This is a genomic window from Kinneretia sp. DJ1R-11 (genome assembly GCF_025717595.1).
In the GTDB taxonomy this organism is placed as follows: Bacteria; Pseudomonadota; Gammaproteobacteria; order Burkholderiales; family Burkholderiaceae_C; genus Paucibacter_A.
On the sequence record NZ_JAJIRR010000002.1, the window covers coordinates 393,474 to 448,249 of the forward strand.

Below are 54,776 nucleotides of genomic sequence, written 5' to 3' on the forward strand. Positions count from 1 at the left end.
CGAGCTGGCCTCGTCCATGGCCTCCCCGATATTGCGGCCCAGCACGAACTGGCGGCCCAAGAGCTGGATGGCGCGCACCGTGGCGCCCACCACGGTCTGCGCGCCCAGACGGGTCAGCAAGCCGCCCTGGCCTTCGGCATCGGGCAGGAATTTCTTGGACAGGGAGATGGCCGAGGCCGAGAGGCTGGACCAGAGCTTGTGCGGGCCGTCAGAGCCGCCGTCAAACTGGCCTCGGCCCAGCTGGTCGGCCGTCAGGGCGATGGCGGTGGGGGCGTCGGGCACGCGCAGCAGGGCCTCGGCCAGGCGCATCAGGGCCAGGCCTTCGGAGCTGGTGATGGGGTACTCGCGCAGCAGCGATTCCATGGCCCAGAAGGGTGCGGGGTTGGCGCGCACCTGCTCCACCCAGGGGGCGGCTTGTTCGATGACGGCGGGCCAGTTCAGGCCGGCGCCCAGGCTCTGGGCCAGCGTGTTGACCACGCCGATCTCGTCGCGGTAAGGGTTGGGCAGGCGGGCGGCTTCGGGCAGCAGGGCGAAAGCGGTCATGGAAAACCTCGTAATGGGCGAAACTAGCGAAGCGTCGAACTTTATGTGGGCTGGCCCTGAATTAAATTCAGAACATCAGCACACCCCTAGTCGAAAATTCAGCATGAGCAGCGACACCCCCACCCTGGACAAGACCGATGCCCGCATCCTGCGTGTGCTGCAGACCGACGGCCGCATCTCCAATCTGAAGCTGGCCGAGGCCGTGCACCTCTCCCCCACCGCCGTGCTCGAGCGCGTCAAGCGCCTGACCCGCGAGGGCTACATCCTGGGCTATGAAGCGCGGCTGAACCCCGAGAAACTGGGCGCGGCCATGCTGGTCTTCATCGAAATCCTGCTCGACCGCACGGTACAGGACGTGATGGACAACTTCAAGGCCGCCGTCCAGGCCCGACCCGAGATCCTGGAATGCCACCTGGTGGCGGGCGGTTTCGACTACCTGCTCAAGACCCGCGTATCGGACATGGGCGCCTACCGCGAGTTCATCGGCAGCGTCATCTGGACCCTGCCCGGTGTGCGCGAGACGCGGACCTATGCAGTGATGGAAGAGGTGAAGAACACGACGGCGTTGCCGTTCTGAACCTGCCCACCCGTTTGGGGGTGGGGGGAGTGAACACTCCCAAACAGGGCCAGCCATCCCCCCAGGGCCACCACCCGGTGTGATGGGAAGTGTGCAAACGGTCACCGAATATTGCTGCGAGACGCCCGTCCGGCATTGCAGACAAGCGGTCCGCATCGCCCGGCAACCAGCCCCGCAGCACCAGGAGACCCCCATGCACAGCCAAAGTCAGAGCCGCCCTGCCCCGAATCGCCAAAGCCCTATGCCGCCGGACGCGCCCGACTGTTCCGCCGGCCACGGCTGCGGCTGGTTCGACTCCAGCTACGAGCTCAGGCAGGGCCTGGTGGTGACCGAAGACACCGACACCTGCCTCCTGCAACTCTGGGCCCAGGCCCTGCAGATGAGCCGGGTCTGCCACTGATGCCAGCGCCGAACCGCAGGCACGGCAGTCACGTGGGTTCGCGCTGCAGTTCCAGGCGATCGAAAGGCTGGCTGCGGCCGGACAGCTGCAGCGCCCAGTGGATCACCCAATCGTGACTGCGCGACAAGGGTGCTGCCACAGGCAGCAAGAGCAGCACGGCAAGGGCAGCCAGCGGCAGGCTGCGCGGCAAGGGGCGGCGCAAAGGCGGCGCCAGCCACAAACTCAGCCCGCTGGCTGCGGCACCGAGCAAAAAGCCAGTCACAAGCTCAGAGACAGAGTGGGCACCAACTTTGAGGCGTGAATACGCGATCAAGGCGGCCAGCGAATAGGCCAGGGCGATGCCGGCGCGAGCGCGCCAGGCCCCGGGCCGAATCGACTCATGCGCCGGGCCATGGGCGGCCAGCGCCAGCCCGGTCAACAGAGGTAGAACGGCGGCCGCGAACATGGCGTGGCCGGAAAAACCGGTGAAATCAAAACGGGCCCAGCCCCAACCCCAGCCCATGAAGGCCAGCTTGCTGGCAGTCGTCACGGCGATGACGGCGGCCAAGAGCAGCAGGCTGCGCGCCACCCAGGCCCGCTGCGCAGCCCGCGCGCCCGCACTGCGCCAGGCCCAAAACAGGCCCAGCAAAGCCAGGGGGAGCAAAAACTGGGCCTCGCCCAGGCGAGTCAACCAGGGCCAGAAAGGCGGAAACGACACCATGCCGCCATGCTAGCCGGTGAATCAGTACAACTCGGGCACCACCATCTGTGGCGGCACCGGTTGCCGTTCATAGTCCTCATGTCGCTCACGCGAGGGCAGGATGACCGGGTCATGCGGCACCTCGTGATACGGCATTTGCGCCAGCAGATGGGCCATGCAGTTGAGGCGGGCCTTCTTCTTGTCGTCGGCCTGCACCACCCACCAAGGCGCCTCTTTGATGTGGGTGCGCTCCATCATCACTTCCTTGGCCTTGGTGTAGTCCTCCCAGCGGCGGCGCGACTCCAGGTCCATGGGGCTGAGCTTCCACTGCTTGAGCGGATCGTGGATGCGACCCAGGAAGCGGGTGTGCTGCTCCTCGTCGGAAATCGAGAACCAGTACTTGATGACCTGGATGCCGGCGCGCACCAGCATCTTTTCAAACTCGGGCACCGAGCGGAAGAACTCCTCGTACTCGTCGTCGCTGCAAAAGCCCATGACCCGCTCGACGCCGGCGCGGTTGTACCAGCTGCGATCGAAGAGCACGATCTCTCCACCGGCCGGCAGGTGCGAGATGTAACGCTGGAAGTACCACTGCGTGCGCTCGCGGTCGTTCGGTGCCGGCAGGGCCGCCACGCGGCAAACGCGCGGATTCAGGCGCTGGGTGATGCGCTTGATGACGCCGCCCTTGCCCGCCGCATCTCGGCCCTCAAAGATGATCACGGCTTTGTGCTTGGTCGCCACCACCCAGTCCTGCAGCTTGACCAGCTCGCCCTGCAGGCGGAACAGCTCCTGGAAATAAGCGCGGCGCTGCAAGCGCTGCTCGGCCGTGAAGCTGCTGCGGACCGCGTCTTCGTCGAAGCCTCGGTCGTCGATCTCCATCTCCAGCTCTTCGTCATAGCTGTCGATCAAATCGGCCTGCATGCGCTGCATCATGTCGGCAGGGTCGGCGGGCGGCTGGGTGGGCGTGCTCATGGCGTCGGCTTCAGGAAAGAAAAGGGGCGAGCGCTGCAGACTGCCAGCGCGGCGTGACAGGCGCGTGACCTCACCAGCTCCAGCGCTGGTTGCTGCCGCTGTTGCAGCGCCACAGCAGCACCGGTTGGTTGGGCTGGGCGCGGGCATCCTTGATGTCCAGGCACTTGCCATTCATACGGCTGCGGATCTGGCTGCCGCTGCGGGTCCAGCGCTGGTTGTCGCCACCATTGCATGGCCAGGCGATCACGCGCGCACCGTCATTGCTGTTGCCGTCTGCCACATCGAGGCACATGCCGTCCACGCGCAGCTCACCTCGGCCGCTCCAGCTGAAGCGCTGGTTGTTGCCGCCATGGCAGTTGTAGACGATGGCCGCCGTGCCTTGCTGCACCCGACCGGCCATGTCCAGACACAGGCCGTTTTTGCCCCGGATCTGGCTGCCGCCCCATTGCGGACGGTCCGGGCCCTGCCAGTCATCGTTGTTGTTGTTGTCCTTGTCCTTGCCGGACTTGGAGGCCAGCAAGGCAATCGCGGCCACCGCCGCCACGCCGGCCACCACGGCGCCGGTGCTGACGCCCGAGGACTCCTTGTTGCCATCCTCGCCGTTGGCGGCCGCGCCAAACATCTTGAAGCGGCCGGCGCAGCCGTCGTTGACCCAGAGCTCGCGCTTGCCCAGGTCAAAACCCCAGCTGCGGTTGAAGCGGCAGGCGCCGCTCAGTTGCTGGTCCAGCTCGACATCCAGGACCTGATCATCCAAGCGCAGGGTCTCATAACGGCCATGGGAGCGCAGCTCCACAGTCTTGAGCTCGACGCCGCGATTGGCGGGCTCGGCGGCCAGGGCCGGCGTGGCCGGCGCGAGCGTGAGCGCCAGCGCGCTCAGACTGCAGACAAGACGGTTAAAGGGGCGGGGCATGGCTTCTCCTTGGCTGGGCCGCGGCCGCCGTCGGCCGCCTGGCCCTCAAGCGTAACGCAGCACGGCTGCGTCATACCCAGGGCCCAACACCAGCCTTGCACCCAGCCTCAAGCCAGCTGCAAATGCCGCAGCGTGCGCCGCGGTCCGTCGGGCAAGGCGTGCGGGGTCAGCACGAAGTCCTCGGCTGGCATGGGTCGGCCGAAATGCCAGCCCTGGGCCCAGTCGCAGCCCTCGCGCTGCAGCCAGGCGGCTTGCTCGGCGGTTTCCACGCCCTCGGCCAGCACATCAAGGTTGAGGCTGCGCGCCAGCACGATGACGGTGCGGGCGATCGCCGCCACATGGGCGTCCTGGCCCAGCTCGGAGACGAAGCTGCGGTCGATCTTGAGCGTGCGCACCGGCATGCGGCGCAGATAGGACAGCGAGGAATAGCCGGTGCCGAAGTCGTCGATGGCCACGCGCACGCCGCGCGCGGTCAGCGCACCCAGCAGCTCGATGGCGGCCTCGGCGTCCTCCAGCAGCAGGCTTTCGGTCACCTCCAGTTCCAGGGCCTGGGGCGGGCAGCCAGTCTCGGCCAGGATGAAGTCCACGGTCTCGATGAAATCGGGCTGGCGCAGTTGGCGCGCCGACACATTGACGGCCACCTGCTGCGGCTTGCCCGGCTGGCCCTGCCAGCGCGCGGCCTGGGCGCAGGCAGTTTCCAGCACCCAGCGGCCGATCGGGATGATCAGGCCGGTGTCCTCGGCCAGGGGGATGAACTCGGCCGGCGAGATCGGCCCGCGGGTCGGGTGGCGCCAGCGCAGCAAGGCCTCGGCGCCGATCAGGGCACCGTCGGACAGGCGCACCTGGGGTTGGTATTCCAGGCGGAACTGCGCGGCCTCGTTGGCGTGGCGCAGGGCATGGGTCAGCTCGAAGCGCTGCTGCACCGCCTGGGTCAGCTCGGGCCGGTAGGCCTGCACGGTGTTGCGGGCATGGGCCTTGGCCCGGCACATGGCCGCCTCGGCATTGCGCAGCAGCTCGTCCACGCTGACGCCATCGGCCGGGAACAGGGCCAAGCCGATGCTGGCGCCGAGCGTGAAGCTCTTGTCGCCCATCAGGATGGGTTCGCGCATGGCGTCGATCAGGCGCTCGCCCAGGCGCATGGAGGTTTCTTCGTCCACCAGGCCGGACAGCACGACCACGAACTCGTCCGCGCCCACCCGGGCCACCGAATCGCTGGCGCGCACCACATTGATGAAGCGGGCGGCGGTCTCCTTGAGCACCGCGTCGCCGGCGGCATGGCCGGCGATGTCGTTGACGTCGCGGAAGCCGTCGAGGTCGATGTAGAGCACGGCCACGCAGGTGTGGTCGCGCTGGGCCAGGCCGACCTGGCGCTCGATGCGGTCGCGCAGCAGGGCCAGATTGGGCAGGCCGGTCAGGCGGTCATGGAGCTTCTGGTGCAGCAGCTCGGCTTCGGTCTGCTTGATGCGCGAGATGTCGGTCAGCACCGACAGGTAATGCGGCTCACCATGGGCTTCGGCCGGCGGCACCTTGACGATGGTGGCCCAGAGCGGCACCGTCTCGCCGTTCTTGTGGCGATCGGTCAGCTCGCCGCTCCATTTGCCGTGGGCGGCCACCTCGGCCCAGAGTCTCTCGAGGAAATCGGGGTCCTGCTCGCTCAAGCGCAAGTAGTGGGGCATGCTGCCTTCCAGCTCCTCGCAGCTGTAGCCGGTGATGGCGCACAGGGCCGGGTTGACGTCGCGGATGCGCAGATCGGCGTCCATCACCATGATGCCTTCGCCGCAATGCTCGAACACGGTCACCGCGCGGTGCAGCTGGCTCATGGCCTCGCGCAGCGCCGTCACATCACGCGCCACCCCGACCTGGCCCAAGCACAAGCCCTCGTCGAACACCGGCGCCTGCACCACGTCCAGGCAGGCCCGGCTGCCGTCCGCCTGAGTCAGCCAGCTCAGGGTGCGCTGCGGCCCGCGCTGCTCGGCAGCGGCGAGTTCCAAGGCCTGGCTCCAGGCCGGGCGATCGGCCAGCTGATCATCGCGGCGGCCGACCAGATCGGCCTCACGCAAGCCCGTGCATTGCTCGAAGGCCGGGTTGCAGCCCTCGTAGGCACCGCTCGCATCCTTGAAATAGACCGGGTCGGGAATGGCATTGAGCAAGGCGCTGAGCTTGGTGCGCTCGCGCCGCACCAGCAGCAGTTCGGCGCGCCGCTGGCGCAGGCGCAGGCGCTGGTACTGCACCAAGCCCAGCACCAGGCCCAGGCCGAGGGCACCAAGCAGGCCGAAGACGCTGAGCCAAAACATCGGGCTGCGCAGGTCGAGCGCGATCACGTCGCCGCCGCCCACGGGTGCCTGCGCCCAAGCCGCCGGTGCGCAGCCCAGCAGCAGGGACATCCCAGCCGGCAGCCGAAGCCGCCAGCGATTGAAAAATTCGCTCATTCCTGAAACCCGTCTCGTCGGTCAGGACTCGCTGGGCGCCACCGGGTTCATGGCCCGAGCGCTGCGTTTCGCCTGTTGTGTTTTGTCGATCCGACGCCACCCCGCACCACAGGTGACCCCTCGTTCTCGCCGTTTCGGTAGTGTCCGTGGCGGGCTTGAGGGTGGCTAGGGTTTACAGGGATGCAGCAAGCCGAGTTCCCTGCAGGATTGCACGCTTTGCGTCCAATTCGCCGGCCTCGAGGGCGCCGCCGATCACATGAACGCGGGCGCCTGCCGCACGCAGCGGTGCTTCCAGCTCGCGCAGCGGTTCCTGGCCGGCACACAAGATGATGCTGTCGCAGGCGATCAGCTCGCCGTCGACATGCTTCTCGCCGTAGCTGACCCACAAGCCCTCAGGCGTGATGGCCTCGTAGTTGACGCCGGACAGCATCTCCACCTGCTTCATCTTCAGCGCGGCGCGGTGGATCCAGCCCGTGGTCTTGCCCAGGCCGGCGCCCGGCTTGCCGGCACGGCGCTGCAGCAAGGTGATGGCGCGGGCCGGCGCGGCCGGCTCGGGCCGCACATAACCGGCGCGCAGCAGCTGCGGGTCGCCCACGCCCCATTCGCGCTGCCAGGCCGGCAGGTCCAGCGTCAGCGAGTGGCCGTCTTCGGCACCCGCTTCGGCCAGGTACTCGGCCACATCGAAGCCGATGCCGCCGGCGCCGACGATGGCCACCCGCGCGCCCACCGGCTTCTTGTGCCGCAGCACATCGATGTAAGTCAAGACCTGACCCCGCGCCTGGCCTTCCGCCTGCCCCTTGATGCGCGGGTCGCGCGGCGTCACGCCCGTGGCCAGCAGCACCTCGTCGAAGCCCAGCAGCGCGTCGGCGTCGACGCGGCGGTTCAGATGCAGCTGCACGCCGGTCAGCTCGATGCGGCGCGCGAAATAGCGCAGGGTCTCGCGGAACTCTTCCTTGCCCGGGATGCGGCTGGCCATGGTGAACTGGCCGCCGATCTGCGCCGCGGCGTCGAAGAGATGGACCTCATGCCCACGCTCGGCCAAGGTGGTGGCAGCCGCCATGCCCGAAGGCCCGGCGCCGACCACGGCCAGCTTCTTGCGCGGCGCCTTCAGCGTGGCAATCGGGATGATGGGCAGCTCCTGCTCGTGGCAGGCGCGCGGGTTGACCAGACAGGAGGCGATCTTCTGCTGGAAGGCATGGTCCAGACAGGCCTGGTTGCAGGCGATGCAGGTGTTGATCTCGTCGGCACGGCCCTCGCGCGCCTTCTTCACAAAGGCCGGGTCGGCCAGGAAGGGCCGGGCCATGCTGACCATATCGGCCGCGCCCTCGGCCAGCAGATTCTCGGCCACCTCGGGCATATTGATGCGGTTGCTGGTGATCACCGGTGTCGTGATGCCCTCGGCACGCAGGGCCGCGCGCAGCTGGGCGGTCACGCCGGCAAAGGCCGCGCGCGGCACCGAGGTGGCGATGGTGGGCACGCGCGCCTCATGCCAGCCGATGCCGGTGTTGATCAGCGTGGCGCCGGCCTTCACCACACCGCGCGCCAGCTGCAGCACCTCGTCCCAGCTGCTGCCGTCGGGGATCAGGTCCAGCATGGACAGGCGGTAGATGATGATGAAGTCCGGGCCCACGGCCTCGCGCATGCGGGTGAGGATCTCGAGCGCGAAGCGCATGCGATTGGCGAAGCTGCCGCCCCACTCGTCCTGGCGGTGGTTGGTGTGGGTGACCAGGAATTGGTTGATCAGATAGCCCTCGGAGCCCATGACCTCGACACCGTCGTAGCCGGCCTCGCGGGCCAGCTTGGCGCAGCGGATGAAGGCGCGGATCTGCCGTTCGATGCCGCGGGCCGAGAGCTCGCGCGGCGTGAAGGGCGTGATCGGCGATTGGATGCGCGAGGGCGCCACGCACAGCGGTGAGTAGCCATAGCGGCCGGTGTGCAGGATCTGCAACGCGATCTTGCCGCCTTCGGCATGCACGGCCTCCGTCACCACCCGGTGGCGGCGCGCCGCGCCGCTGGTGGCCAGGGTGCCGGCGAAGGGCTTGGTCCAGCCCTCGATATTCGGCGCATAGCCGCCGGTCACCATCAGCCCCACCTCGCCGCGCGCGCGCTCGGCGAAGTAGGCGGCCATGCGGTCGAAGTGCTTGCGGCCATCTTCCAGGCCGGTGTGCATGCTGCCCATCAGCACGCGGTTCTTCAGCGTGGTGAAGCCCAGGTCCAGCGGTTCAAGCAGGTGCGGGTAGTTCATGGCGGCTCGCTGAAGTTGGCATTCGGTGGCAGGACAAAAGGCTGCGGGCGATGCTAGCAGCGCACCCCTGCGGTGCGCGCCAGCGGGCGGGGCTTTGGAGAGCTGCCCCCAAATGTAAAGAACCGGCCCAGCAACACAAGTTCACCGGCGCGACACCTCGCCACACGGCCGAGCAACACGCGAGCCGCCCAATCGCGCCGGTACGCCCTGCCCCGCCCCCTGTTCCATTTTTTCCGGAGTTTTTTCGATGCGATTCAAGCAAATTTGGGGCTCAGCAAGCCTGAGCTGCCTGGCCCTGTGCGCCGCCACCCTCCTGAGCGCCTGCGGCGGCGGAGGAGGCAGCAGCAGCAGCACCCAAGTCCGCCTGCTCAATGCCAGCGTCGGCTACAGCTCTCTGGACCTGAGCGTCAACAGTGCCGCCACCAACACCGGCGTGGCCTACGGCAGCGTGGGCAGCTATGCCAGTGTCGACACCAGCGCCACCAGCACGCAGATCTTGACCAGCGGCGTCGGCGCCACCGTGGCCAACCTCACGCCGACACTCGCGGCCGACAGCCACTACACCATCATTGCCTACGGCTGGGGCGGCGCCGTGCGCAACAGCCTGCTGCAGGAGGTTGAGGCCGCTGCTGACGCCAACAAGACCAAGCTGCTGGTGCTGAACCTGGCGCCCGACGCCGGCGCTCTGGACGTTTACATCACCACCGCCAACAACAGCGACAGCCTGGAGACCGCCACCCCCGTGGCCAGCGCCATCGCCGGCGGCACCGGCAGCGGCTACAACAGCCTCAACGCCGGCACCTTCCGCATCACCCTGACCGGCACCGGCAGGCCCAGCGACATCCGCCTCGACCTGCCCAGCGTCACGCTGGAATCCACCGGCGTCGCCACCCTGATCGCCACCGCCACCTCGGGCGGCCGCCTGGTCAATGGCATGGTGCTCAAGCAGCAAAGCACCGTCAGCAATCTACCCACCGCCAAAGCCCGGGTGCGCGTGGCCGCCACGCTGTCCTCGGCCAATGCGGCGTCCGTCAATGCCAGCATCGGCGGTCTGAGCGTGCTACCCTCCACCCTGGCGCCGCAGATCGGCGCTTACACCACGGTGGACGCCGGCGCCCCGGTGCTGGACCTGCGCGTCAACGGCATCGCGCTGAACACCAGCAACCCCACGCTCAAGGCCGGTGGCGACTACACCCTGCTGGTCTGGGGCACGGCCGCCAGCCCGCAGCTCAGCGTGCTCAGCGATGACAACCGCCTGCCCACCGCCAGCGGCACCGCCAAGATCCGCCTGATCAACGGCCTCTCGGGTGCCGCCACCGGCCTGGGCATGGCCATGGACTACAGCAGCATCGCCAGCAACGTCACGCCCGGCAGCAGCTCCAGCGCCGCCGTGGTCAACGCCAGCGCCACCGCCTCCCTGCTGACCGTCAACTCACCCGCCTCCAGCACCGCCATCTACAGCAATGCCAGCCTGATCGTGCCGACCAGCGCGGTGTTCAGCCTGTTCATGATGGGCGACCCGACGGCGCCGATCGGCCAATTGGTGCGCGACGACCGCTAAAGCGCAAAGCAAGGCGCAGGGCTGGCAAGATGCCGGCCATGCCCTCGCCTTCGCAGACCTCTTCTTCGCCCTCCGCCCCTCACCGCCTCAGCCTCTGGGCCGGCCTGGCCGTCATCCTGGCCTGGGGCCTGAACTTCCCGCTGCAGAAGACCCTGCTCACGGCCATGGGCCCAGAAGGTTTTCTGTTCCTGCGCTTTGCCCTGATGCCTGTGTTGGTGACCGGCCTGCTGCTGCAACAGCATGGCCTGCGCTGGCCGCGGGTCTCGCGTGCCGACGCCTGGGCGCTGCTGCGCTTGGGCTTTCTGGGCCAGGGACTGCACCTGGCCTTGTCCAGCTACGGCATCCATTTCTCCACGCCGTTTTCCAGCTCGGTGCTGTTGGCCTGCGGGCCGGTGTTCACCCTGCTGATCCTGCGCGCCTGGGGCCTGGAGCGCCTGCGCCGGCCGCAGCTGCTGGGCATGGCCGTGGCCGCCGCGGGCGCCCTGCTTTTCATGTCCGACAAGCTGCTGGCCGCCAACTGGCGCGCCGGCGGCGGCGACCTGGTGCTGCTGACGGCCGCGGCCCTGTTCAGCTACTACACCGTGGCCGCCAAGCCCCTGATCGAGCGCCACGGTGCCGTGCTGGTGATGTGTTATGCCTCCCTGGCCGCCACCGTGCCGGTGCTGGCCTACGCCACGCCGGCGGCCTTGCGTGTGGACTGGGCCGCGCTCAGCCCTTGGATCTGGCTGGGCGCGCTCTGGGCCATCGTCGTCATCGGCTTCCTAACCTGGCTGGCCTGGGGTTGGGTCAACGCGCAGCGCGGCGTGGCCCGGACCGCCCCCTTGATCTACCTGATGCCGCCGATTGCCGGCCTGGCGGCCTGGGTGAGCACCGGCGAAACCTTTGGTGCCGTCAAGCTCGGCGGTGCCGCCTTGGCCCTGGGCGGCGTGGCCCTGGCCCAATTCGCCGGCCAGGCCAGGCCCGCAACAGTCGAAACCAGCACCGCTCCATGAGCCCGGCCTCAGCATGAACATCGCCTACAAGATGGAGGCGCTGAGCGCCGACCGGTTCCCGGAGTTCCTGGCTTACCTGAACGCACACCTGACCGAAAACGGCGGGCCCGAGACTGGCTATTTCCAGCCCCAACCGCGCGGCATGGCCGAGTTCCCGCCGGAGCGGGCCGCGGCCTTCGAGCGCGGCCTGGGGCTGAGCGTCGGCGAACCGGGCTGGCGCCGCGCCTGGTTGGCGCGCAGCCAAGTGGACCGCGCCATCCTGGGCCATATCGATCTGCGCGCCCAAGCCATGCCCTTTGCTGAGCATCGCGCCCTGCTGGGCATGGGCGTGCACGCGAGCGCGCGCCGCCAAGGCCTGGGCCAGGCCCTGATCGCGCATGCCCGCGACTGGTCCAGCCAGCAAACCGGCCTGCACTGGATCGACCTGCAGGTGCTGAGCAGCAACCGCGCGGCGCTGCGGCTGTACTTGAACTGCGGCTTTGTCGTCTGCGGCGAGCGAGAGGATCTGTTCCGCCTGGAGGGCCAGAGCCTGGGGGAGACCAGCATGAGCTTGCGGCTGCGCGCCGCACCTCCCCGCTGAGGCGGGGCCGGGCGGCTATGCTCGTGCTGCGACCGACATCAGCCACAGGATCGAGCGGCCATGTTCACCTTCGACGCCCGTCAACGCAGCGGCTGGAACCCAGGCGGGTTTCGCCCTCAGAGTCTCAGCCAGCGGCTGTCGCTGCTCCTGCTCGGCTTCAGCGCGGCCCTAAGCCCTGCAGTCAGAGCAGCGCCAGCGGCCGCGGATTGCCCGGAGCGCCTCCGCGTCGACTTTCTCGACACGGCGGCCGAGCCGCATTTGCTGGGCGATATCCGTGAACGGCCCGAGCCCGCCGGCATGCTGGTGGACTCGCTGCGGCATGCCATCAAAACCAGTGGCTGCGCTCCCCAGCTGACGCTGGGCCGGGTGCCCAATATCCGGGCCGCCATGCGCTTGAAAAGCGGCGAGGCCGATCTGTTTGGAGGCATCACGCGCAGCAACCCTTTCAGCGCTGACTTCGCGCTGCCGCCCTTGCGGCCCGGCGCGCCCGCCATGGAACAGGCGGCCGGAGAGGTCAGCTTTTCGCTCTACACGAAGCCGCCCTCCAAGGTGCTCTGGCGCGAGGGCAAGTTAAGCCTCCCCGCCGGACAGGTGGTGGGTGTTTCCAAGGGCACGGGGATGGAGCAAATCGCCTTGCGCCAAGGGTGGCCGGTCGACCTGGCGCCCAACAACGAAAGCCTGATTCGCAAGCAAAGCATCGGCCGCACCGCGGCGATTCTGCTGCCTGACCTGCTGGCGCAAAAGTTGGTGGCAGACCTTGGCCTGCACCGACTCGATCCACCGGTCTGGCGCGAACCGTTCTACGTCGCGGCCTCACTTGATTTTCAATCACGCCACCCGGTGTTCCTGAACTGGATTTGGACCGCGCTGTGCCATCGCCAGGCCGAACAACTGGGGCGGGCGCCGGCCTGCTCGGAATTCCGGCCTTGATCCCACGCGTGCAAGGCGCAAGCGCTCAGCTCTTGAGATGAATGCCTCACAAGCCTTGCCCGTTCGGCCGCTCGACCTTATGCAGACAGGCAAACACGGCCATGACGGAGGAGTCCCAGAAGTTCGATGGCTCGCCTACTTCACACCCACTGAAGCGCGGGCTGGAGCTTCGGCGCTCGCTGGGGCCGGGGCATGCGGCGTGGCCAAGACCTGCAGGCGGTAGTACTGCGTAGCTGCACGGCCGCCTTCCGCTTCGGAAAGCACGGCCGCGCGGAAGTTGAAGGTACCGGCCTGCACGGGCACGCCGCTGAGCAGACCGTCGGAGCTCAGCGTCAGGCCGGTCGCGTCCAGATCCGGGCTCAAGAGCAAGAAACGAAGCGGCGGCTCGCCGCCCTCGGCAATCAGCGGTCTCACGTACGGGCGCCCGAGCACAGCGGCTGGCAGCCCGATTCCCTTGAACTTTGGCGTGAGCGCTCTCTTTGCGCCGGACTTTGCACTGGCGTCGGCCAAGGGCTGCCTTGCCTTCGCAGCCTGCGCTTCTTGCGCTTGTGCCCATCCATCCAAAGGCATCGACGACAGACAGACCAGAAGAAGCGCGGGCAGGAACCCAGACAAGAGGCAGGGGGTGGTGCTGCGGCCAGGCAGCGATAGGGCACAGAACATGGGTGACAACTTGGTCGGTGGGCTTGGCGGATAGCAAGGAGCTGGCCGCAGAAAGGTCACCTTGACAAAGAGGTTCAGCACCTCGATTGAAGACTCTCTCATAGGCAGCTACATGCTCGGGGAACATCTCAGAATACTGTGGATAGCCACCGTCGTAGACACAGACCTGCAGGCCATCGACTTCACCGAGTTCCGTTGACACTTCGATCAGACCGAAGTCGCGCTGGCGATCACCAGCACAGCCCCTCAATCCAGCCCGCCAAACCCCCAAACCCCACGGGCTTTCGGCAGCAGCTCGCTGCCCAGCGCCGCCGCCAGGGCCAAGCCGCGCTCGCTGTTGCTGAGCAGCACAAAGCCGTCGCCGCTGTGAACAGACGCCATGGCGAAAGCGCGGTAGCCGGGGTTGTTGCCCCATTGCCAGAGGTAGGGGCCGCCCTCGGCCTGTTCCAGGCCCCAACCCTGGCCCCAGCTCAGGCTGAGATCAGGAGCCACCGACACCGCACGATCGAGCAGCAGCGCCAGCAGGGCCGGATCGCGCAGCCAGGCGGACATCAGGCGCGCGTAATCCGGGGCGCTGGTGATCAGGGACGCAGCGGCGTTGGCGCGCTTGAACTCGATGGGCTCGACCGGGCCGCCCAGCCAAGCATGGCCGGGCACCAGACGCGCTCGCAGCTCGCCATCGGCCGGGCTCAGGCGCAGGCGTGAGTCGCGCATGCCGAGCGGCTCGAACACGCGGGCCTGCATCAAGGCTTCGAAGTCCTGCCCGCTGACGGCGCTGAGCACGGCCTGCAGCAGCACATAGCCTTCGCCCGAATACTGCCAGCGCTGACCGGCCTCGAAGTCCTGGCGCAGCAGGCCCCAGGATGAGCCCCAGTTGGGCAGGCCGCTGCTGTGGTTCAGCAGGCAGCGCAGTGGAATGCGTGCCAAGGTGGCGGCCGAGAGTTCGGCTTCGGCACCGGCGGCAGCCGGCTTGCGGGAATAGCCCTGAGGCAGGTACCGCGAAATCGGTGCGTCCAGTTCCAGCTGACCCTCGCGCACCAACTGCAGGGCCAGGTAGGCCACCACGGGCTTGGTCAGCGAGGCGGCTTGGAACAAGGGTGGCGGCCCATCGGCCAAATCCGTGGCGTGTGCAGGCGCGGTGCAGCCGCCTCGCAAAAGACGCTGCGACTGCGCTTGTCCGCCCTTCAGGGTGACGATAGCGGCCAGGCAGATGCTTTGCTGGGCCGCCAATTGCGCGAGATCCTGGCCACGAAAGCTGCGCAGGTCACGGCTGGCACAGGCGCTGCCGCCCAGCGCGGCCAGGCCGGCGAGCAGCAGATGGCGGCGCTGCGAACTGAATGGGCTCATGAAGACAGTCCCTTCACTGGGTGCTGAAGGACCAAGCGAACGCTGCCTGCAAGCAAGAACAGTGCACAGGTGGCAAATGGTGTGGCGGCCAGCAACTCACCGCCGAGCAGAAAGAGCAGCTTGTCCAACTCACAAAGAACCGAGTACCTGCGGCCGCAAGCATGCTGCAGAGACACCGCCCCGGCTGCCGTTTGAATGCCAAGCGCAGCGATACCGATGGCAAAGAAGACGCCCGCCAAGCCCAGACTGCGGCCGGGCAAGGCGAAGTTCACCCAAGGCAGGGCCGCAAAAAACACCAAGAGGGAGGAAAGCCCAATGAAGATGGGATCGGTGAGCGCCTGCGGGGCGGCCAGCAACAAGGCGCAGGGCGCAGCGATCAGGCTGATGGACAGAAGCAGTTTGCAGCCGGTCCAGATGCGCTCGAACATGTGATCAAGATGGCTGTGTCGTCGTCGGCGAAGCCCGGCTTCCCCGAGCTCGCACCCGCCTGTGATTGGGTGCCGGTATCTATTCGGTTAGCTGGCGGCACACCGCAGCGTCCGAAGAAATGTAGCACCGGGCTAGCGTGGTTTTGTGCGCAAGCCGTAGCCGCCATACGCGGCCCCAACTATGCCGCAGGCCCGGCACCGGTGCGGACTTTTCGCCGAGGCGACCCGTTCGGCAGCGAGGTGGGCGCCCAAGCGGCGGCTATCAGCACGCGAGTCGTGAGCGCCGCACAGTTCAGGCTGCGCGCGCCGTTCGGCGGCGCAGGCCAACGCCGCACACCAAGGCCAAGCCCACCAGCGCCAGGCTGCTCGGTTCGGGGACGCTGTGCGGGGCGTTGTCAAACGCTGCAGTGAGTTGCCTGCCGATGGCAAAGGGGTCGGACAACTGGCCATAGGCGCTGCACAGTTCGTCGCTGCTGCAGGGGCTCAGAGAGGCTTCGACCCAGGATCGAACGGAGAAGCTGTAGGTGTCCGTGCCGGCATCGCCGGGAATGGCCACACTGCCGTGAAAGGCTGAGGTGGTGTAACCGCTGCCATGCCCCGCACCACCCAATGCATCGTGGTTCGAGTCGTAGCTGGTGCTGCCGTCGTGGGTTCTGTAGCCGCCGGAACTGGAGAACACCGAAATGCCGTTGATCACGATGTCGTAGCCGTAAAAGCCGTAAGAATCGGTGTTGCCACTGCCGCCGATTTGAATGGGCGCAATGTCGAAGGTGAAGGTCGTCGGCACATTGCTGCGCGAGAAGGGCACGCTATTGAAATAGTTGTACGAGGTTCGCGCATAACCTTCCACCTGGACGTCTGCGAGCAAGTCGTACTTGCCATGCTCGTCCACCGTGGCCATGGCCAGGGCCGCGCCGCGGCCGTAAGAGCCGCCTTGGAACAGAGCGCCCGGAGCGTCAAAGGTCAGCACGGTCTGGTCGTGCCGGCCATGTCCGATATCGGTGGCCAGGGTGACGACGGGCGCAGCCTGCGCGGTGGCACACAGGGCGAGCAAGGCCGTGGCAAAAAGTGAAGCGTGTTTCATGGGCGTTGTGGGCAATGAGTGGCCGTGCTGACCGAATGGGCGAACGAGCGGACGAGGCTGAAAACAGGCCATCTGTTCCGATCGCTGCGCAGTCTATTCACGCCATTGCCCAACGCATCCCATGTACGGGCCCTCTGTTTCCAAGGCCACGATTGCTGGGATGAAAGCGCCTGAGCCTAAGCCCAGGATCAGCGGCTCGCCCCAGCCAACATCACTTCCGCACAAGCCGGGCTTGGCACCGCCACATACTGCCCGGCGAAGCGTGGCAGGCCGGTGGCAGCATCGACGGCAAACACCGCGACATGGTCGCTGCGCTGGTTGCAGACGTAAAACCAGCGGCCGCAGGGCGAGAAGCGGGCGCTGCGCGGGTAAGAGCCGCGCGTCCATTCATGCGCGATCAGGCGCGGGGCGCCGTCCGCGGCCAGGGCGAACACCGCGATGCTGTCGTGCAGGCGGTTCAAGGCATAGAGAAAGCGCCCGTCGGCCGAGACGATCAAGTCGGCGGCGAAGTTCGTACCGGCAAAGCCCTGGGGCAGGCTGCTGATCTCGGCGCGCTGGCTCAGGCGGCCGCTCTGCGGCTCCATCTGCAGCCAGGCCAAGGTGGAGGCCTGTTCGTTGAGCAGGTAGAGCTGGGTCGCGTCCTTGGGGTGGAACACGAAATGGCGCGGGCCGGCGCCAGGGCTGAGGGCTAGGTCTTGCCTGCGGCCCAGGGCACCACTTTCCGGGTTGAAGGGCCAGACGGCGAGCCGGTCGCGGCCCAGGTCGCTGGCCAGCACAAAGCGGCCATCGGGCGTGCTCAGCGCCATATGCATATGCGGCGCCTCATGGCCGCTGAGGGCAAAGCTGCCCGGTGGCCCTGTGACCGCGCGGGCCGGGCCGACCCGGCAGTCCTCGGGCTGGCTTCGATCGCAGCTGGGGTGCAGGCCCACAGGGCTGAGCTGGCCGTCGGCCGCGCGCCGCAGCACGGCCAGCTCGGCACTGCCGTAATGGGGCACGAAGGCAAAGGGTGCGCTGGGGTGCAGGCTCAGGTGCACAGGGCCCTGGCCGCCGCTGGGCAGGGCTTGCAAGAGCTGCAGCGCGCCATCGGCCTGCTGGCGGTAAACATGGACGCTGCCGCCGCCTTCATTGGCCGCATACAGCAGCCCGGGACGGGCCAAGTCGGCCTGCAGCCAGCTGGGGCTGTGGGGGTTGGGCGTGAGGCCGGCCGGGCGCAGGTGGCCGGTGGCGGGGTCGGCGGCGAAGCGGTAAATGCCTTCGCAAGTCGGGGCGTAGCCACCGACATGGACGCTGAAGGGTGCCGGCGAAGCGCCGGCCAGCGACACCATGGGCGTCAGCGCCGCCATCAGCAGCAGGGCCCGGCGTTGACGGGCGTGGGGAGCGTGGAGTTCATGGGGCACAAGCAGGCGATCACAAAACCGCTGAAGCGAAGGGGACGGGGCGCAGTATCACCCGGCCGGCCCGGCCGCTGGCAGACACAAAAAAACGCGGGCCTTGCCGGGTCGGGTGCCCGGGCAAAGCCCGCCCAAATCCGCCGCTTGCAAGCGTGCGGCGGAGAGGAGACAGGGTTCTCCAGCGCGCTCAGTAGTTGACGGTAGCGCGCACGCCGAACATGCGCGGCGGGTTGTAACTGTTGAAGGTGTAGCCGCCGGCCATGCCCTGGCCCATCCAGTTCTTGATGATGTTGTTGCTCAGGTTGGTGCCCCAGAGCTCGACATTCCACTTGTCGCCGGCCGGCGACAGGCGGATCGAGGCATTCCAGTCGGTGTAGGCCTTCTGGAAGTCGCCGATCTTGTCGTTGTCGAGGTTGCGCACAGTGAAGTACATGCGGCTCTGGTGGCGCATGCCGACCGTCGGCGAGAGGCTGAAATCGCCCAACTGGATGTCATGCGAGTAGTTCAGCGCGAAGGAGGTCTTGGGTGCGTAAGGCAGCTGGTTGCCAGTCACGTCCAGGATGCGGCGGCCGCGCTTGCTGGGGTCGCTGCCCAGGTAGACCGGCGCGCATTCGGGCGCGCCGAACTCCTGGCGGTAGCCGCACATCCAGCTGTCGTCATAGGTCGGGTAGGACTTGACCTTGGCGTCCAGCCAGGCGAAGTAGCCCGAGAAGTTGCCGCCGGCCCAGGGCAGCAGCTTGAACTCCAGCTCCAGGCCCTGAATCTTGGCGTCGCCGATGTTCTCGGTCTTCCAGGCGTTCACCACATCGCAGGCTGGCTCCCAGTCGGCGCAGACGCGGGTCAGCTTTTTCTGACCGACAGCGGTGGAGCCGGTCACATGCATGCCCTTGTACTGGGTGTTGAAGTAGGTGGCGCTCAGCTCCAGCTTGTTGTTGAGGTGGCGGCCCTTGTAGCCCAGCTCGAAGTTCTTGGTGGTCTCGGGGCCGTAGTCCAGGAAGCTGTACTTCTTGCTGCCGCCGTCCACGCATTCGCCACCGCCGCAGGTGTCGAACTTGTCGCCAAAGCCGCCCGGACGGTAGCCGGTGGCCAGCGAGGCGAAGACCATATCGGTCTTGTTCAGGTCGTACTGCAGACCGAGGCGGTAGGTGCTCTTCTTCCAGCTCTTGCTGTAGCTGTTGACGACCGGCTCGGGGTAGACGCCCAGGCCGGCAAACGGGCCCATGCCCAGGGTCAGGTCTGAACCATTGTGCGGCGTGCACAGGCCGGGCTCGCAGGGCGGCTTGAACTTGCCGTTGTAGTACCAGGGCGTGCTGGCGTCCCAGAGGCCGGCCGAGATGCCGCCGTTGTCGCTGCGCTTGTCGCGGCTGCTGCGCACGCCGACGGTGGCGGTCAGGCGCTCCGTCAGGGCCAGGTCGCCTTGGGCGAACAGGCCTTGCGATTCAATGCGGCGGTCCGGCTGGGCGTAGAACTGCCCCTGCGGCATGGCGTAAGGCGCGGCGACCAGATTGTCCTGGGCGAAGTTGATGGCGTTCTTCTCGTTCAGGAAGAAGGCGCCGGCGACATAGCGCCAGTCCTTGGTCTGCTGCTTGAGCTGGAACTCATGGACCCAGGACTTGTAGTTCGAGTCCAAGGTGTAGCTGGCCTGGTCGATGGCGTGCTGGCGGCCCCAGTTGCCCCAGGGCTGCATGATGTCGACCTCGCTGTCCAGCCAGGTCTGGCCGCCATCGTCATCGTGGTTCTGGGCGCGCTTCTGCACCGCGTAGGCCACCTTGTAGCCCAGTTCCGTCTGGGCATCGAGCTTCCAGACCAGGTTGCTGCGCACGGTATCGATCGTCATGTCGATCTTGCCGGGCACATTGATGATGGTGCTCCAGTGGCCCTTGGGGCCGCAGGCCCATTTCGTGCCTTCGGCCTGGGCGCAGTCCTTGAGGCCGATGTCGCCGGCGCCACTGTTCTGGAAATGCTCGAAGCCGCCGGTCCACTCCAGCGCCTTGCTGATGGCCCAGCGCGCGGTCAGGCGGGCGGCCCATTGGTCGGAGTTGCCGTAGGCGTCGGCGGCACTGACCTTGCGGTTCAGGCGCTGGTCGGTGTCGGGCTTGCCGTCGGGCGTGAACTTGCCCTTGCCATCGGCCGTGGGCAGCTTGACGCCGCGGTCGCGCAAGTCTTGCTCCTGGTCGATATAGCTGTCGCGTTTGTCCACCATGAAGGCGGCGCGCAGGGCGAAGTTGTCGCCGAAGCTCTGGTTGTGGACCACGCGCAGCTGCTTGGCGTTGTAGTTGCCAAGCTGGGCCGAAGCCCAGCCATAGTTGCTCTTGAAGTCGGGCTTGGCCGGGATGACGTTGATGACACCGGCCGTGGAGTTGCGGCCGAACAGGGTGCCCTGGGCACCGCGCAGCACCTCGACCTGGTCCAGGTCGAACATCAGCGCCAGCGAACCCTGAGGGCGCGGCGAATAGATGCCGTCGATGTGGATGCCCACGGCCGGGTCGCCGATTTCGGTGAAGTTGGTCGAAGTGACGCCGCGGATGGAGGCCAACACGCCCGAGTCGCCACTGGACAGGCCCAGCTGCAGATTGGGCACCGCGCCGCTCAGATTGAGCAGCTCCTTGACGTTCTGGCGCACCAGCTCGTCGCCCTGCAAGGCCGTCACCGAGACGGGGGTCTTGAGGGCGTCGGTGGCCACGCGGGTGGCGGTCACCGTGACCTGGGGCAGCTCGGTCTTCTCAAGCTTCTTGGCGTCTTTCTTCTCGTCCTTGCCGGCATCGCCTGCGGTCTGGGCCAGGGCGGGCAGGCTCAGCAGGCTCACCAAGGCGGCGGCCGCCAGGGCGGTTGGGGTCATCAGGCGTCGGGCGCGGGGTTCAGCGGGGCTCATGTTTTTTGTCTCCATGCGTTTTTGCTAACGAAAACTCGTCGGTCTCGGTTCCATCACGTCTGGGGGCGGCCAACTGCTCCAACACCCATGCTCTTTTTTGCTCTTTTTGGCACTTCTTGCTTTTCACTCCTGGGCGCACGCCTTCGTGCACTCCTCTTTGTTCTCTCTCGGCCGGCGCGCCGGAACGCTCAGCAGCCCAAAGGCTCGCTCAGCGGCACCTCAAGCAAGCCGCTTGCGCGGCGGTAGAAATCGATGCGGCGGTTCAGCTTGCGCAGGGTGTTGGGGTCGGCGCCCTGGTCGCACTCGATCACGCCGTTGATGGCCCGCGTGGTGGCGCCGAAACCCTTGCCGGCCCACATCGCCTCGTGGGCCGACTGCGGCGCCACGCCGGGCTGGGTGGTCCAGTACCAGAGCGCGGTCTGCCAGGCCACGGTGGCATCGCGCGCCACGCGGTCGGGGTCGGCCCAGAGGTCCAAGCCCAGGGCCTCGCCGGCGGCCTTGTACTGGTAGTTCCAGCTCAGCTGGATGGGGCCGCGGCCGTAGTACTGCTGGCCGGGCGCGCAGCTTTCGCCGGGACCCTGGCGGCAGTACTGGCCCCAGTTTTCACGGCGGTACTCTCGCTGCGCCTTGAGCTGGTCGGATTCATGAGCAATCTGGGCCAGAAAGGCGGCCATCTCCTGGCGCTTCTGCAGCTCGCTGCCACGCGCCGCAAAGGCCGGCGTCTGGCGCACGGCCTGGGCAAAACCCTCATAGCTGTAAAAGGCGATGCGTTCGGGGAAGAGCTGGTCGAACTGCGCCGGGCTGGGCAGGAACTGCGCCGGGGTCTGCGCGGCCGCCCAGGGCGCCAGCAGGGCCAGCGCCGCCAGCAGCAGGGCGCGGGCTGACGCGGCTTCGCCTGCTGCCATGCGGCCAAGTTGGGCTCCTCGGCGGAGGGGCCGCGCTTGCTGCGTCGCTGTCATGCCGGGCTTCATATGCATTCGGGGAGGCGAAAGAGGTGACGGTGCTGGCAGCGTTCGGCGGGCCCAAATGGGCACTGCTGAGGCTGCGGGAGCGACTATCCAACGCCTTGCCTACACGGATCGATAAGACATCATTAAGGTCACCTTAAGGCCCTGCCCTGTCGGGGGGTCGTCGGCATTGCTAGAGTCGCCGCCATGAAAATCTGTTTGGTGGAAGACGATCTGGAGTTGGGCCGGGCCGTGCAGGCCCTGCTGCAGGACGCCCAGCACGAGGTGATCTGGCTGCGCCGGGTGGCCGATGCCCGCTTCTGGACGGCCGAGCAGGACTTCGACGCCGTGGTGCTGGACCTGGGCCTGCCCGACGGCAACGGCATGGACCTGCTGCGCAGCCTGCGCCAGGCGGACCGCAAGCTGCCTTTGATCGTCATCACTGCGCGCGACAGCATCGAAGACCGGCTCAGCGGCCTGGACAGCGGCGCCGACGACTACCTCGTCAAGCCCTTCGCCGGCCCCGAGCTGCTGGCCCGGCTGAGGGCAGTGGCGCGCCGCGCGGGCGTCGAGGAAGGCGAGGACTCGCCCCACCAATGGCAATTCAAGGACCTGCTGCTGGACGAACACCGCATGGTGTTGAGCCGGGGCGGTGAGCGCATCAACCTCTCGCGCAGCGAGTTCGCCCTGCTGCTGACCCTGCTCAAGCTGCCCGACCGCGTGGTCACGCGCCGCCAGCTGGAGAGCAAGGCCCTGAACCAGACCGACAGCCGCAGCCTCGATGTGCACATGTCCAATCTGCGCCGCAAAATTGGTGAGGGCTATATCCGCACCGTGCGCGGCATCGGCTACCTGATCGAGACCGGTCCATGAGCGCTGGCCCTGTCCCCCACGCCGCCGCCCCGCGGCCGCCAGCCCACCGCTCGCTGTTCAAGCGCAGCCTGGGCGCGGTGTTCGCGGTGATCTTTCTGACCTGGGCGGCCCTGATCGCGCGCGAGCTGATCGACATCGGCCTGCTGCAAAGCCGCAATGGCCAGGCCGAGAACCAGCTCTGGGCCGAGCTGGCCAAGCTGCAAGCCCTACCCCATCTGCAGCAGCCGGCCGTCCTGGTTGAGCGCATGAACGGGCTGGACGGGCTGCTGCGCGACGAGTGGCGCCACAAAGGCCACCGCGCTCCCTTCTACCTGCTGCAGGTCTGGCATGAAGGCCAGCTGCTGCTGCGCGTTGACCCCGACCTCAGCGGCCGCGCCCGCGGCCAACCGCAGGAAACGGTCTTCGCCAGCGACGCACGCTGGCTCTATGCCGAGGCCAGCGAGCCAGAGCTAGGCCTGATCGTGCGACGCTGGCAAGAGCGCCCGGGCGACTGGCACTTCTCCCTGGCCGGCTTCAGCTACTACGCCCGCCCCCTGCTTTACGGCCTGCCCCTGCTGATCCTGCCGGTCTGGCTGCTGTTCCGGCTCGGCTTCGCGCCGCTGCAGCGCATCGGCCAGCAGATCTCGCAGCGCTCGGCCAAGGACTTGTCGCCCCTGCCCGAATCGCCCTATGTGGAACTGGCGCCCGTGGTCAACGCCGTCAACTCGCTGATGGCACGCCTGCAGCTGCGCCTGGACCGCGAGCGCGAGTTCCTGCTCGACGCGGCGCACGAGCTGAAGACGCCGCTGGCCGTCGTCAAGCTCAGCGCCGAGGCCCTGGACCAGGGCAGCGACCCGGAGCGGCGCGCGGCCTCGGCCCAGCGCCTGCACCAGGGCGTGGACCGCGCCACCCACACCGTGCACCAGCTGCTGGCCCTGGCCCGCTCGGGCGCCGACGCCCAGGACATGGCGCAGCGCGAGCATGAGCTGGTGGCCCTGGTCAGCGACCGCGTGGTGCTGGCCACGCCCATGGCCTTGAGCCGCGACATCGAGCTGGAGCTGCAAGCGCCCGAGGAATGCTGGCTGCGCATCAACCGCGAGTCGGTCGGCGCCCTGATCGACAACCTGGTGACCAACGCCATCAAGTACTCACCCACAAACGGCCAGGTGCTGGTGCGCATCAGCGACACGCCCGAAGCCGTGGTGCTGGAGGTGCTGGACCAGGGTCCGGGCATCCCGGCCGAGCTGCAGGCCAAGGTCTTCGAGCGCTTCTACCGCATCCCAGGCCAGGAAGAACATGGCAGCGGCCTGGGCCTGGCCATCGTCGAGCGGGCGGCCGCCCAGCATGGCGCTCGCGTGCAGCTGGGCGTCGGCTTGGGCGGCCGGGGGCTCGCGGTGTCCGTGCGTTTTGTGCGTCAGGCCTTGACGGCGCTCACGCCGAGCCCGCCAGCCGAAACCTGAACGGCGCGCTCAGGGGTGGCCGGCGAGTCGCTATAGTCCCGCCCTCCCTCGCTACCCCTGCGCTCTCAACAAGCCCCAGCCCATGAGCCTGGCCGACCTCCGCGCGGCGCTGCACGCCGAACTGGCGGCCACGCCCGAGTTCTACGACTTCAAGGTCTTGCGCAGCGAGCGCGAGGGCACGCTCTGGCGCGTCAGCCTGGAGCCGGGCTATGTGTTCGCTGAAGGCCAGCGCCCCGGCACCGCCTCGGCCCAGAGCCTGCTGGACGACAGCCTCGACGGCGCCGCCGCCTGGTGGGGCGCCCCGGTCAAGGGCGGCGCCAGCGTGCTGGCCGTGCTGCCCGAGGACGACCAGCTGCTGCTGCAAAACGCCAGCAGCCCGCCGCCCGGGCCCGAGGCGCTGATCCGCCTCTACCCCAGCCGCTTCCTCAAGGCCGTGAGCGATGCCTGGTGGGACACGCCCTGGGCCGAGCGCGCCCTGGCCACCCTGCCCGCCCTCGGCGCACCGCCCGCCTGGCCCGAGGGCCCGCTGCTGACGGGCGCACCGTTTCGCTGGCTGCGCCCGGGCCAGCGCCAGGCCCTGGGCTTGCTGCAGCAGCAGGCCGCCTTCCTCTGGGGCCCGCCCGGCACCGGCAAGACCACCACCTTGGGCGTGATGCTGGCCGAGTACCTGGAGCAGCGGCCGCAGGCCCGCGTGCTGCTGCTCTCCAGCACCAACCAGGCCGTGGACCTGGCCACCCTGGCGGTGGACAAGGCGCTGGAGAAAGGGCGGCGCGAGCCCCTGCGCGCCAGCGTGCAGCGCCTGGGCACCCGCTTCGACGCGGCGGCGTTTGAGGGCCGCGAGCACCTGATCCCGGCCCAGGACCGCGAACTGATCCAGCGCCTGGCGCGCGCCGAGGCCGCCCGGCCCAGCGGCCGCGCCAGCGCCGGCGAGGCCAGCGCGCTGAAGGCCTGGCATGACCGCGTGCAAGACCTGCGCGAACAGCTGCGCGCCTCCTCGCTGCAAGTGCTGCAGCGCTGCCGCCTGGCGGCCATGACCACCACCCGCGCCGCCTTCACACTCAAAACCCTGCGCGCCCTGGCGCCCGAAGGCCAGGGCGACAGCAACCCGCCCTTCGATTTGTTGGTCTTCGACGAAGCCAGCCAGGTCAGCCTGGCCCATGCCCTGGTGCTGATGCCGCTGGGTCGCCAATGGCTGTTCGCGGGCGACCCGCAGCAGCTCTCGCCCGTGCTGCGCAGCCGCGAGCGCGAGGCGCGCCGCTGGCTGGGCCGCTCGGCATTCGCCGAGATGCCGCGCCAGGGCCCGGCCCTGGCCCTGCTGGACGAGCAATCGCGCATGGCTGCGCCCATCAGCGATTTGGTCAGCCAGCTCTTTTACGAGGGCGCGCTGCGCGTGGCCGCCGACGCCTGCGCCTCGCCCGCCTGGCTGCAGACGCGCCAGCGCCGCTTCGCCAAGGTGCCGGCCGAGTCCCACATCCATGTGCAGACCATGCGCGCCTCGGGCGCCTGGTCGGCCGCCGACCGAGGGCCGCTGCGGCGCGAATCGGCCGAGGCGATTGCCGACATGATCGAAACCGCCCTTGCCAAAGGCCCCGGCGGCGGCTGGCAGCCGCATGAGCTGGTGGTGCTGACGCCCTTCCGTGCCCAGCGCGCCCTGATCCGCCAGCGCCTGCGCGCCCGCGGCCTGCCCGAAGCGCAGATCAAGGTCAGCACCGTGCACCGCGCCCAGGGCAGCGAGGCACCCGTGCTGCTCTTCGACCCGGTGGACGGCAGCCAACCCTTTTTGCAGACCGAGGAAGCCCAGCGCCTGTTCAATGTGGCCTGGAGCCGCGCACAGGCAAAACTGATCGTCTTTCTGGCGCCCGGCGACAGCGCCCACAACCCGTTTTTGGCCCCCATCGTCCAGCGCCTGCGCCTGGCCGGCGACACCCGGCCCGTGCACGCCTTGCTGGAGCTGGCCGCCCAGCCCGGCTTCCCCGCCAATGCGCTCGGTTTGCGCGTCAGCGCCGGCCGCTTGCACGGCGAAATCAGCCAACTCAGCCCCGACGGCCGCCAGCTCGTCTTGATCAACGAACGCAGCGGCGCGGCCGTGCCCATCGATGTGGCCTTCTGGCGCAGCAAAGCGCTTGCTCAGGTGCAGCCCTCAACCGGGTGACAATGCCCGCCATGGCACAAGGCAAACGCATCTCCGTGGACATCGACGAACAGGCGCTGTCCTCCATCCGCGCCCTTGGCGCGGCCGCCAAGCAGGCCCGGCTCGCCGCCGGCGAAGGCCAGGCTACCGCGGCCACCCGCCTCGGCGTGCATGTGCAGACCATCGCCCGGATTGAGTCCGGGGAGCCCGGGGTGTCGGTGGGGCATATGCTGGGCTTGTTGGCGCTGTACGGCTTGACGGTGACGCTTCAACCGCCGAGCAACCACTGAGCCGCAAAGCAAGGGCCGCACGGTGCCTGCCCGCTGAACTCCCGCACTTCACACAAGGACTCGCCCGCATGCAGCACACCGGTTCCTGTCACTGCGGCGCCGTCCGCCTTACCTTGCCTGCCACGCCCGAGACGGCCACCTCCTGCAACTGCTCGCTGTGCCGCCGCGTCGGTGGGCCCTGGGTCTACTTCGAATGGGGCACGGTGCAGATCGACGCCGCGCCCGACACCTTGCAGGCCTATGTCCAAGGTGACAAGACCCTGCGCACCATGCGCTGCCGGCACTGTGGCTGCGTGACGCATTGGGAGCCGATCTCCGCAGAGACGGGCGGCAAGCACGGCGTCCACCTGGGCAACTTCGACCCGGCCTTGATCGCCTCGGTGCGAATTCGCAGGTTCGACGGGGCGGAGACGTGGAAGTTCTTGGATGATTGAGGGGCACGCTGGCTAGGCAAGTGTGGTCGCTCAGGGAGGAATTGTTTCTGAGCTATGCGCTGTCTTGCCTGTGAAGAGTGCATGCTCAAATCTTGCGCAGAATTCGCCGCTTATCTGCAACTAGCAAGTTATGCGTCGAAATTGCGTTGTGTGCGTCCATCGGTTCACGTTTCACCATCCAAGCAAGAGAGCTCAAACATGAAAGCCAGCGAACGTTCATCGCAGATTTGGGCCGTTCTTGCATGGGCCGCAAGAAGCAGACAGAACATCACCTATAGCCAGCTCGCTCAAGCTACGGGTGCCTTTACTGGTGGTCTCGGAGCATGGCTCGAGCCAATCCAGTCTTACTGCATCATCAACAAGCTACCGCCACTTACAGTTCTTGTCGTTCAACAGGAATCAGGAATGCCAGGCTCAGGCTTCACTGGCGCCACTGCAGCCGAACTTGCTACAGCACAGGCTAGAGTCTATGCATTCAGCTGGCTGGAACACGGGAATCCAGGAGCAGAAAGTCTAGAACAGGCAGCCAAGCAAATGCCCTCGAATGGCGTTCCAAACAGAGACCCCTAACTATTTTTTCAAACGGGCATTCGGCTTGATATGGCGCGGAAAAGTCAACGTGTGGCAGAGCGACGAGATTTCGAGGCATTCACTCGCGACTACCCGATCCCGCCAGGAGAAATCGAATACTCCGATAAGCCAGATGTCCTCATACACGCGGATCGGATTATCGGAGTCGAGTTGGCAAATCTACACAAAGTCGACGGAGCGAATCCGACGAGTGAGAAGGTGCAGGGCCTACGCAGAACCGAAGTGATAGAAATCGCCGAACGAAAGCATCGAGCTCTAAACGGCCGCAACATTGAACTTTGGGTCGACTTCAATCCGGAGTACCCAATCGTCAAAGTAGGTGACACGGCAGAAGCTCTTCTCTCAGTCGCGACACGCATCGCCAATGAACACGCTGGGCACCAGAGCTTCAATGCTCTCGAAGAGTGCCCCGAAATTCGATTCTTGTTTCACAACGGAAAAGAGTACCCGGACGCGAAGTGGAGGCTTGCGCAAAGCCACGATGTCCCGAGCTTGCTTTTTGAGCGGGTCAAGGAGATTGTCGCGATCAAATCAGCAAAGGCGCAAAAATACCAGAACTGCGACGAATACTGGCTCTTGCTAACTGTCGACTTCTGGGATCCCTCCCAAGATCAGTACATTGACTGGCCGCATGGAGTTTCTATCGACACGACTCCCTTTTCGAAAGTTTTGCTTTACAAACCAGCCTTTCGACAGGTTGTCGAAGTCCAGCAGTGATATGGGAAGCAATGTGGTGAAGATCTGGACCAAATTCTCCACGACCGCCCATCCTGGGCCGAACCCGCGCAATGGCCACGCCCAGTTAGCTCTGTAGGTTAGGCCACACGTTGAACCGGCGCTGATTAACTCTCTCGAAACACATACTCGGTAGCACCTGCGCAACCCATAAAGCATAGGCTGCCTCGACGCCCCGCTCACAATCTGAGGAGCGCCAATAGAGGCGAGCACCCCATGCCAACTCTGACTCCCTGCGACTGGCCACGCCGCGCCGTCACCCTGCTGCTCCTTGCCTTCGCCTTGTCAGGCTGCGCCCATACGCCTCGGACCTCACCCGAGCCCGCCGTCAACACACAGAGCCTGGACGAAACGGTGCGGCGCGCCATGGCCGCCACCGGTGCCCGGGGTCTCGCGCTGGCCGTGATTGACGACGGCCAGCTGGTGTTCACCAAGGCTTACGGCGTGCGCAACGCCAGCGGCGACCCGCTGCAGGAGGACACCGTGATGTACGGCGCCTCGCTGACCAAGGCCGCCTTCGGCTATCTGGTGATGCAGCTGGTCGAAGAAGGCCGGCTGGGCCTGGATGTGCCGATGGCGAACTACCTGCCGCAGCCGCTGCCAAGCTATACCTCGCCGGACATCGTGCGGCGCTACTCCGCGTTTGCGGGCCTGGCCCGCGATGAGCGCTGGCGCCGGCTGACCGCCCGCATGCTGCTCACACACAGCAGCGGTTTTGCCAATTTCTACTTTCTGGAACCCGACCAGCAGCTGCGCATCCACTTCGAACCGGGCAGCCGTTATGCCTACTCCGGAGATGGGCTGATCCTGCTGCAGTTCGTGCTGGAGCAAGGGCTTGGATTGGATGTCGGTGCGGAGATGAATCGGCGGGTGTTTGCGTCGAAGGGCATGAGCCGCACGAGCATGATCTGGCGAGCTGACTTTCGGCCCAATCTGGCCGACGGCTTCACCCTGGACGGGCGGCCAGTGCCTCACGACGAGCGCAGTCGGGTGCGCGCCTCGGGCTCCATGGACACCAGCATTGCCGATATGGGCCGCCTCGCCGCCAGCTATGTGCGCGGCGATGGTTTGAGCGCTGCCGCGCGAGCCGAGCTGACCCGGCCGCAACTCCCGATCACCACGCGCAGCCAATTCCCTTCGCTCCAGCCGGCGCTCGCCACGCCACCCTACCCATCACTGGGCGCCGCGTTGGGCGTGATCGCATTCACCGGACCGCAAGGTGCCGGCTTCTTCAAGGGCGGGCACAACGACTCCACGGCCAATATCTGGGTTTGCATCGAGTCAAGAAAGCGCTGCCTGGTGATGCTCTCCAACGATGTGCGGGCCGAGCCGGCCTTCCCGGCCCTGGCGCAGGCCGTGCTCGGCGAGACCGGCCTGCCCTGGGCCTGGGAATACGGCGACATGAAGTTCTGGTCGCCGGAGCGCTGAGTCCGGCGCTCGCTGATGGGGATGGCGCCAGGGCTTCAGCTTCATCTGTTCCCTAGTCCTGCCCGTCGAACCTGGCTATGCAAGCAGCCGCGGATGGCCCCGCGTGTCAATCGCTGCGACACATAATCCCGCATGAAACTCATCGTGGCTGTTCATTTCGAGGACGCGCAGGCGACCAGTGCCACTGCTGCTGCGGTGGCTTTCGACGCCTGGGATGCGGCGGAAGCGACCCGCACCTACCTCTCACACATCGTCCATGTCGAGCCGGCGGTCCGAGGAACGCTGGACCTGCGCGAGCTGCCCTGCGTGATGCAGCTGCTGCGCGAGCACAAGCTGGAGCCCGAGCTCATCTTGATCGACGGTTTTGTGCATCTGGATGCCGATGAAACGCCGGGCCTGGGCCAGCACATCTTTCACGCCCTGGGAGGCAGCGTGCCCATCGTCGGCATTTCGAAAAAGCGCCTGCCGGGCCTGACGGCGCAGTTCGAGGTGATGCGGGAAGATGAGGAGACGCAGCCGCTGCTGGTCACCTGTGCGGGCATCGACATCGGCGCGGCCAAGGCTCGCCTGCGGGCCATGCACGGCAGGAAGCGCGTGCCCACGCTGATGAAACTCGTCGCGCGCCTGGCGAAGAACAAGGGCTGACTGCGGCCGGCGTCAAGACCATGCAAGGCGTTCTCTTCATCTGCAGCATGAACCGCTGGCGCAGCCCCACGGCCGAGCAGATTTTTTCCGAGCATCCTGGCATCGAGTGCAGCTCCGCCGGCCTGAACCATGGCGCTGAAAATCCGCTGACACCTGAGTTGCTGGCGTGGGCAGACCTGATCTTTGTGATGGAACGCAGCCACAAAGACAAGCTGGCCCGTGACTTCAAGCCCCATCTGCTTGGCAAGCGCGTGATCTGCCTGAACATCCCCGACAACTACAAGTTCATGGACCCGGCCCTGGTCAAGCTGCTCCATGCAAAAGTCGACAGATTTCTGCCGCGAGCCGCTGAACGATCTGCCTGAGCGCGCCGAGAACCGGGCGGCCCTGGCGCGGGTCCGGCGCATCTCTCCCGTGCCGACTCATATTGATTGCATGGGAAAGGAGAGCTCTTTCACTGATACCGCCGAGCCGCCCAGTGCAGAATCTTGCTCAAACTGCGCGCAGCCTGCCCTTGAACTGCAGAGCAGAACGAGCAACTGCTGGTCGTGCCCTTGGCCGGCCCGTTTGACCAGGAAGCGTTCCATGAACATCTTGAAGCGAAACCATGTCAGGGTCATCGGTGAGACCGGGCCCGTGCTGCTCTATGCCCATGGCTTCGGCTGCAACCAGGACATGTGGAGCCGCGTCACGCCCGCCTTTGCCGGCACGCACCGTCAAGTGCTGTTCGATTACGTCGGCAGCGGCCACTCGGATCGTGCCGCCTTTGACACCCAGCGATACACCGAGCTGAGTGGCTACGCCCGAGACGTCGTCGAGGTTTGCGACGCGCTGGGGCTGCACGAAGGGGTGACCTTCGTTGGCCATTCCGTCAGTTGCAGCATTGGCATGCTGGCATCGATCGCGCGGCCTGAGCTGTTCAGCCAACTCATCCTGCTGGGCCCATCGCCTTGCTTCCTGAACGATCCGCCCGGCTATTTCGGTGGCTTCGAACGCGAAGATCTGGAGGGCTTGCTGGCCCTGATGGACCAGAACTACATGGGCTGGGCCCAGTACCTGGCGCCTGTCGTCGCCGGCGCCTCCGGAGCAGGCGAAGTGGCGAGCACCCTGAACGACAGCTTTTGCTCCACAGACCCTGCGGTGGCCCGCGTGTTCGCGCGCGCCACCTTCTTCGCGGACAACCGCGCGGACCTGCCCAAGGTGCCACGGCCCTCGCTGCTCTTGCAGCACCACCGCGACAACCTGGCCCCCGTGAGCGTCGGTGAGTATCTGCACGCCCACATGCCGGCAAGCACCTTGCGCATCCTTGAGGTGGAGGGTCATTGCGCACACATGAGCAACCCCGCACTGGTGATCGAGGCGATGCAGGAATACCTGGCTTCGTCCACCGCCGCCTCAGCCGCCTGATATGAAGCCTTCGCCATGACGCCGTGGGACGAGCTGCCGTGCGCCGTGGTGATCACGGCTGCAACGGGCCGCGTACTGGACGTCAACTCTGAGCTTCTGATCCTGGCGGGCGGCTCGCGCGAGAGCCGCATCGGTGCGTCGATCGAAGACCTGCTGCCGCCCGCCGGCCGCATCTTCTTGCAAACCCATGTGTGGCCGACCCTGCTGCGCGATGGGTGCATTCAGGAGATTCACCTGCAGCTGAGCTGCGCCGACCGCACGCGCGTGCCCGTGCTGTTGAATTGCAGGCTGGGTGCGCATCTGGGCCAGCCGGCGTACTACTGGACCCTGTTTGCCGCGCGAGATCGCCACCGCTTCGAGGCCGAACTGGTCGAGCAGCGCAATCTGGCGGAAGCGACGAATCGGGCACTCGTCGAGAGCCAGCGCTTCATCAAGGCCATCACGGACGCCATTCCAGGGCTGGTCGCCTACTGGGACAAGGATCTGCGCTGCCGCTTCGCCAACAAAGCGTACGAGGACTGGTTTGGACGGCGCCCCGATGAGTTGCTGGGTGTGTCGTTGAGAGACCTGCTGGGCGAGCATGTGTTCGGCTTGAATGCGGTCTACATCGAAGGCGCATTGGCGGGCCAGGAACAACAGTTTGAGCGCCAACTGACCAAAGCCGACGGCAGCATCGGACACACCTGGGCTCACTACATACCGGATCTCGTCAACGGGGAGGTTCGAGGCTTCTTCGCGACGGTCAGTGATGTCACCGCCCTCAAGTCGACGCAGCTCGCACTCGAAGAGGCGCAGAGACTGGGGCAGACCGGCAGTTGGAGCTGGCGTGTGGACGGCGACCTGGTCGCCTGGTCGCCGCAGATGTATGCCATCTTGGGCTGCGACCCGAAGGCGCCCGCCCCAAGCTTCGCAGAGCAAGCCAGCCTCTACGAAGCGCAGGACTACGCCAGGCTCGGCGAACAGGTGGGGCGCACGCTGCAGACCGGCGAGCCTTACACCTTGGAGCTTCGCTACCGTCAGCCCAGCGGCCAGGGCGGCTGGCTGGAGGCCCGCGGCGAAACCGTTCGCGGCATGTCGGGTCAGATCACCGGACTGCGAGGGACCGTCCAGGAAATCACGCAGCGCCGCGAACAGCAACTGGCGCTGGAACTGGCGCAAGACCGCTTGCAGGCGATGTACGAAACCACGCCGGCCATGCTGCATTCGATCGATGCCCAAGGCCGCTTGCTGCACGTCAGTGATGCCTGGCTGGCTTGCCTGGGCTACCGCCGCGACGAGGTGATCGGGCGGCCGTCCGCAGACTTTTTGACTGAAGAGTCCCGCATTCACTCGGGGCAAGAGGTGCTTCCTCGTTTCTTTGCGACCGGCCGCTGCGACGACGTGGCGTATCAGATGGTGACTCGGACGGGCGAGCTTGTGGACGTGCTGATGTCGGCCATCCTCGAGCGCGACGCGGACGGCCAACCGGTTCGCAGTCTGACCGTGGTGCAGAACGTGACGCTGCGTCGGCGTGCCGAGCGCGAGCTCGCCAAGGAACACGAGCGCCTGCGCAATCTGATCGAAGGCACGAACGCTGGCACCTGGGAGTGGAACGTTCAGACCGGAGAGGTGATCGTCAACTCGCGCTGGGCCACCATCCTGGGCTGGTCCGTCGAAGAGATCGGCGCTGTGACGAATCAGTTCCGCGCCGAGATTGCACACCCCGACGAACTGCCTCTGACGCGAAAGCTCTTGCGCGAGCATTTCAGGGGGAACAGTGACGCCTACGTGGCTGAGGTGCGCCTTCGCCACCGCGACGGTCATTGGATCTGGGTCGAGGACCGCGGGCGGCTGATCACGCGCACGGCAAACGGACGCCCGGAATGGGTATTCGGCATCCAGATCGACATCACCGAGCGCAAACGCCGCGACGAGGTCGTGCTGCGCCTCAGCGCAGAGTTGGCGGAACAGCATGAATTGATGCGGGTCACCTTGGAGTCCATTGGTGACGCGGTCATCACGACCGACGCCGCAGGCTTGATCAACTGGCTCAATCCCGTGGCCGAGCGGATGACGGGCTGGCTGTCCTCGGAGGCGCTGGGCCGGCCGCTGCTGCAGGTCTTTCAGATCCTCAATGAAGAGACCCGCGAACCCGCACCTGATCCGGTGGCCGCATGCATGGCCGAAGGCCGCATCGTCGGCTTGGCTCACCAGACGATCCTGATCTCGCGGGACAACACCGAGTACGGCATCCAAGACTCTGCCGCCCCCATCCTGAACGCGCAGGGAGAGATGCTGGGCGTCGTTCTGGTGTTCCATGACGTCAGCGAGCAGCGGCGCTTGAGCGGCGAGATGACCTATCGCGCCACCCACGACGCGCTGACCGGCTTGGTCAATCGGGCCGAGTTTGAGACTCGCATGCTGCGCACGCTGCGCCAAGCGCAGGAGAACGACAGCCATCACGCGCTGATGTACATCGATCTGGATCAGTTCAAACTGGTCAACGATGCCTGTGGCCATGCGATCGGCGATCAGCTGCTGCAACAGGTCAGCAAGCTGCTGGCCGATGCCGTGCGCACTCGCGACACCCTGGCGCGCCTCGGCGGTGATGAGTTCGCGATCATCCTGGAACACTGCACGATGGAGCAGGCGAATCGCGTCGCTCAAAAGATCTGCGACCGCATGGATGATTTCCGCTTCGTCCACGAGGACCGGCGCTTCCGCATTGGCACCAGCATCGGCCTCGTGCCTGTGGACAAGCGCTGGTCCAGCACCGCGGCCATCCAGCAGGCCGCGGACACCTCGTGCTACGCCGCCAAAGAAGCCGGTCGAAATCGAGTCCACGCCTGGTTCGACAGCGACGCCGCCATGCGCGCCAGGAGCCACGAAATCCAATGGACGTCCAGAATCGAAAGCGCGCTGGATGGCGATGGCTTCGAACTGTTCGCGCAACGCATCGAATGCCTGAAGGGGCAGGCGCAGGGCATTCACGCCGAGGTCCTGCTGCGCATGCGCAACGCAGATGGAACCCTGGTTCCGCCTGGCTCCTTCCTGCCTGCGGCCGAACGTTTTCATTTGGTCTCGCGGGTGGATCGTTGGGTGCTGAGCCGATCGGCCCATTGGCTGCGAAACCTGGCTTCACCCGAGCGCATCGAGAGCCTGAGCGTCAACCTTTCAGGCCAGTCGGTCGGGGACCGGGCCTTCCATGCCTGGGCCTGCGAACTGCTCGCCCAGCTGGGGCCCGCGGTCTGTTCCAAGCTGTGCCTTGAAATCACCGAGACCGTTGCAGTGACCAACCTCGCCGACGCGGCGGTCTTCATCGAGCAGGTCAGAGCAGCAGGGGTGAAGGTTTCGCTGGACGACTTTGGTGCGGGCGCCTCTTCGTTCGGCTATTTGAAGGCCTTGCCGGTGGACTACCTCAAGATCGACGGACAGTACATCCGCACTCTGGTCAGTGACCCGCTGAACGACGCTGCAGTTCGCTGCTTCATCGATGTCGCGCGGCTGATGGGCTTGAAGACCGTGGCCGAGTTCGTGGACAAGGCGGACGTGTTGGATCGCCTGCAGGCCATCGGGGTGGACTATGCGCAGGGCTATCTTCTGCACCAACCCGAGCCCATCAGCGGCTTGCTCGAAGCCAGGGCACAAGCAGTCACCTGAAGAACAAAGAATCGCTGCGCCACGCTCATAAAGCTCGTGGCGCGCCTGGCGAAGAACAAGGACTGATCGCAGCAGCCAGGGTTCTCGGGCACACCGAAACCGAAGGCCGGAGCAGGACCCGGAGGCATGCCTCAATTTTCTGGTCCTCACGCCGTCGAATCCATGCGCTGAGCCGAGCCCCTGACCACTCTTGCGCGGTCGACCGGCGCCAAGCTTGCGCAAGCCCGCCGGCCAATTCAGGCATCCAAAGCTCCGTTCGCGCCGCCTGAAGCGGGTTTCACACGGCACCCAACTGCACCTGGTTTCTTCCCAATTGCTTTGCTTTGTACAAGGCCGCGTCGGCTCGCGCGATCAATGCCTCGATGCCGCCTTGCTCGTCCAAGCTCGCAACTCCAAAGCTGCCTGTCTTGGCCCCCACCACCGGAAAGTCGTGCGCGGCAATGAGGGCACGCAGGTCTTCAGCAAGGACCATGGCGCCGTGCGAATTCGTCTCGCGACAAATGATCAAGAACTCCTCGCCACCCCAGCGCCCGACGACATCCACCGTGCGGGATCCCTTGGTCAGCACTTCCGCCATGGCCACAAGCACCAAGTCGCCCACCTGATGACCATGCGTGTCGTTGACCGACTTGAAGTGGTCCACATCCAGCAAGATGATGGACAGCTCGGAGCCATAGCGTTCATTCCGCAGCCCTTCCTCCTGCAGCACCCGATCGAGATGCAAGCGGTTTGAAAGCCCGGTCAGTCGGTCTGAGGTTGAGATCTTTTCAAGCAGCCGGTTTTGCTCGATCAGCTGTGCCTGTGTTTCCGCGTTGGCCAGCGCGACGGCCCCGTAGGCACACAGGGTCTTGAAAATGGACTTGTCGTGCTCGGCGAAAGCAGACCTGCGCTGGGATTGGAGGCACATGACACCGAGAAGCCGCTCGCCCACCAGCAGCGGCGCCGCCAGTCGTTCACCGAACAACTCGCCCGACTTTGATGTGCCTGACTGAGTGACCGCACTGCGTTCCTGGGCACAGCGCGCCGCCAATGCTGAAGCGTCGCCCCGATCGAGCTCATGCAGCGCCACGACCGCTCCGTAGTCATCGCCGAACACGCTCCGCATGGTGGAGCCGTCCGCAAGGAGCATATAGATCTCGAGGCCTTCTCCACCCAGCAAGGCTTGGACATGGGCATCCAAGGCCGCGTAGATGCCTTCGGCGATCAGATGGCCCGTGATGAATCGCCCCGCTGCGCTCAGCCGCTCTAGAGTTGCGTTATGCCGCTCAAGTGCTGCCGCACGTTCCGCATGGGCGGCACCCAACTGCCGCTGGTGCTCGCTCTCGGCCCGCGCCTTCTCGGTTTCGTGACTGATGTGCATGGCGTTGGCACGGCTGCTGGCCTCCTCGGTGTGGGTCTTCTCTCTCACCTCAATCGACTGCAAGGCGAGCTGGTAGGCACGCCCCGTGTCACCGACTTTGGCGTACTCGCGGGCCATCGCTTCAAAAAGGTCCCCGGGCGGGGTGTAGTTCTCGATGGCTGCGGCTTGCTCGAAGGCCTGCTGCAAGCAATGAAGCGAGGCGTTCTCCGCCGTCATGCCTGCCAGCGGCGCCACTGGATGGCACGCGTAGATCTCAGCCAGAACCCTCAAGGCCGCGATCTTGCGGATCGGATCGGCTGTGGCTCCGGCCACGGCCTCCACGACCGCCTCTAGGGCAGCTTCGGGCTCGCCCAGTTCCAGCAAGGCTTTGGCCTGCCCCCGCTTGGCCACGCCCAAAAGATCGTTCGCGTCCAGCGCGCCGGCACGTTGCTCAAGCAGCCGAAACTTCTCAAGTGCGCTTCTGTAGCGTTTGCGGTCCAGCTCGACGTCCGCCAAATAGTGCAAGGCGATGGCGTAGTTGCGCGATGCATGTAGGGGGCCCAGGAGGCTGAGCGCTTCTTGCAGCATGGCTGCGGCGGCGTCATAACGGTGCAGGCAACGTTGGGTTTCAGCGGTCTGCATGAGCGCGCCACCGACCCGTGCGGGCCAGCCACAGGCTCGGGCCAATTCAAGTCCACGCTGCATCCAATCAAGCGCAGCATGATGGTCGTTCAGATTCCCAAAGCTGCCGCCAATATTGGTGGCGGTGATGATGGCGCGCCTGAGCTGCCCCGTATCCAAGGCGATTGAATAAGCAAGCGACTTGTGACGGATCGACTCCACATGGTCACTGCGCAAGGATGCGACCAGGCCCTTGAAGTCCTCGATGGCCAACACGGCTGCCGGCTGCGGAATCTCCGCGAAGCGCGCCAGCTCTGCTTCCCAGATCTGCTGCGCAGTTGCGACATCCTTGAACGCAGCGTCTCGTGCCAAGGTGGCCTGCGCCACGACGAAACGCACGGGATCAAGCTCCCGGGCCGCGCCGGCCATGGCCTCCAGCGCTTCTCGCGCCGCCGCGCTCTGACCGCAGTCATACGCCAAGCAGGCCTGCAGCCACTTGGCGTCTGCAAAGCCGATCGAATCGACACAGCCATCGCTCTGACTGGAGAATTCCTGCAATGCAAGCGCGACCAGCGCTCGACTCCCGTCGAGGTCGTTGAACAACCATTTCGCTTCGGCCCGAAGCAAGAGCAGGCGACCCGAAACACGCGCCAAGGCAGCGCCTGTCAAGGCCGCTTCAGCCAGTGCGGACTCCGCTTCTTCAGCCAGCGCCAAGGCCCGGTGCGTGTCTCGCTGACGCAGCTGCCAGGCGAGATCCATCAGGCTTGGCAGGCGACTTGCGCCACTGGCCACAAGCACGCGAGCTTCCAGACGTGCCAGCGCCGCAGTCGTGACAAAAAATTCCTGTGGATCGTGCATTGGCGTTCTCCGATCACTAGGGTCCATCAGATGAGCAATGAGTCGCGGCTTGATATTCGCATGTCGCTCGCCAGTTGAACATTGCACCGCTCAACCTTTGAGAACTTCCGGTCAATCGCCGTCGACGAGGTCGCAAGCCACAAGAAAAGGCTCGTCAGTACCTCCAAGCCCCGATTGCTCGGCAAGCGCGCGATCTGCCTGAACATCCCCGACAACGACAAGTTCATGGAACCGGCCCTGATCCAGCTGCTGTAGGTCAAGGTCAACGGCTTTCTTCCTCAAGCCTAGTCAAGGCTCACATTCCGGCTGCTCGGCCAGAGCAAGACCTGACCCTCGCGCCAAGTTCACTCGGTGCCAGGAGCTAGGATGTGTGCACTTCCAAACAAATGGCGCGGGGGCAGCAGTTGATGTGGCATGGGGCAGAGTCATTTGCCAGGCGCGCCTGGATGCTGCTGTTCGCTGGCCTGTGGGTGGCTGGCGCATGCGCCAGCTCAGTGGCCGCCGGCGAGGCCACTTCGCCCGAGGTCGAGCGCGCAAGCGCCGAGCCGGCACAGGTTCGGGTCCAAGGCGATACCGTCTACTACACCGGCAACTGTTCCAAGACCAGCGCGGAGGCGCTTGAGGCTCGCCGGGGCGTGAACCTGGCGGAAGAGCTGTGCCGCTACGAGCTGAACTCCACGCGCTTCCGCCAGTACCTCATGCCACTCAGTGCCGACGAATGCCTGGCGCTGCTGAAGTGAACTGCACTTTCAATCCAGAAGGATGAGCCTCGTGAGCCCTGAAACCCCAAGCACGCCGCTCGTGCCGGAACAGCGCCTTCGTCGACTGGAAGACCCCGTCGGCGACTTTCCCTTCTACAACGGGGCGCCCACGGCGATCTCGACCCGGCAGTGGCTTTGGGTGCTGACAGCCGTTGTAGCGGGCTTTCTGGTCCTGGTGGCGCCGATCCACTGGCCTGGCGGCGCCTTGGGCGCCCTGATCCCGGCCCTGCTGTTTCCGCTGATCCCGCTGGCCGCGATGGCGCAGGTCGTGCCCGGGCACTGGAAGGCCATCTTCGGCAAGGTGGGCGGGCGCGAGCTGCGGCTGATGTGGGGCTTTGCCCTGCTCAATATCGTCGTCAGCATGGGCATAGGCGCCATCGTCAGCGCGCTGACGGACGTGACGTCCAACGCGGCCGCCCAGCTGTTGAGCCAGTCGGACACGGCCGAGCGCATCGGCTTCTTTGCCAAGACCTTGCCTCAGCTGTTCGGCGAAGAGCTGCTGACGCTGCTGCCCTTTCTGGCCTTGATGCAGCTGCTGACCCTGCGCTTCGGCTTTGGACGCAGACGCGCCCTGATCGCCGCCTGGCTGCTCTCGTCCATGCTCTTCGGCCTGATCCATCTGCCCACGTACGGATGGAACCTGGTCCAGTGCATCGTCGTGATCGGCTCGGCGCGCATGGTGCTGACCCTGCCCTGGATCTTGACCAAGAACATCTGGGTGTCGACCGGCGCGCACATCATCAACGACTGGCTGCTGTTCGGCGCCGGCCTGCTCGCCGCGAGCTTGATGGCCGCGGCTTGACGTGATGAGAGAGGGCCGGCACTAGGCACCCTGCCGGTACTGCCCCCGATAGCCCTGCGGCGTCAGCCCCGTGGTCTGCTTGAACATGCGGTGCAAGGCGGCTTCGGTGCTGAAGCCCAGGTCTTCGGCCAGGCGCTTCAGCGGCTCCGGCCCACGCGAGAGGCGCTCGGCCACCTGGCGTAGCTTCACACGGCGCAGCCAGCTGGCGGCGGGCAGGCCGGTGGCGGCTTGCACATGACGGCTCAGGGTGCGCGGTGAAAGGCTCAAGGCTGCGGCGGCGGCCGGCACGGTCAGCGCCACGGCCGGGGTGCGCTGGGCCCAGAGCAGCAGCTCGCGCAGCCAGGGTTCGCGCAGCGCCATCAGGCTGACCGCGGCAAAGGCCGGGTGGCGCTGGCGCGGCTGGGGCAGCATCAAGACCTCTTGCACCTCGCGCAGACTCTCAATCTCCATGCGGCGCGCCAGCTGATCCAGCATCAGGGCCAGGTAGCCATTGGCCCCGGCCGCAGTGACCGTGCTGTCGCTGTCCACCAAGGCCTCATCGAACTGCCAGTCCACCTGCGGGAACAGCGCTTGCAGATGCGGCGCCAGCCACCAGGTGGCCGTGGCCGCCAGGCCTTGGAGACGGCCGCTGGCGGCCAGCAAGGGCACGCCGGCGCAATAGCTCCAGAGCGCGCAGCGGGCAGGCAAGGCGTGCAGGGCGGCGACCTCGGCACGGCGGGCCTGCAGGGTCTGCTGCAAGCCTTCCAAGGAACTGACCCACAGGCCGGGCAGCAGCAGGGCATCAAGCTCATCCGCGCTGTCGACCAAGGCGCCCGCCGGTGTCAGCGCTGGCCCGCCCTCGCCTCCATTCACCGGCCGGCCATCCACCGTCAGCCAGCGCCAGCGCATCAGCTCCCGGCCGGCGCGCAGATTGGCCGCGCGCAGCAGATCGGCCACGGCGAACAAGCCGGCCGGCATGCAGCCCTCGAACAGCAGCAGGCCCAGGGTGAGAGGCGGGCTTGCGGCCGTGCGGCGAATTGAAGATGGCATGAATGGCTAATTTAATTTCCGATTCAGCCATTTTGCGGGCAGCCTGAAATTTCAACAATGGCGCCATCCCCTCTCACACCGGTCCACCATGAAGATCACCCAGCTCCGCAATGCCACCGTCGTGCTCGAGTTCCACAGCCAGGGTCAGGACATCACGCTCCTGGTCGACCCCATGCTGGCCGAAGCCGGCGCCCTGCCCGCCCTGCGCTACTTCGGCGGCCAGCGCCGCCGCAACCCGCTGGTGCCCTTGCCGCCCGGCAGCGAGGCCCTTTTGGGCCGCGTCAGCCACGGCCTGATCACGCATTGCCAACGGGGCCATTTCGACCATCTGGACCGCGCCGGCAAGCGCTGGCTGCGTGAGGCCGCCGTGCCCGTGCTGGCCATGCCGCGCGATACCGACCACCTGCGCCAGCGCGGCCTGCAGGTGCAAGCCCTGCAAGGCCCGGGCCGCCAGCCCCTGCTGCCCGCGCAACTCAGCGGCGCCTTCATCACACCGATTCCCTGCGTGCATGGCCGAGGGATTGCCGGCCTGCTGATGGAGCATGGCCACGGCTATCTGATCGAGGTGGCCGGCGAACCCAGCGTTTACCTGGCCGGCGACACGGTGATGTGCGAGCCGCTGCGCGATTGCCTGAGCACCTTGCGCCCCGATGTGGCCGTGCTGCCGGCCGGCGGCGCCCGCTTCGATCTGGGCGCCGAGATCCTGCTGACGCCCGAGGAGCTGATCGAGGCCGCCGCGCTGTGCCCGCAAACGCAGATCGTGGCCAACCATCTGGAGGCACTGGACCATTGCCCCGGCACGCGGGCGCGGGTCCGAGAGTTGGCGCGGGCTCGCGGGCTGGAGGATCGGGTCTGGGTGCCGGAGGATGGCGACACGCTGAGCTTCCAAGCCCGCGCCAGCGCAAGTGCGCGGCCGGTCAGTCCTTCAGGTACTTGTCGTAAATCGCCTGAAAGCGCCCCGATTCCTTCAGCTGCTTGAGGCCCTGGTTGAAGTCATCGCGGATGCGGGGGTCGCGGAAGACGGGGCGGTAGTCCTGCGGGTTCAGCCTGACGAAGGCGGTTTCGTCCACGGGCTGCAGCTCGGTGAAGCCCTCGCCTTTGAGCTGCAAGGTGAAGTACTTGAAGATGTTGCGGTCGCTGAGCACCACGTCGTAGCGGCCCAGCATCAGAGTCTTGACCTGGACCGACTGGTCGTTGATCTCGGTGTAGAGCCCGGCGCGGCGCACCGGCTCCAGCCACTCGGGATAACGCTTGATCGCACCGGCAAAGGACACCACGCTCAGCCCCTTCAGATCCGCAGGCGTGCTGATCTTGAGCTGGCGCCGGCTCAGGGTGATGAAGACGTTGTCGTAGAGCACGGCTGGGTCGGCGTAATGGCCGCCGGCGGAGCTCAGGTCCTGGCCGAGGTCGGTCATGGCGGCATCGACCGTGCCGTCGCGGAAGGACACCGGGATGCGAGCGAAGGGAAAGTACTGCGGCTTGAGCTGGTGCCCTTTGTAGGCCAGAGCACCGCGGATCACCTCCAACTCGATCCCCGAGTTGGTCTTGGGGAAGCAGAAGGGCGGGATCTTCTCGCCAAAGGCCATGCGCACGTCGGCCGCCTGAGCAGGGCCCGTGACCAGCACCAATGTCAAGAACACCGCGCGCAGGCCCCATCGAGCCCAGCTGCTGCAGCCACCCCCGCCCGAGCGTTTCAGCATCCTCATGGAGCTTGCCTCCCACCGTGGTTTGACTTGACACCTCGGTGGAAGGCTATCACGGCAACTCAGCTTCAGCCCGTCAGTGCGTCCTCTGAACGACGACGCGAGCGCGACCAGCCCAGAACGGCCGCCAGGCCCAGACCCAAGAGGGCAGCGCTGGCCGGCTCAGGCACCGGCTGGGCCTCAAAGGCCACCTCGCTGAGCATGGTGGCGGAGTCATAGCGCAGCACTTGCAGCTGCAGGCTGTCGCCGACAAAGCCGGGGCCGAGGTTCAGCACTGAAACGAACGGTGCATCGCCGGCCGGATCGACGATGTCGAAGGTCTGCGACTGGCCGCCTACCGTGACGATGAAACCGCGCGGCGTGGCGACATTGCCATAGCCATTGGCATCGTCATGCCAGATGGTCAGCTGGCTGAAGACCAGGGTTTCGCCAAAGTGGAAGGTGATGACCGGGTCCATCAAGGCCCAGCCGACATAGGGGCCGGTGCCGGCAAGGTTCTCGACCTGGTCCCAGCGCTCGGTGGCGATGACACCGTCGGTCAAGTCGCCCAGACCGCCGCTCAGGGGCGCGAAGTCGAGCTCGGTATCGCCGCTGCCCGTGTAGCTGCGGTCCCAGTAGTTGTAGCTGCCGCCGCTGGCAATGCCGTAGCCATTGGGCATGTCGTAAGAGGTGGGTGAGACCGGGGCGGCAATGGCGGCGGCCCCCGGCAGGGTCAAGGCGGCGGCGGCAGCCCCGCTGAGCAAGGAGCGAGAGAAAAAGTAGGCAAGACGGTTCATGGCGAACTCCTGGGTAAGGGGATCTGTAAGGTGATTTGCTTGAGAAAAACGAAGGCCGGCATACAGCCCACAGGCCCTGCCCGCCCTCACCCAGTCCTTACGCATTCCTTCGCCCACACCGGCCATGGCAGGCCCGACAAACTAGGGGTGCACCGCGCTCCAGCGCCGCAAGCTCAGCAGCACGAGCAACATCACCAGGCCTGTGCCCAGGCCCAGGCCCAGCAGCTGCGGGCTCAGCGCCCCGAAGCGGAAGATCTCACGCAGCGGCGCCAGCCAAAACACAGCGGCCAGCAGCGCGGCGGTGGCGGCCAGCACCTGCCAGAGCACGCGGTTGGGGCGCAGCAGGGCCTCGCGCCAGCGCCCGCCCAGGCTGCGGCTGGCCAGGATCAGGGCGATATTGCAGCTGACCAAGGCGACGAAAGCGGTGGCGCGCAAGGCCGCCTCGTCCAGGCCGCGCTGCAAGAGAAATGCGTACAAGCCGCCCACCACCGCCAGGATCAGCAAGCCTTGCGCCACGCTCCAGGCGATCAGCCGGCCCGAGAACAGCGGAGCGGCCGGGTCGCGAGGTGGCCGCGTCATGACATCGGCCTCTTCTTCCTCGGCCTCGAAGACGATGGAGCAGACCGGGTCGATCAGCAGCTCCAGAAAGGCGATGTGCACCGGCGAGAGCAGCAGCGGCCAGCCGAACAGCAGGGGCAGCAGGGACAGGCCGGCAATCGGCACATGGACGGCCAGCACAAAGGCCATGGCCTTGTGCAGGTTGTCGTAGATGCGCCGGCCCAGGCGCACCGCGCCGACGATGGCCGAGAACTGGTCGTCCAGCAGCACCAGGCTGGACGCTTCGCGGGCCACATCGGTGCCGCGCCCGCCCATGGCGATGCCGATATGGGCGGCCTTCAGCGAAGGCGCGTCATTGACGCCGTCGCCCGTCATGGCCACCACCTCGCCTTGGGCCTTCAAGGCCTCGACGATGCGCAGCTTCTGCTCCGGCTTGATGCGGGCGAACACACTGGCTTTGGCCAGGCGCTGGCTCAGCTCGACGTCGGACATGGCCGCCAGCTCGGCGCCGGTGATGGGCGCCTGCTCGGTGTTCAGGCCGGCCTGGGCGGCGATGGCGCGCGCCGTGGCCGGGTGGTCACCGGTGATCATGATGACGCGCAGGCCGGCGGCGCGGCACTGGGCAATCGCCTCGGGCACCTCGGGGCGCAGCGGGTCGGCAAAAGCCAACAGACCCAGGAACTGCAGCTCGAAGTCCTGCGGCCCGGCCGGCCAAGGGGCGGCGCGCAGCGGGGTGTCGGCCCGCGCCACGCCCAACACGCGCAGACCGCGCTCGGCCATGGCCTGCGTCTCGGCCGCCACCTGTGCGCGCTGCGCCTCGCTGAGGCCACACAGCGCCGCCACTGCCTCGGCAGCGCCCTTCACGGCCACGAGCGAACCGGCCATGCCTTCGCCCTGCCAGACATGGCTCATGGCGGGCAGCTCGGGGCTGAGCCCGTACTCGTGCACCAGGTTCCAGCCGGCATGGTGGCGCCCGGCGGGCAGCTGTACTTCGGCCAGGCCATGCAGGGCGCGCTCCATGGCGTCAACGGGCGCGATCTCGCTGGCCAGCAGGGCCACTTCGAGCAGGTCCAGCAAGGCCTCGGGCACCGGCTGGCCCTGCGCGCTGACCCAGCGAGCCGGGCTCTCGCCCAGGTGGGCCAGCTCGGCCACGGCCATTTCGTTGACGGTCAGGGTGCCGGTCTTGTCGCTGCACAGCACGGTGGCCGCGCCCAGGGTCTCGATGGTGGCGGCGCGCCGCGCCAGCACGCGCTGCTTGGACAGGCGCCAGGCGCCCATGGCCATGAACACCGTCAGGATCAGCAGGAACTCCTGCGGCAGCATGGACATGGCCAGGCTGATGCCGGCCAGCACGCCGCCCAGCCAGTCGCCTCGCAAGAGGCCGAAGAGCAAGAGCACCAGCACGCTCAAACTGAGGCCCAGGATGGAGAACAGGCGCACCAGGCGACGCGTCTGCTGGTTCAGCGGCGTGGGCGGGATCTCGATCTCGGCCAGCGAGCTGCCGATGCGGCCGATCTCGCTGCGCGGGCCGGTGGCCGTCACGCGCGCCCAGCCCTGGCCGCTGACAACCAGGGAGCCGCCGACCACGCGCGCCTGCTCGGCCGTGCCGCCCAGCCGCTTCTCCACCGCCACCGATTCGCCGCTGAGCAGGGACTCGTCGGTCTGCAGGTCATGGCTGCTCAACAGCTGCCCATCGGCCGCCACCCGGTCGCCTTCTTCCAGCAGCAGCAGGTCACCGCAGACGACCTCGCGGCCGGCGATGCGCAAGGTCTGCCCGCCGCGCCGCACCAGGGCGCGCGGGCTGGTCAGGTCGCGCAGGGCTTCCAGCACCTTGGCCGTGCGTTGCTCCTGGCTGACGCTGATGATGACCGTCAGCAGCACAAAAGCCAGCAGCATCAGCGCCTCGCCGCGGTTGCCCAGCAGCAGGTAGATGGCGCCGGCCGCCAGCAAGAGCTGCAGCATGGGCTCGCGGATCAGCTCGGCCAGGATGTGCCAGACCGTGCGGTGCTTGGGTGGGCTCAGCTCATTGGGCCCATCTTGGGCCAGCAGGCGGGCAGCCTCGGCCGGGCTCAGGCCGGCGTCCTGGCTGTCGGTTTTTTCCAGGTCGTCCGTTGCGGCTGCTTGGGGTGCATTCATGGTGACAGAGTATGGCCAGAGCCGTGACACAGGCATGTAGGAGAGCGCCGCGCTCGGCTTTACCGCGCCGCTTAAGAAAGCGCTAAGCCTGGGCGAGCAGCATGGATGCATTGAACGAGGAATGCACCATGTCCCACGCTCCGAATCCCCCAGCAAGCCGCCTCTGGCCCGCCGCCTTTTTCAGCCTGCTGGCAACGGCTTTGGCGCTGAGCCTGCCAGCAGCAGCCCGGGCCGCCACGCCGGCCGAATTGCTGGACGGCTATGTGGCCGCCGCCCGCGCGCCGGGCGACGCCCGCCGCGGCCAGGCTTTTTTCACCCAGCGCCATGGCGGCGAGTGGAGCTGCGCTTCCTGCCACCAGGCCCTGCCCACCCAGGCGGGCAAGCATGCCGGCACCGGCAAGGAGATCGGCGCCCTGGCCCCGGCCTTCAACCCACGCCGCTTCAGCGAGCCGGCCAAGGTGGAGAAGTGGTTCCGCCGCAATTGCAAAGACGTGTTGGAACGCGAGTGCAGCGCCGGCGAGAAGGCCGATGTGCTGGCCTGGCTGATGACGCTGAAGCCCTGAGCCCGGAGGCCCACCCATGAAGACCCGCTTTCTTTTTCTTTGCCTGGCCCTGGCGCCAGTGCTGAGCCCGGCCGACGAAGGCCGGCGCCTGAGCGTGCCGCTGCTGCCGGCCTACCAGCAGGAATGCGCGGCCTGCCACATTGCCTACCCGCCGGGCCTGTTGCCGGCGGCGTCCTGGCAGCGCATCAGTCAGAACTTGGCCAAACACTACGGCAGCGACGCCTCGCTGGACCCGGCCACGGTGGCCCAGCTGAGCCAGTGGCTGACGGCCCATGCCGGCAGCGGCGGAAAGCGCGCCCGCGAAGCACCGCCGGAAGACCGCATCACCCGCAGCGCCTGGTTCATCCGCGAACACGACGAGGTGCCCGCCGCCACCTGGAAGCGCGCCTCCATCAAGAGCGCCGCCAACTGTGCCGCCTGCCATGGCGGCGCCGAGCAAGGAGACTTCAATGAACACCGCATCCGCATTCCCAAGTGAGAGCACACCGGCTGGCACGCCGGCTCCGCAGCGCCGTGTCATCGACGCGCCGACCCGCGTGCTGCACTGGCTGCTGGCCCTGAGCTTCAGCGGCGCCTACCTGACGGCCGAGAGCGAGCGCTGGCATCTGGTTCACATCACCCTCGGCTATACCGCCCTGGGCGTGGTGCTGGCCCGCTTGCTCTGGGCCCTCGTCGGCCCGCGGCGCGTGCGCGCCTCGGTCTGGACGGGCAAGCTGCGCGCCCTGCCCCAGCAGGCCCGCGCCTGGCTGGAGGGCAAGGGCCAGGTGCAGGCCAGCTTCCAGGCCCTCAATGCCTTGCTGATCGTCGCCATGCTGGCCACCGTGCTGCTGAGTGCCTTCAGCGGCGTGGTGCTGGAGCAGGAATGGTGGGGCACGCTGCTGGAAGATGTGATGGAAGAAGCCCATGAGCTGACGGGCAATGTTGTGCTGCTGCTGGTGCTGGCCCACCTGGGCCTGGTACTAGGGGTCAGCCTGCTGCGGCGCCAGAACCTGGCCCTGCCCATGATCAGCGGCAAGACCCCCGGGCGCGGCCCAGACCTGGTGCAGCGCAATCTGCTGCCCCTGGGCTTGGCCATCGTCGCTCTGGTGCTGGCCTTCTGGGCCTGGCAGTGGCAGCAAGCGCCCGCCGCCAGCCCGGACGGCAGCACGCAGAGCAGCAGCCTGCGCAAAGAACGCGCCGGCCACGATTCGGACGATGACTGAAGCCGCCCGCCACACGGCCGCAAAATAGCCCCATGCGCATCCTTCTTGCCGAAGACGATCCCCTGCTTGGCGACGGCCTGCGCGCCGGCCTGGGCCAGCAGGGCTTTCAGGTCGACTGGGTGCGCGACGGCCTGGCCGCCAGCCGCGAACTGCGCAGCGAGGCCTACGCCGCCGCCGTGCTCGACCTGGGCCTGCCGCTGCGCGATGGTTTCGAGGTGCTGAGCGAGCTGCGCGCAGCCGGCGTCAAGGTGCCGGTGCTGGTGCTGACGGCCCGCGATGCCGTGCCCGAGCGCATCCGCGGCCTGGACCTGGGCGCGGACGACTATGTGCTCAAGCCGGTTGACCTGTTCGAGCTCGGCGCTCGCCTGCGCGCCCTGGTGCGGCGCGCCCATGGCCAGGCCCAGGAGCTGCTGCAGGCGCAGGACGTCTGCCTGGACCCGGGCGCGCGCACGGTCAGCCGCGCCGGCGAGCCGGTGCCGCTGTCGACCCGCGAGTTCGACCTGCTGCATGCCCTGATGCTGAGCGCCGGCCGCGTGCTCTCGCGCGAGCAGCTGGAGCAGCAGCTCTACGGCTGGGGTCAGGAGGTGGAGAGCAATGCCGTCGAAGTGCATGTCCACCACCTGCGCAAGAAGCTAGGCGCTGGCCTGATTCAAACCGTACGCGGTGTCGGTTATGTGCTGATGCGAACAGGGCCCGGCGCATGAAGACGCTGCACTGGCTGCCGCCCCGCTCACTGCAAGCCCGCCTGCTGGCCTTGGTGCTGAGCCTGGTGCTGCTGATCTGGGCGGCCGCCAGCGTCACTGTCTGGTTCGACGCGCGCCATGAACTCGACGAGCTGCTGGATGCCCACCTGGCCCAGGCGGCGGCCCTGCTGGTGGCGCAGCAGCCGCGGCTGCTGGGGCATGAGAGCGAAGATGACGAGAGCGATGGCGAGGGCGAGGCCGCGCTGGAAGAGGCCGCGCCCGAGCTGCACCGCTACGCGCCGCGCGTGGCCTTCCAGGTTTTCCACGAAGGCCGGCTGAGCCTGCGCTCGCGCAATGCGCCGCTGCAGCCCATGGTGGGCGAGGAGCAGGGCTTTCGCACCGGCCTGCGCTCGGTGCAGATCGCCGGTGAAACCTGGCGGGTGTTTGCCAGCCATGGTGCCGAACGCGATGTGCAGGTCTATGTGGCGGAGCAGCAGCGCTCGCGTGGCGAGATCCTGATGGCCTTGCTGCGCGGGGCTTTCGGCGCCCTGCTGCTGGCCCTGCCCTTGCTGGCGTCCACGGTCTGGTGGGCGGTGCGCCGCGGCACCCGGCCGCTGCGCGAACTCAGCCGCACGCTGGCGCAGCGCGCGCCGGACGCGCTGGAACCGGTGCAGCTGCGCGACACGCCCAGCGAGATGGAAGGCTTGCTGCTGGCCCTGAACCAGCTGCTGCAGCGCAGCCAGGCCATGATGGCGGCCGAGCGCCGCTTCACCGCCGACGCCGCCCATGAGCTGCGCACCCCGATTGCCGCCATCCGCGCCCAGGCGCAAGTGGCCCAAGGCGCCCTGCGCCAGCAGGACAGCGCGGGCCAAACGGCCGCCCTGCAAGCCACGCTGCAAGGCTGCGAGCGCGCCAGTCGCCTGGTCGAGCAGCTGCTCACCCTGGCCCGGCTGGAACATGAAGGACAGTGCCTGCTGCCGGGCCAGCCGGTTGACCTGGCCCTGCTGGCCCGCGAGGTGGCGGCCGAGCTGGCGCCGACGGCGCTGCAGCGCGGCCAGGACCTGAGCCTGGACTGCAGCGGCCCTTGCACGGTGCCGGGCAACCCCGCCCTGCTGGCCGTGCTGATCCGCAATCTGCTGGACAACGCCCTGCGCTACAGCCCCGACGGCGCCCGCATCGAGTTGCAGCTGCGCGGCGCGGCGGGCCAGGTCGAGCTGCAGCTGGCCGACAGCGGCGCCGGCCTGGACGAGGCCCAGCTCGCGCGTCTGGGAGAACGTTTTTTCCGCGCCTTGGGCAGCGCGCAGCCGGGCAGCGGCCTGGGCTGGTCTATCGTGCGCCGCATTGCCGAAGCGCACCGGGCCCGCATCAGCCTCGGCCGCAGCGCCGCGCTGGGCGGGCTGGAAGTGCGCGTCAGCTGGGCGGCGCCGGGCTGATCAAGCATGGCGCCGGCATCGGGCCGGCGCATAGAAACTCAGACGGTCGGGCGTTGACGGCGGCGAGTGGCGGCCAGGGCCAGCAAGGCCATGCCGCTGAGTGCCCAGCTGGCCGGCTCGGGCACGCTGTTGCCGAAGACCTGGACGTTGATGTCGCTGGCCTTGTCCCAGCCCATCTGGCAGCCAAGGCCGCCGCCGGTGCAGGCGAAGCCCTGGAAATCGGCCGTGCCGGGGGTGCTGCCCGGCAGGCCGAACTGGCGGAAGCGGCCGTCGGCGCCCGCCTGCGGGCTGCCGCTCAGGGCGGCATTCGAGGCATGGTTGTAGGCGCCCACGCTGTGGCCCAGGCCATCCATCTGCACGCCGAACTGCACCAGGGCGTCGGAGGCGAAATGCAGGGCCAGGTTGTCGAAATCAAGCTGATAGATGGCCAAGCGGCGCTCGTCGTCCTGGTAGCCGGCGCCGCCGAAATACTGAACGCGGGTGGCCGTGACCGTGACACCGTTGTTGCTGCTGGCCGTGTCGCCACCGGCCGCGACCGAGGCCTGGACGACGCGCTGCAGGCCGTCGGCATCGACATCGCCGACGTAGAGGGCGACCGATTTGTAGAAGTCACCCAGGAAGCTGGCCGAGGCGGAACCGACCACCCAGGTGCGGATCTTGTTGACGTTCCAACCGGTCAGCGAGCTGCCGAGCTTGAAGTCATCACCAGCGAACAGATGGTTGCTGCCGAAGTTGACGGCCTGGTTGCTGCGGTCGGCACCGGCGGCTTCGTTGATATGGGCCGTGGGCAAGCCGCGGTCGAACAGCAGGGTGGGGCTGGCTTGCGCTGCAGCGGCGCACAAGGCGCCCGTCAACAAGGCCAAAGGGGCGCGGGCATGGCGGGGCAGCTTCATGATGGGTACTTCACTCCTGTGTGCACAAAAACGGGCGGGCAAACGGGCGCCCAAATGGCACCGGGCGCAGGCCCACATCGCAGCATCGATGCCGGCCCCGCGAGCGTACCCGCTCGCACGCCCCGCGGCCCCCCTAGGACATGGGAAAACCCACCACTGTTCGCCCGATTGCAGCGGCCGGGCGCCGTTTGCGGGGTCAGGTCTTGCGGTCCACGCGCGGGCGAAGCTCGACCGTGGCCTTGAGCGTCAAGGGCACGCCCTTGCGCAGAGAACACACGCCCACCACCGAGCGCACATGGCGGCCGCAGGCCGGGCCGAACAGCTCCAGCAACAGATCGGACGCCCCGTCCAGCACTTCGGCATGGGCCTCGAACTCGGGCACGGTGTTGAGCGAACCCTGCAGCTCGACGAACTGGGCCACCTCGTCGAGCGAGCCCAGTTCGGCCCGCAGCGCCGCGATCAGCTCCAACGCGGCCGAGCGCGCGAAGGCATAGCCCTGCTCGGCGCTGAACTCGCGCCCCAACTTGCCCCGGGGCAAAACCCCGTCGACCGGCGACGGTGCCTTGCCCGACAGAAACAGCAAGGAGCCGCTGCGCAAGGCGGCGGCATAGCTGCCGGCGGGCGCGCTGCAGGGCGGCAAGACCAGGCCCAGCTGGGCGAGACGTTGTTCGGCGGTCATGGGTTTGATCTCGGCTGAGGGAGGGGTGAACAGGTGAACAGGTGAAGGGGTGAAGGGGCGGGCTCAATCGGCTGGGGTGTTGCCGGGGCTGCGCTTCAGCTCGCGCCAGGCGTCGGAGCCGATCCAGCGCGCGCTGGGCTCGGGGCGCTCGCGCAGTCGATTGGCCACATCCAGGGCCTGGGCTCGCAGCGCCGGGTCGCGCTTGCCGATCTGGCGCAAAGCCCAGCTGACCGACTTCTTGACGAAGTTGCGCGGGTCGGCCGCGGCGGCTTCGATCAAGGGGAACTGGGCGACGAAGGCGGCGTCCGCGTAGACCTTGCCATGCACGGCCAGCACCGCCAGCAGCGAAAACGCCGCCCGCTTGACGAACTCCGGCTCGGCCCCCGCCCAAGCCTCGATGCGCCCCCAGGCCAGCGGCGTGCGCCGAAAGGCGTTGAGGCAGGCCTGGTCGCAGACATCCCAGGCCTGCATGCCCTGGGCCCAGTGGTCCATCTCGGCCGCGCTCAGGCGCTCCGGATCGGCGAGCAGGGAGGCGAGGATTTGCGCATCCGGAATGCCGCTGTCCCAGAGCGCCAGCGCCAGCTCATGGTCGCGACCCAGCTCCTTGCCAAGCGCGCGCAAGGTGGGCACGGCCAGACCCAGGCGGCTAGCCCCCGTCAGCCCAAACCGCGCCATGCCGGCCAGCTGCTCGGGGCGCGCCTCGGCTTGCAAGCGGGACAAGGCGGATTGGAGGCGCTGAGCGAGCGTGGGGCGGGATGGTGAAGAGGGAACGAGGCGGAGCTGTGGCTTGGCGGGCGGCATGGCGGGTTGGGGTTCGCTGGCTGGCTGGAGCTCGATCATGCATGCGAACGCGGCGACTGCGTATCTGCCGAGCCGGGGTGCGGAAACATGAGGCGCTTGCGAGCCGGCTAGGCAGGCGGTGTTGCCATTTAAATAGGAACGCGTCTGACAAAGCACGCGGCGCCAACTCTGATTCGAACCCTTCGTTTAGACTTCCGAGGCCGTACAGCGTTATGACGAACTCGCATCGAGATGCAGCCTATATTGCGCCCAAATTCAAAGTTAGACATCAAATGCAAGACATTGAAATCACGTTGCAGGCCATAAAGAATTCACTCTGTCGCGAGGTAGATGTAGGGGGGCTCATCGCACGTAGCGAGACCGCGCACAAGTGGAAGGCTCCCTGGCGTTCGCTCTTGCTAAGGGAGACAGTTGCATGGAGGCTCCAAGATCTTCTGGAGCAGTCTCTTGCGCTTTCTAGGTCGGGTAGCCTACTAGGAGCTCGGATTCTGCTCCGATCCACTTTTGAGACCCTTGCCGTCTTGGTCTACCTCAATAGGTCCATGCGCAACGTTGTAGCTGGAACCTTAGAATTTCACGAGTTTTCCGTGAAGACAACTCGGCTACTTATCGGTTCGAGAGACGAATCGACCTCCCATGAGTCGATAAACATTCTCAACATTCTCTATGTAGCCAATAAGCGATATCCGGGTTTAAAGGATTGGTACACAGCGCTTTGCGAAAGTGCTCATCCGAACTACGAGGGAATGTTACTTGGGTACTCCACTTCCGATAGTCAAAGCCACGTGACGCGCTTTGAGAATAGATGGAACAGCCTCTTCGGCAAGTCACACCAGTCCGCATTGCAGGCTTGCCTTGATGTGTTCGTTGGCGAGTACAACGACGAATGGCCGGCAGCGCATGACGCATTGGAGCAATGGCTTGAGAAGAATGACGCGAAGCTTGAGGCAACAAAACCTAAAACGAATTGACTTCCAATCAATCTATTGAACGGGGCGTTTCACGCGTCCTATGGCCGCCTGAAACCGCCGTTCATTTCGAAGGCAAAGCAACCTGAATGGCTTCACTTGCAGAGATCTATGCGCTGATCGCGGACCAAACCGGCGCATCACCAGACAAGATGCGGCCGGACGAAGACATTGGTTTGAAGTATGGGATCGACGGAGATGACTTTGAAGATCTCATGGAGTCCTTTGGCGAGAAGTTCAAGGTCGATCTGTCGACGTACAAGTGGTACTTCCATCGCGGTGACGAAGGCGTCCTGAATCTCGGAGGACTTTTGTTCTCACCTCCCAATCGGCGCGTCGTTCGCATTCCAGTGACCCCGTCCATGCTGCTCGGTGCGGCACGCATGGGTAGCTGGAACCTGGACTATCCGAGCCATACGCTTCCTTCGAGACGCTACGACTTGCTGTTCAACCAATTCCTCCTTGCGGCAATTGCTGCTGGCATTCTTGTCATATGGATTTCGCGGGTGGCTGATGCCTAAGTTGGGCCAGGTACTTCGCACCGTTTCACGCTCCAATAGCAAGACCTGACACTTCAAGGTCTCACTCCTCACCCCATTTCGCCCATGAGCACCATCAAGCTGTCACAAGAAGCCCATGCCCTTCCTCTTCCGTGGAGGTCCAAGGTCCTCGGCCAAGCGGCTGGCGCCAACATCAAGGTTCTGCGCATGGATGCCTCCGCGTATCCAAATGAAGTGCATGACTTTGTCGAAGCCCTGCTCGTGGTCGAAGGCCAGATGAACCTGGAGATCTACGGCAAGACTGTTTGCGTTCAGGCCGGCGAGGTTTTCATGGTTCCCGCTGGAACACCACACGCCGTCGCCGCAGGAAGCCAAGGAACGCTGGTCATCATCGACCAGTGACGCCCCTGGATTTTTCCGTTCCATTGATTGATCAGCCCCCTGACCTCGGTCTCACCCTCTCATCCACCGGAGCCACCCATGAAAATCACCGTCTCCACCCTCGTCCCCGCCCCCTTGCCCGAGGTCTGGCTCGCCTACACCACGCCGGAGGACATCAAGGTCTGGAATACGGCCTCGCCGGATTGGCACACGACGGCGGCCACGGTGGACCTGCGGCCGGGTGGCAAGTTCTCTTCGCGCATGGAGGCCAAGGACGGTTCCTTCGGTTTCGACTTCGCGGGGGAGTACACGCAGGTCGTTCCGCACCAGCGGATCGAGTACATGTTTGGCGACCGCGGCGGTATCGTTGAGTTCAAAGAGAGCGCCGCGGGCATCCACGTAACGGTCACTTTTGACGGCGAAGCCACCCACTCGGAAGAACAACAGCGCTCGGGCTGGCAGGCGATCCTGGACAACTTTGCGTGCCATGTGAAGGGCAAAGTCGCCAGCGAGTAGGCATCAATCGTGGGCCCTTACCGGCCCGCATGTCTTAGCGTTCGCCGGCCAATGAGCGCCGACCAACTCCCTGACACCCCGCATGAAAAGCATCGCACTGATCGCTTTGGCCCTGTTCGAATTTGTTGCCCTCGCGCACGCCCAGGAGCCAGAACGCCGGCCACCGGCGGGCATGGTGGGCGTGGTGCGCATGCCCAGCCTCTTCGGCGCAGACCCGTGCGATCGTTCTCCGTCCAAAGCCGTCCCCCTGTATGCCGCGCCCCGGGCAAATGCGCCCATCGGCACGATAGAGGTGACCCGCCCCGCGCAGCTTGAACAGGACGGGGGATGCCGCGAGCGAAGGGTGGGGCTGCGAATGCGTGACGGCAAGTCGGCACCAAGCTTGGCGACGATCGAGATCGAATACGAGCTG

General features: G+C 66.5%; 53 protein-coding genes (2 of these 53 cut by a window edge). 31 read left to right on the plus strand and 22 right to left on the minus strand.

Annotation, left to right across the window (positions count from 1 at the left end; translation table 11 throughout):
• Positions 1-543, minus strand: partial view of an L-glutamate gamma-semialdehyde dehydrogenase gene (locus LNV23_RS05765; protein ID WP_411910541.1) — the 5' end (the start) only. Its footprint begins 3,066 nt before the window's first position; the window shows 543 of its 3,609 coding nt (coding positions 1-543); the start codon lies at positions 541-543; its stop codon lies beyond the left edge, outside the window.
• A 103-nt stretch (positions 544-646) separates the two neighbouring features.
• Between LNV23_RS05765 and LNV23_RS05770 the strand changes: the two genes are divergently transcribed.
• Both LNV23_RS05770 and LNV23_RS05775 read left to right on the plus strand, forming a co-directional pair.
• A complete protein-coding gene (locus LNV23_RS05770) occupies positions 647-1,120 on the plus strand; it encodes an Lrp/AsnC ligand binding domain-containing protein (protein ID WP_263515810.1) in 474 nt (157 codons plus the stop codon).
• Positions 1,121-1,313: 193 nt separating this feature from the next.
• Complete coding sequence (locus LNV23_RS05775) at positions 1,314-1,520, plus strand: hypothetical protein (protein ID WP_263562100.1); 207 nt, start codon at positions 1,314-1,316, stop codon at positions 1,518-1,520.
• A gap of 28 nt (positions 1,521-1,548) precedes the next feature.
• Here the strand turns inward: LNV23_RS05775 and LNV23_RS05780 are convergent, their stop codons facing one another.
• From LNV23_RS05780 to LNV23_RS05800, 5 genes are all read right to left on the minus strand, one after another.
• Positions 1,549-2,220: a phosphatase PAP2 family protein gene (locus LNV23_RS05780; protein WP_263562101.1), complete on the minus strand. Its 672-nt coding sequence runs from the start codon at positions 2,218-2,220 to the stop codon at positions 1,549-1,551.
• A gap of 21 nt (positions 2,221-2,241) precedes the next feature.
• Positions 2,242-3,132 carry a polyphosphate kinase 2 gene (ppk2, locus tag LNV23_RS05785; protein ID WP_411910547.1) on the minus strand — a complete coding sequence of 297 codons (891 nt, stop codon included), beginning with the start codon at positions 3,130-3,132 and terminating at the stop codon, positions 2,242-2,244.
• 109 nt (positions 3,133-3,241) lie between these two features.
• A complete protein-coding gene (locus LNV23_RS05790) occupies positions 3,242-4,081 on the minus strand; it encodes a lectin (protein ID WP_263562103.1) in 840 nt (279 codons plus the stop codon).
• A gap of 107 nt (positions 4,082-4,188) precedes the next feature.
• The gene (locus LNV23_RS05795) at positions 4,189-6,465 is read right to left on the minus strand and encodes a putative bifunctional diguanylate cyclase/phosphodiesterase (RefSeq protein ID WP_263562104.1); all 2,277 of its coding nucleotides are present in this window, start codon (positions 6,463-6,465) and stop codon (positions 4,189-4,191) included.
• A gap of 217 nt (positions 6,466-6,682) precedes the next feature.
• On the minus strand, positions 6,683-8,755 hold the full coding sequence (locus LNV23_RS05800; RefSeq protein WP_263562105.1) for an NADPH-dependent 2,4-dienoyl-CoA reductase: 2,073 nt from the start codon (positions 8,753-8,755) through the stop codon (positions 6,683-6,685).
• A gap of 247 nt (positions 8,756-9,002) precedes the next feature.
• Here LNV23_RS05800 and LNV23_RS05805 point away from each other — a divergent pair, with 247 nt between their 5' ends.
• Genes LNV23_RS05805 through LNV23_RS05820 form a run of 4 tightly spaced genes read left to right on the plus strand, consistent with a single transcriptional unit; the run spans position 9,003 to position 12,818 of the window.
• Positions 9,003-10,316: a DUF4397 domain-containing protein gene (locus tag LNV23_RS05805; protein ID WP_263562106.1), complete on the plus strand. Its 1,314-nt coding sequence runs from the start codon at positions 9,003-9,005 to the stop codon at positions 10,314-10,316.
• Between the two features lie 38 nt (positions 10,317-10,354).
• Positions 10,355-11,308, plus strand: coding sequence for a DMT family transporter (locus LNV23_RS05810; RefSeq protein WP_263562107.1), 954 nt, complete (start codon positions 10,355-10,357; stop codon positions 11,306-11,308).
• A 13-nt stretch (positions 11,309-11,321) separates the two neighbouring features.
• Entirely contained in the window at positions 11,322-11,888 is a 567-nt protein-coding gene (locus tag LNV23_RS05815; RefSeq protein ID WP_263562108.1) for a GNAT family N-acetyltransferase, read from the plus strand.
• 60 nt (positions 11,889-11,948) lie between these two features.
• The gene (locus tag LNV23_RS05820; protein ID WP_263562109.1) at positions 11,949-12,818 is read left to right on the plus strand and encodes a type 2 periplasmic-binding domain-containing protein; all 870 of its coding nucleotides are present in this window, start codon (positions 11,949-11,951) and stop codon (positions 12,816-12,818) included.
• A gap of 135 nt (positions 12,819-12,953) precedes the next feature.
• On the opposite strand, the gene LNV23_RS05825 is transcribed toward LNV23_RS05820, so the two are convergent.
• The 7 genes from LNV23_RS05825 to LNV23_RS05855 form a co-directional block, all read right to left on the minus strand.
• Entirely contained in the window at positions 12,954-13,232 is a 279-nt protein-coding gene (locus tag LNV23_RS05825) for a hypothetical protein (protein WP_263562110.1), read from the minus strand.
• A gap of 495 nt (positions 13,233-13,727) precedes the next feature.
• Positions 13,728-14,828 (minus strand): serine hydrolase domain-containing protein, encoded by a 1,101-nt coding sequence (locus LNV23_RS05830; RefSeq protein WP_263562111.1) that lies wholly within the window; start codon positions 14,826-14,828, stop codon positions 13,728-13,730.
• Positions 14,825-15,187: a hypothetical protein gene (locus tag LNV23_RS05835; RefSeq protein ID WP_263562112.1), complete on the minus strand. Its 363-nt coding sequence runs from the start codon at positions 15,185-15,187 to the stop codon at positions 14,825-14,827. The genes LNV23_RS05830 and LNV23_RS05835 overlap by 4 nt, the downstream gene beginning before the upstream one ends.
• A gap of 361 nt (positions 15,188-15,548) precedes the next feature.
• Positions 15,549-16,340 carry a PEP-CTERM sorting domain-containing protein gene (locus LNV23_RS05840; RefSeq protein WP_263562113.1) on the minus strand — a complete coding sequence of 264 codons (792 nt, stop codon included), beginning with the start codon at positions 16,338-16,340 and terminating at the stop codon, positions 15,549-15,551.
• Between the two features lie 188 nt (positions 16,341-16,528).
• Entirely contained in the window at positions 16,529-17,737 is a 1,209-nt protein-coding gene (locus tag LNV23_RS05845) for a lactonase family protein (protein WP_263562114.1), read from the minus strand.
• A 181-nt stretch (positions 17,738-17,918) separates the two neighbouring features.
• Positions 17,919-20,603, minus strand: coding sequence for a TonB-dependent receptor (locus LNV23_RS05850; RefSeq protein WP_263562115.1), 2,685 nt, complete (start codon positions 20,601-20,603; stop codon positions 17,919-17,921).
• A 188-nt stretch (positions 20,604-20,791) separates the two neighbouring features.
• Positions 20,792-21,508 carry a chitinase gene (locus tag LNV23_RS05855; protein WP_263562116.1) on the minus strand — a complete coding sequence of 239 codons (717 nt, stop codon included), beginning with the start codon at positions 21,506-21,508 and terminating at the stop codon, positions 20,792-20,794.
• Positions 21,509-21,757: 249 nt separating this feature from the next.
• Between LNV23_RS05855 and LNV23_RS05860 the strand changes: the two genes are divergently transcribed.
• From LNV23_RS05860 to LNV23_RS05905, 10 genes are all read left to right on the plus strand, one after another.
• Entirely contained in the window at positions 21,758-22,423 is a 666-nt protein-coding gene (locus LNV23_RS05860) for a response regulator transcription factor (protein WP_263562117.1), read from the plus strand.
• The gene (locus LNV23_RS05865) at positions 22,420-23,862 is read left to right on the plus strand and encodes an ATP-binding protein (protein WP_263562118.1); all 1,443 of its coding nucleotides are present in this window, start codon (positions 22,420-22,422) and stop codon (positions 23,860-23,862) included. The genes LNV23_RS05860 and LNV23_RS05865 overlap by 4 nt, the downstream gene beginning before the upstream one ends.
• Positions 23,863-23,944: 82 nt before the next feature.
• On the plus strand, positions 23,945-26,014 hold the full coding sequence (locus LNV23_RS05870) for a DEAD/DEAH box helicase (protein WP_263562119.1): 2,070 nt from the start codon (positions 23,945-23,947) through the stop codon (positions 26,012-26,014).
• A gap of 11 nt (positions 26,015-26,025) precedes the next feature.
• A complete protein-coding gene (locus tag LNV23_RS05875; protein WP_263562120.1) occupies positions 26,026-26,283 on the plus strand; it encodes a helix-turn-helix domain-containing protein in 258 nt (85 codons plus the stop codon).
• Positions 26,284-26,351: 68 nt separating this feature from the next.
• Entirely contained in the window at positions 26,352-26,717 is a 366-nt protein-coding gene (locus LNV23_RS05880; RefSeq protein ID WP_263562121.1) for a GFA family protein, read from the plus strand.
• 198 nt (positions 26,718-26,915) lie between these two features.
• The gene (locus tag LNV23_RS05885; RefSeq protein WP_263562122.1) at positions 26,916-27,287 is read left to right on the plus strand and encodes a hypothetical protein; all 372 of its coding nucleotides are present in this window, start codon (positions 26,916-26,918) and stop codon (positions 27,285-27,287) included.
• A 51-nt stretch (positions 27,288-27,338) separates the two neighbouring features.
• Positions 27,339-28,025, plus strand: coding sequence for a hypothetical protein (locus LNV23_RS05890; RefSeq protein WP_263562123.1), 687 nt, complete (start codon positions 27,339-27,341; stop codon positions 28,023-28,025).
• Between the two features lie 234 nt (positions 28,026-28,259).
• On the plus strand, positions 28,260-29,471 hold the full coding sequence (locus LNV23_RS05895; protein ID WP_263562124.1) for a serine hydrolase domain-containing protein: 1,212 nt from the start codon (positions 28,260-28,262) through the stop codon (positions 29,469-29,471).
• A 132-nt stretch (positions 29,472-29,603) separates the two neighbouring features.
• Positions 29,604-30,116, plus strand: coding sequence for an endonuclease V (locus LNV23_RS05900; protein ID WP_263562125.1), 513 nt, complete (start codon positions 29,604-29,606; stop codon positions 30,114-30,116).
• Positions 30,117-30,136: 20 nt separating this feature from the next.
• Positions 30,137-30,481, plus strand: a complete 345-nt coding sequence (locus LNV23_RS05905; RefSeq protein ID WP_102768840.1) for a low molecular weight protein tyrosine phosphatase family protein — start codon at positions 30,137-30,139, stop codon at positions 30,479-30,481.
• A gap of 57 nt (positions 30,482-30,538) precedes the next feature.
• Here LNV23_RS05905 and LNV23_RS05910 read toward each other — a convergent pair whose 3' ends face one another.
• The gene (locus tag LNV23_RS05910) at positions 30,539-30,703 is read right to left on the minus strand and encodes a hypothetical protein (protein WP_263562126.1); all 165 of its coding nucleotides are present in this window, start codon (positions 30,701-30,703) and stop codon (positions 30,539-30,541) included.
• On the opposite strand from LNV23_RS05910, the gene LNV23_RS05915 reads away from it, so the two are divergent.
• Complete coding sequence (locus LNV23_RS05915; RefSeq protein WP_263562127.1) at positions 30,702-31,523, plus strand: alpha/beta fold hydrolase; 822 nt, start codon at positions 30,702-30,704, stop codon at positions 31,521-31,523. The two genes, LNV23_RS05910 and LNV23_RS05915, sit on opposite strands and share 2 nt — an antisense overlap.
• A gap of 15 nt (positions 31,524-31,538) precedes the next feature.
• The gene (locus LNV23_RS05920) at positions 31,539-35,162 is read left to right on the plus strand and encodes a bifunctional diguanylate cyclase/phosphodiesterase (protein WP_263562128.1); all 3,624 of its coding nucleotides are present in this window, start codon (positions 31,539-31,541) and stop codon (positions 35,160-35,162) included.
• Between the two features lie 277 nt (positions 35,163-35,439).
• Here LNV23_RS05920 and LNV23_RS05925 read toward each other — a convergent pair whose 3' ends face one another.
• On the minus strand, positions 35,440-37,725 hold the full coding sequence (locus LNV23_RS05925; RefSeq protein ID WP_263562129.1) for a GGDEF domain-containing protein: 2,286 nt from the start codon (positions 37,723-37,725) through the stop codon (positions 35,440-35,442).
• A gap of 701 nt (positions 37,726-38,426) precedes the next feature.
• On the opposite strand from LNV23_RS05925, the gene LNV23_RS05930 reads away from it, so the two are divergent.
• Positions 38,427-38,720 (plus strand): hypothetical protein, encoded by a 294-nt coding sequence (locus tag LNV23_RS05930; protein ID WP_263562130.1) that lies wholly within the window; start codon positions 38,427-38,429, stop codon positions 38,718-38,720.
• A gap of 31 nt (positions 38,721-38,751) precedes the next feature.
• Positions 38,752-39,543 (plus strand): CPBP family intramembrane glutamic endopeptidase, encoded by a 792-nt coding sequence (locus LNV23_RS05935; RefSeq protein WP_263562131.1) that lies wholly within the window; start codon positions 38,752-38,754, stop codon positions 39,541-39,543.
• A gap of 21 nt (positions 39,544-39,564) precedes the next feature.
• Here the strand turns inward: LNV23_RS05935 and LNV23_RS05940 are convergent, their stop codons facing one another.
• Positions 39,565-40,572 (minus strand): GlxA family transcriptional regulator, encoded by a 1,008-nt coding sequence (locus tag LNV23_RS05940; RefSeq protein ID WP_263562132.1) that lies wholly within the window; start codon positions 40,570-40,572, stop codon positions 39,565-39,567.
• A gap of 88 nt (positions 40,573-40,660) precedes the next feature.
• On the opposite strand from LNV23_RS05940, the gene LNV23_RS05945 reads away from it, so the two are divergent.
• Entirely contained in the window at positions 40,661-41,551 is an 891-nt protein-coding gene (locus LNV23_RS05945) for an MBL fold metallo-hydrolase (protein ID WP_263562133.1), read from the plus strand.
• On the opposite strand, the gene LNV23_RS05950 is transcribed toward LNV23_RS05945, so the two are convergent.
• From LNV23_RS05950 to LNV23_RS05960, 3 genes are all read right to left on the minus strand, one after another.
• Positions 41,490-42,278 carry a substrate-binding periplasmic protein gene (locus tag LNV23_RS05950; RefSeq protein ID WP_263562134.1) on the minus strand — a complete coding sequence of 263 codons (789 nt, stop codon included), beginning with the start codon at positions 42,276-42,278 and terminating at the stop codon, positions 41,490-41,492. The two genes, LNV23_RS05945 and LNV23_RS05950, sit on opposite strands and share 62 nt — an antisense overlap.
• Positions 42,279-42,343: 65 nt before the next feature.
• Positions 42,344-43,051 (minus strand): PEP-CTERM sorting domain-containing protein, encoded by a 708-nt coding sequence (locus LNV23_RS05955; protein ID WP_263562135.1) that lies wholly within the window; start codon positions 43,049-43,051, stop codon positions 42,344-42,346.
• A gap of 141 nt (positions 43,052-43,192) precedes the next feature.
• Entirely contained in the window at positions 43,193-45,745 is a 2,553-nt protein-coding gene (locus tag LNV23_RS05960; RefSeq protein ID WP_263562136.1) for a cation-translocating P-type ATPase, read from the minus strand.
• Positions 45,746-45,873: 128 nt separating this feature from the next.
• Here LNV23_RS05960 and LNV23_RS05965 point away from each other — a divergent pair, with 128 nt between their 5' ends.
• From LNV23_RS05965 to LNV23_RS05985, 5 genes are read left to right on the plus strand one after another with little or no spacing between them, the layout of a single operon-like run.
• A complete protein-coding gene (locus tag LNV23_RS05965) occupies positions 45,874-46,308 on the plus strand; it encodes a DUF1924 domain-containing protein (RefSeq protein ID WP_263562137.1) in 435 nt (144 codons plus the stop codon).
• A 16-nt stretch (positions 46,309-46,324) separates the two neighbouring features.
• Entirely contained in the window at positions 46,325-46,786 is a 462-nt protein-coding gene (locus LNV23_RS05970) for a diheme cytochrome c (RefSeq protein WP_263515869.1), read from the plus strand.
• Positions 46,758-47,510, plus strand: a complete 753-nt coding sequence (locus tag LNV23_RS05975; RefSeq protein WP_263562138.1) for a cytochrome b/b6 domain-containing protein — start codon at positions 46,758-46,760, stop codon at positions 47,508-47,510. The genes LNV23_RS05970 and LNV23_RS05975 overlap by 29 nt, the downstream gene beginning before the upstream one ends.
• A 32-nt stretch (positions 47,511-47,542) precedes the next feature.
• Positions 47,543-48,214, plus strand: a complete 672-nt coding sequence (locus tag LNV23_RS05980) for a winged helix-turn-helix domain-containing protein (protein ID WP_263515871.1) — start codon at positions 47,543-47,545, stop codon at positions 48,212-48,214.
• The gene (locus LNV23_RS05985) at positions 48,211-49,626 is read left to right on the plus strand and encodes an ATP-binding protein (RefSeq protein ID WP_263562139.1); all 1,416 of its coding nucleotides are present in this window, start codon (positions 48,211-48,213) and stop codon (positions 49,624-49,626) included. The genes LNV23_RS05980 and LNV23_RS05985 overlap by 4 nt, the downstream gene beginning before the upstream one ends.
• Before the next feature lie 38 nt (positions 49,627-49,664).
• Here LNV23_RS05985 and LNV23_RS05990 read toward each other — a convergent pair whose 3' ends face one another.
• The 3 genes from LNV23_RS05990 to LNV23_RS06000 all read right to left on the minus strand — a co-directional run bounded on the left by LNV23_RS05990 (position 49,665) and on the right by LNV23_RS06000 (position 51,918).
• The gene (locus tag LNV23_RS05990; protein ID WP_263562140.1) at positions 49,665-50,519 is read right to left on the minus strand and encodes a PEP-CTERM sorting domain-containing protein; all 855 of its coding nucleotides are present in this window, start codon (positions 50,517-50,519) and stop codon (positions 49,665-49,667) included.
• Positions 50,520-50,715: 196 nt separating this feature from the next.
• A complete protein-coding gene (locus tag LNV23_RS05995) occupies positions 50,716-51,198 on the minus strand; it encodes a RidA family protein (protein WP_263562141.1) in 483 nt (160 codons plus the stop codon).
• Between the two features lie 63 nt (positions 51,199-51,261).
• The gene (locus LNV23_RS06000) at positions 51,262-51,918 is read right to left on the minus strand and encodes a DNA alkylation repair protein (RefSeq protein WP_263562142.1); all 657 of its coding nucleotides are present in this window, start codon (positions 51,916-51,918) and stop codon (positions 51,262-51,264) included.
• Positions 51,919-52,541: 623 nt separating this feature from the next.
• On the opposite strand from LNV23_RS06000, the gene LNV23_RS06005 reads away from it, so the two are divergent.
• The 5 genes from LNV23_RS06005 to LNV23_RS06025 form a co-directional block, all read left to right on the plus strand.
• Positions 52,542-52,970 (plus strand): hypothetical protein, encoded by a 429-nt coding sequence (locus LNV23_RS06005; protein ID WP_263562143.1) that lies wholly within the window; start codon positions 52,542-52,544, stop codon positions 52,968-52,970.
• A gap of 86 nt (positions 52,971-53,056) precedes the next feature.
• Complete coding sequence (locus tag LNV23_RS06010) at positions 53,057-53,488, plus strand: DUF1493 family protein (RefSeq protein WP_263562144.1); 432 nt, start codon at positions 53,057-53,059, stop codon at positions 53,486-53,488.
• 84 nt (positions 53,489-53,572) lie between these two features.
• A complete protein-coding gene (locus tag LNV23_RS06015; protein WP_263562145.1) occupies positions 53,573-53,869 on the plus strand; it encodes a cupin domain-containing protein in 297 nt (98 codons plus the stop codon).
• Positions 53,870-53,947: 78 nt separating this feature from the next.
• The gene (locus LNV23_RS06020; RefSeq protein ID WP_263562146.1) at positions 53,948-54,364 is read left to right on the plus strand and encodes an SRPBCC domain-containing protein; all 417 of its coding nucleotides are present in this window, start codon (positions 53,948-53,950) and stop codon (positions 54,362-54,364) included.
• Positions 54,365-54,719: 355 nt separating this feature from the next.
• Positions 54,720-54,776, plus strand: the 5' end (the start) of a protein-coding gene (locus LNV23_RS06025; protein ID WP_263562147.1) for a hypothetical protein. The gene runs 417 nt beyond the window's last position; only the first 57 of its 474 coding nucleotides appear in the window; it begins with the start codon at positions 54,720-54,722; the stop codon falls past the right edge of the window.

What these genes read in the sequence shown, in the direction of transcription:
- LNV23_RS05770 (WP_263515810.1), top strand. Translation starts at nt 647, where the DNA reads ATGAGCAGCGACACCCCCACCCTGGACAAGACCGATGCCCGCATCCTG.
- LNV23_RS05775 (WP_263562100.1), top strand. Translation starts at nt 1,314, where the DNA reads ATGCACAGCCAAAGTCAGAGCCGCCCTGCCCCGAATCGCCAAAGCCCT.
- LNV23_RS05780 (WP_263562101.1), bottom strand. Translation starts at nt 2,220, where the DNA reads ATGGTGTCGTTTCCGCCTTTCTGGCCCTGGTTGACTCGCCTGGGCGAG.
- ppk2 (WP_411910547.1), bottom strand. Translation starts at nt 3,132, where the DNA reads ATGATGCAGCGCATGCAGGCCGATTTGATCGACAGCTATGACGAAGAG.
- LNV23_RS05790 (WP_263562103.1), bottom strand. Translation starts at nt 4,081, where the DNA reads ATGCCCCGCCCCTTTAACCGTCTTGTCTGCAGTCTGAGCGCGCTGGCG.
- LNV23_RS05795 (WP_263562104.1), bottom strand. Translation starts at nt 6,465, where the DNA reads ATGTCCCTGCTGCTGGGCTGCGCACCGGCGGCTTGGGCGCAGGCACCC.
- LNV23_RS05800 (WP_263562105.1), bottom strand. Translation starts at nt 8,755, where the DNA reads ATGAACTACCCGCACCTGCTTGAACCGCTGGACCTGGGCTTCACCACG.
- LNV23_RS05805 (WP_263562106.1), top strand. Translation starts at nt 9,003, where the DNA reads ATGCGATTCAAGCAAATTTGGGGCTCAGCAAGCCTGAGCTGCCTGGCC.
- LNV23_RS05810 (WP_263562107.1), top strand. Translation starts at nt 10,355, where the DNA reads ATGCCCTCGCCTTCGCAGACCTCTTCTTCGCCCTCCGCCCCTCACCGC.
- LNV23_RS05815 (WP_263562108.1), top strand. Translation starts at nt 11,322, where the DNA reads ATGAACATCGCCTACAAGATGGAGGCGCTGAGCGCCGACCGGTTCCCG.
- LNV23_RS05820 (WP_263562109.1), top strand. Translation starts at nt 11,949, where the DNA reads ATGTTCACCTTCGACGCCCGTCAACGCAGCGGCTGGAACCCAGGCGGG.
- LNV23_RS05830 (WP_263562111.1), bottom strand. Translation starts at nt 14,828, where the DNA reads ATGAGCCCATTCAGTTCGCAGCGCCGCCATCTGCTGCTCGCCGGCCTG.
- LNV23_RS05840 (WP_263562113.1), bottom strand. Translation starts at nt 16,340, where the DNA reads ATGAAACACGCTTCACTTTTTGCCACGGCCTTGCTCGCCCTGTGTGCC.
- LNV23_RS05850 (WP_263562115.1), bottom strand. Translation starts at nt 20,603, where the DNA reads ATGAGCCCCGCTGAACCCCGCGCCCGACGCCTGATGACCCCAACCGCC.
- LNV23_RS05855 (WP_263562116.1), bottom strand. Translation starts at nt 21,508, where the DNA reads ATGGCAGCAGGCGAAGCCGCGTCAGCCCGCGCCCTGCTGCTGGCGGCG.
- LNV23_RS05860 (WP_263562117.1), top strand. Translation starts at nt 21,758, where the DNA reads ATGAAAATCTGTTTGGTGGAAGACGATCTGGAGTTGGGCCGGGCCGTG.
- LNV23_RS05865 (WP_263562118.1), top strand. Translation starts at nt 22,420, where the DNA reads ATGAGCGCTGGCCCTGTCCCCCACGCCGCCGCCCCGCGGCCGCCAGCC.
- LNV23_RS05870 (WP_263562119.1), top strand. Translation starts at nt 23,945, where the DNA reads ATGAGCCTGGCCGACCTCCGCGCGGCGCTGCACGCCGAACTGGCGGCC.
- LNV23_RS05875 (WP_263562120.1), top strand. Translation starts at nt 26,026, where the DNA reads ATGGCACAAGGCAAACGCATCTCCGTGGACATCGACGAACAGGCGCTG.
- LNV23_RS05880 (WP_263562121.1), top strand. Translation starts at nt 26,352, where the DNA reads ATGCAGCACACCGGTTCCTGTCACTGCGGCGCCGTCCGCCTTACCTTG.
- LNV23_RS05885 (WP_263562122.1), top strand. Translation starts at nt 26,916, where the DNA reads ATGAAAGCCAGCGAACGTTCATCGCAGATTTGGGCCGTTCTTGCATGG.
- LNV23_RS05895 (WP_263562124.1), top strand. Translation starts at nt 28,260, where the DNA reads ATGCCAACTCTGACTCCCTGCGACTGGCCACGCCGCGCCGTCACCCTG.
- LNV23_RS05900 (WP_263562125.1), top strand. Translation starts at nt 29,604, where the DNA reads ATGAAACTCATCGTGGCTGTTCATTTCGAGGACGCGCAGGCGACCAGT.
- LNV23_RS05905 (WP_102768840.1), top strand. Translation starts at nt 30,137, where the DNA reads ATGCAAGGCGTTCTCTTCATCTGCAGCATGAACCGCTGGCGCAGCCCC.
- LNV23_RS05915 (WP_263562127.1), top strand. Translation starts at nt 30,702, where the DNA reads ATGAACATCTTGAAGCGAAACCATGTCAGGGTCATCGGTGAGACCGGG.
- LNV23_RS05910 (WP_263562126.1), bottom strand. Translation starts at nt 30,703, where the DNA reads ATGGAACGCTTCCTGGTCAAACGGGCCGGCCAAGGGCACGACCAGCAG.
- LNV23_RS05920 (WP_263562128.1), top strand. Translation starts at nt 31,539, where the DNA reads ATGACGCCGTGGGACGAGCTGCCGTGCGCCGTGGTGATCACGGCTGCA.
- LNV23_RS05930 (WP_263562130.1), top strand. Translation starts at nt 38,427, where the DNA reads ATGCTGCTGTTCGCTGGCCTGTGGGTGGCTGGCGCATGCGCCAGCTCA.
- LNV23_RS05940 (WP_263562132.1), bottom strand. Translation starts at nt 40,572, where the DNA reads ATGCCATCTTCAATTCGCCGCACGGCCGCAAGCCCGCCTCTCACCCTG.
- LNV23_RS05945 (WP_263562133.1), top strand. Translation starts at nt 40,661, where the DNA reads ATGAAGATCACCCAGCTCCGCAATGCCACCGTCGTGCTCGAGTTCCAC.
- LNV23_RS05950 (WP_263562134.1), bottom strand. Translation starts at nt 42,278, where the DNA reads ATGAGGATGCTGAAACGCTCGGGCGGGGGTGGCTGCAGCAGCTGGGCT.
- LNV23_RS05955 (WP_263562135.1), bottom strand. Translation starts at nt 43,051, where the DNA reads ATGAACCGTCTTGCCTACTTTTTCTCTCGCTCCTTGCTCAGCGGGGCT.
- LNV23_RS05960 (WP_263562136.1), bottom strand. Translation starts at nt 45,745, where the DNA reads ATGAATGCACCCCAAGCAGCCGCAACGGACGACCTGGAAAAAACCGAC.
- LNV23_RS05965 (WP_263562137.1), top strand. Translation starts at nt 45,874, where the DNA reads ATGTCCCACGCTCCGAATCCCCCAGCAAGCCGCCTCTGGCCCGCCGCC.
- LNV23_RS05970 (WP_263515869.1), top strand. Translation starts at nt 46,325, where the DNA reads ATGAAGACCCGCTTTCTTTTTCTTTGCCTGGCCCTGGCGCCAGTGCTG.
- LNV23_RS05975 (WP_263562138.1), top strand. Translation starts at nt 46,758, where the DNA reads ATGAACACCGCATCCGCATTCCCAAGTGAGAGCACACCGGCTGGCACG.
- LNV23_RS05980 (WP_263515871.1), top strand. Translation starts at nt 47,543, where the DNA reads ATGCGCATCCTTCTTGCCGAAGACGATCCCCTGCTTGGCGACGGCCTG.
- LNV23_RS05985 (WP_263562139.1), top strand. Translation starts at nt 48,211, where the DNA reads ATGAAGACGCTGCACTGGCTGCCGCCCCGCTCACTGCAAGCCCGCCTG.
- LNV23_RS05990 (WP_263562140.1), bottom strand. Translation starts at nt 50,519, where the DNA reads ATGAAGCTGCCCCGCCATGCCCGCGCCCCTTTGGCCTTGTTGACGGGC.
- LNV23_RS05995 (WP_263562141.1), bottom strand. Translation starts at nt 51,198, where the DNA reads ATGACCGCCGAACAACGTCTCGCCCAGCTGGGCCTGGTCTTGCCGCCC.
- LNV23_RS06005 (WP_263562143.1), top strand. Translation starts at nt 52,542, where the DNA reads ATGCGCAACGTTGTAGCTGGAACCTTAGAATTTCACGAGTTTTCCGTG.
- LNV23_RS06010 (WP_263562144.1), top strand. Translation starts at nt 53,057, where the DNA reads ATGGCTTCACTTGCAGAGATCTATGCGCTGATCGCGGACCAAACCGGC.
- LNV23_RS06015 (WP_263562145.1), top strand. Translation starts at nt 53,573, where the DNA reads ATGAGCACCATCAAGCTGTCACAAGAAGCCCATGCCCTTCCTCTTCCG.
- LNV23_RS06020 (WP_263562146.1), top strand. Translation starts at nt 53,948, where the DNA reads ATGAAAATCACCGTCTCCACCCTCGTCCCCGCCCCCTTGCCCGAGGTC.